The organism is Streptomyces sp. NPDC059861 (assembly GCF_042731435.1).
Taxonomy (GTDB): domain Bacteria; phylum Actinomycetota; class Actinomycetes; order Streptomycetales; family Streptomycetaceae; genus Streptomyces.
This window is the reverse complement of record NZ_JBHWJQ010000039.1, coordinates 1-57,671: the sequence shown is the minus strand read 5'-3', so window position 1 is coordinate 57,671 and position 57,671 is coordinate 1. Positions and strand designations below refer to the sequence as shown.

The 57,671-nt window shown below is 70.4% G+C and carries 40 protein-coding genes and 8 pseudogenes; 34 read left to right on the top strand and 14 right to left on the bottom strand.

Annotation, left to right across the window (positions count from 1 at the left end):
- Window positions 1-115: 115 nt before the first annotated feature.
- A complete protein-coding gene (locus ACFV6X_RS28620; RefSeq protein ID WP_385388139.1) occupies window positions 116-1,306 on the bottom strand; it encodes an IS110 family transposase in 1,191 nt (396 codons plus the stop codon).
- Window positions 1,307-1,627: 321 nt separating this feature from the next.
- Here ACFV6X_RS28620 and ACFV6X_RS28615 point away from each other — a divergent pair, with 321 nt between their 5' ends.
- Window positions 1,628-2,110, top strand: coding sequence for a DUF3152 domain-containing protein (locus tag ACFV6X_RS28615; RefSeq protein ID WP_385388136.1), 483 nt, complete (start codon window positions 1,628-1,630; stop codon window positions 2,108-2,110).
- 370 nt (window positions 2,111-2,480) lie between these two features.
- Here ACFV6X_RS28615 and ACFV6X_RS28610 read toward each other — a convergent pair whose 3' ends face one another.
- The gene (locus ACFV6X_RS28610; RefSeq protein ID WP_385388133.1) at window positions 2,481-3,161 is read right to left on the bottom strand and encodes a hypothetical protein; all 681 of its coding nucleotides are present in this window, start codon (window positions 3,159-3,161) and stop codon (window positions 2,481-2,483) included.
- Between the two features lie 170 nt (window positions 3,162-3,331).
- Between ACFV6X_RS28610 and ACFV6X_RS28605 the strand changes: the two genes are divergently transcribed.
- From ACFV6X_RS28605 to ACFV6X_RS28595, 3 genes are all read left to right on the top strand, one after another.
- Window positions 3,332-4,546, top strand: a complete 1,215-nt coding sequence (locus tag ACFV6X_RS28605) for a HupE/UreJ family protein (protein ID WP_385388130.1) — start codon at window positions 3,332-3,334, stop codon at window positions 4,544-4,546.
- A gap of 145 nt (window positions 4,547-4,691) precedes the next feature.
- On the top strand, window positions 4,692-6,617 hold the full coding sequence (locus tag ACFV6X_RS28600) for a fibronectin type III domain-containing protein (protein WP_385388127.1): 1,926 nt from the start codon (window positions 4,692-4,694) through the stop codon (window positions 6,615-6,617).
- 70 nt (window positions 6,618-6,687) lie between these two features.
- Window positions 6,688-7,788 (top strand): WxL protein peptidoglycan domain-containing protein, encoded by a 1,101-nt coding sequence (locus tag ACFV6X_RS28595; protein WP_385388125.1) that lies wholly within the window; start codon window positions 6,688-6,690, stop codon window positions 7,786-7,788.
- Window positions 7,789-8,621: 833 nt separating this feature from the next.
- On the opposite strand, the pseudogene ACFV6X_RS28590 reads toward ACFV6X_RS28595, so the two are convergent.
- Window positions 8,622-8,714 (bottom strand): annotated as a pseudogene (locus ACFV6X_RS28590) (IS630 family transposase); the annotation flags it as partial.
- A 233-nt stretch (window positions 8,715-8,947) separates the two neighbouring features.
- Window positions 8,948-9,556 carry a hypothetical protein gene (locus ACFV6X_RS28585; RefSeq protein ID WP_385388122.1) on the bottom strand — a complete coding sequence of 203 codons (609 nt, stop codon included), beginning with the start codon at window positions 9,554-9,556 and terminating at the stop codon, window positions 8,948-8,950.
- A 200-nt stretch (window positions 9,557-9,756) separates the two neighbouring features.
- Here ACFV6X_RS28585 and ACFV6X_RS28580 point away from each other — a divergent pair, with 200 nt between their 5' ends.
- Window positions 9,757-10,263 (top strand): DUF6584 family protein, encoded by a 507-nt coding sequence (locus ACFV6X_RS28580; RefSeq protein WP_385388120.1) that lies wholly within the window; start codon window positions 9,757-9,759, stop codon window positions 10,261-10,263.
- A gap of 395 nt (window positions 10,264-10,658) precedes the next feature.
- On the opposite strand, the gene ACFV6X_RS28575 is transcribed toward ACFV6X_RS28580, so the two are convergent.
- Window positions 10,659-11,504, bottom strand: coding sequence for a transferase (locus ACFV6X_RS28575; RefSeq protein ID WP_385388118.1), 846 nt, complete (start codon window positions 11,502-11,504; stop codon window positions 10,659-10,661).
- Window positions 11,501-12,772, bottom strand: a complete 1,272-nt coding sequence (locus ACFV6X_RS28570; protein WP_385388115.1) for a glycosyltransferase family 4 protein — start codon at window positions 12,770-12,772, stop codon at window positions 11,501-11,503. The genes ACFV6X_RS28575 and ACFV6X_RS28570 overlap by 4 nt, the downstream gene beginning before the upstream one ends.
- A 161-nt stretch (window positions 12,773-12,933) precedes the next feature.
- On the opposite strand from ACFV6X_RS28570, the pseudogene ACFV6X_RS28565 reads away from it, so the two are divergent.
- Window positions 12,934-13,467 (top strand): annotated as a pseudogene (locus ACFV6X_RS28565) (transposase); the annotation flags it as partial.
- Window positions 13,468-14,190: 723 nt separating this feature from the next.
- Window positions 14,191-14,700 (top strand): hypothetical protein, encoded by a 510-nt coding sequence (locus ACFV6X_RS28560; protein WP_385388186.1) that lies wholly within the window; start codon window positions 14,191-14,193, stop codon window positions 14,698-14,700.
- A gap of 12 nt (window positions 14,701-14,712) precedes the next feature.
- Here the strand turns inward: ACFV6X_RS28560 and ACFV6X_RS28555 are convergent.
- The 3 genes and pseudogenes from ACFV6X_RS28555 to ACFV6X_RS28545 form a co-directional block, all read right to left on the bottom strand.
- Window positions 14,713-14,796 (bottom strand): annotated as a pseudogene (locus ACFV6X_RS28555) (IS5/IS1182 family transposase); the annotation flags it as partial.
- A 202-nt stretch (window positions 14,797-14,998) separates the two neighbouring features.
- Window positions 14,999-17,449, bottom strand: a complete 2,451-nt coding sequence (locus tag ACFV6X_RS28550) for a SpoIIE family protein phosphatase (protein ID WP_385388112.1) — start codon at window positions 17,447-17,449, stop codon at window positions 14,999-15,001.
- 1,236 nt (window positions 17,450-18,685) lie between these two features.
- Complete coding sequence (locus ACFV6X_RS28545) at window positions 18,686-19,300, bottom strand: TetR/AcrR family transcriptional regulator (RefSeq protein ID WP_385388110.1); 615 nt, start codon at window positions 19,298-19,300, stop codon at window positions 18,686-18,688.
- 103 nt (window positions 19,301-19,403) lie between these two features.
- Between ACFV6X_RS28545 and ACFV6X_RS28540 the strand changes: the two genes are divergently transcribed.
- From ACFV6X_RS28540 to ACFV6X_RS28520, 5 genes and pseudogenes are all read left to right on the top strand, one after another.
- Complete coding sequence (locus ACFV6X_RS28540; RefSeq protein WP_385388108.1) at window positions 19,404-20,801, top strand: MFS transporter; 1,398 nt, start codon at window positions 19,404-19,406, stop codon at window positions 20,799-20,801.
- Between the two features lie 271 nt (window positions 20,802-21,072).
- A pseudogene (locus ACFV6X_RS28535) lies at window positions 21,073-21,461 on the top strand (GNAT family N-acetyltransferase).
- 386 nt (window positions 21,462-21,847) lie between these two features.
- Window positions 21,848-22,303, top strand: a complete 456-nt coding sequence (locus ACFV6X_RS28530; protein WP_385388106.1) for a VOC family protein — start codon at window positions 21,848-21,850, stop codon at window positions 22,301-22,303.
- Between the two features lie 52 nt (window positions 22,304-22,355).
- Window positions 22,356-22,526, top strand: a pseudogene (locus ACFV6X_RS28525) (cation transporter); the annotation flags it as partial.
- A 437-nt stretch (window positions 22,527-22,963) separates the two neighbouring features.
- Window positions 22,964-24,553: a hypothetical protein gene (locus ACFV6X_RS28520; protein WP_385388103.1), complete on the top strand. Its 1,590-nt coding sequence runs from the start codon at window positions 22,964-22,966 to the stop codon at window positions 24,551-24,553.
- Window positions 24,554-24,734: 181 nt separating this feature from the next.
- Here ACFV6X_RS28520 and ACFV6X_RS28515 read toward each other — a convergent pair.
- Window positions 24,735-25,018 (bottom strand): annotated as a pseudogene (locus ACFV6X_RS28515) (transposase family protein); the annotation flags it as partial.
- A 38-nt stretch (window positions 25,019-25,056) separates the two neighbouring features.
- A complete protein-coding gene (locus ACFV6X_RS28510) occupies window positions 25,057-26,031 on the bottom strand; it encodes a GlxA family transcriptional regulator (protein WP_385388100.1) in 975 nt (324 codons plus the stop codon).
- Between the two features lie 97 nt (window positions 26,032-26,128).
- On the opposite strand from ACFV6X_RS28510, the gene ACFV6X_RS28505 reads away from it, so the two are divergent.
- On the top strand, window positions 26,129-26,635 hold the full coding sequence (locus tag ACFV6X_RS28505) for a hypothetical protein (protein ID WP_385388098.1): 507 nt from the start codon (window positions 26,129-26,131) through the stop codon (window positions 26,633-26,635).
- A gap of 31 nt (window positions 26,636-26,666) precedes the next feature.
- Here ACFV6X_RS28505 and ACFV6X_RS28500 read toward each other — a convergent pair.
- Window positions 26,667-26,789 (bottom strand): annotated as a pseudogene (locus ACFV6X_RS28500) (IS5/IS1182 family transposase); the annotation flags it as partial.
- Window positions 26,790-26,837: 48 nt separating this feature from the next.
- Between ACFV6X_RS28500 and ACFV6X_RS28495 the strand changes: the two are divergent.
- A pseudogene (locus ACFV6X_RS28495) lies at window positions 26,838-27,065 on the top strand (toxin C-terminal domain-containing protein); the annotation flags it as partial.
- Entirely contained in the window at window positions 27,038-27,913 is an 876-nt protein-coding gene (locus ACFV6X_RS28490) for a hypothetical protein (protein WP_385388095.1), read from the top strand. The pseudogene ACFV6X_RS28495 and the gene ACFV6X_RS28490, both read left to right, overlap by 28 nt.
- Window positions 27,914-28,100: 187 nt before the next feature.
- Here the strand turns inward: ACFV6X_RS28490 and ACFV6X_RS28485 are convergent, their stop codons facing one another.
- A complete protein-coding gene (locus ACFV6X_RS28485; RefSeq protein WP_385388092.1) occupies window positions 28,101-28,232 on the bottom strand; it encodes a hypothetical protein in 132 nt (43 codons plus the stop codon).
- A 67-nt stretch (window positions 28,233-28,299) separates the two neighbouring features.
- On the opposite strand from ACFV6X_RS28485, the gene ACFV6X_RS28480 reads away from it, so the two are divergent.
- A complete protein-coding gene (locus tag ACFV6X_RS28480; protein WP_385388089.1) occupies window positions 28,300-28,689 on the top strand; it encodes a class I SAM-dependent methyltransferase in 390 nt (129 codons plus the stop codon).
- Window positions 28,690-28,809: 120 nt separating this feature from the next.
- On the opposite strand, the gene ACFV6X_RS28475 is transcribed toward ACFV6X_RS28480, so the two are convergent.
- The gene (locus ACFV6X_RS28475) at window positions 28,810-30,495 is read right to left on the bottom strand and encodes a ribonuclease J (RefSeq protein WP_385388087.1); all 1,686 of its coding nucleotides are present in this window, start codon (window positions 30,493-30,495) and stop codon (window positions 28,810-28,812) included.
- Between the two features lie 921 nt (window positions 30,496-31,416).
- Here ACFV6X_RS28475 and ACFV6X_RS28470 point away from each other — a divergent pair.
- The 18 genes from ACFV6X_RS28470 to ACFV6X_RS28385 all read left to right on the top strand — a co-directional run bounded on the left by ACFV6X_RS28470 (window position 31,417) and on the right by ACFV6X_RS28385 (window position 57,290).
- Window positions 31,417-33,261 carry an MBL fold metallo-hydrolase gene (locus tag ACFV6X_RS28470; RefSeq protein WP_385388084.1) on the top strand — a complete coding sequence of 615 codons (1,845 nt, stop codon included), beginning with the start codon at window positions 31,417-31,419 and terminating at the stop codon, window positions 33,259-33,261.
- On the top strand, window positions 33,258-35,141 hold the full coding sequence (locus tag ACFV6X_RS28465) for a hypothetical protein (protein ID WP_385388081.1): 1,884 nt from the start codon (window positions 33,258-33,260) through the stop codon (window positions 35,139-35,141). The genes ACFV6X_RS28470 and ACFV6X_RS28465 overlap by 4 nt, the downstream gene beginning before the upstream one ends.
- Window positions 35,099-36,136 (top strand): LacI family DNA-binding transcriptional regulator, encoded by a 1,038-nt coding sequence (locus tag ACFV6X_RS28460; protein WP_385388079.1) that lies wholly within the window; start codon window positions 35,099-35,101, stop codon window positions 36,134-36,136. The genes ACFV6X_RS28465 and ACFV6X_RS28460 overlap by 43 nt, the downstream gene beginning before the upstream one ends.
- A gap of 475 nt (window positions 36,137-36,611) precedes the next feature.
- Complete coding sequence (locus ACFV6X_RS28455) at window positions 36,612-37,970, top strand: extracellular solute-binding protein (RefSeq protein WP_385388076.1); 1,359 nt, start codon at window positions 36,612-36,614, stop codon at window positions 37,968-37,970.
- A gap of 8 nt (window positions 37,971-37,978) precedes the next feature.
- A complete protein-coding gene (locus ACFV6X_RS28450; RefSeq protein WP_385388073.1) occupies window positions 37,979-38,932 on the top strand; it encodes a carbohydrate ABC transporter permease in 954 nt (317 codons plus the stop codon).
- Window positions 38,929-39,867, top strand: a complete 939-nt coding sequence (locus tag ACFV6X_RS28445) for a carbohydrate ABC transporter permease (protein ID WP_385388071.1) — start codon at window positions 38,929-38,931, stop codon at window positions 39,865-39,867. The genes ACFV6X_RS28450 and ACFV6X_RS28445 overlap by 4 nt, the downstream gene beginning before the upstream one ends.
- A gap of 7 nt (window positions 39,868-39,874) precedes the next feature.
- Window positions 39,875-40,903 (top strand): ROK family protein, encoded by a 1,029-nt coding sequence (locus ACFV6X_RS28440; RefSeq protein WP_385388068.1) that lies wholly within the window; start codon window positions 39,875-39,877, stop codon window positions 40,901-40,903.
- 236 nt (window positions 40,904-41,139) lie between these two features.
- The gene (locus ACFV6X_RS28435) at window positions 41,140-41,805 is read left to right on the top strand and encodes an SIS domain-containing protein (RefSeq protein ID WP_385388066.1); all 666 of its coding nucleotides are present in this window, start codon (window positions 41,140-41,142) and stop codon (window positions 41,803-41,805) included.
- Window positions 41,802-44,279: an alpha-mannosidase gene (locus tag ACFV6X_RS28430; RefSeq protein ID WP_385388064.1), complete on the top strand. Its 2,478-nt coding sequence runs from the start codon at window positions 41,802-41,804 to the stop codon at window positions 44,277-44,279. The genes ACFV6X_RS28435 and ACFV6X_RS28430 overlap by 4 nt, the downstream gene beginning before the upstream one ends.
- 1 nt (window position 44,280) lies before the next feature.
- Window positions 44,281-46,791, top strand: coding sequence for a glycoside hydrolase family 2 TIM barrel-domain containing protein (locus tag ACFV6X_RS28425; RefSeq protein WP_385388061.1), 2,511 nt, complete (start codon window positions 44,281-44,283; stop codon window positions 46,789-46,791).
- On the top strand, window positions 46,772-48,814 hold the full coding sequence (locus ACFV6X_RS28420) for a hypothetical protein (RefSeq protein ID WP_385388058.1): 2,043 nt from the start codon (window positions 46,772-46,774) through the stop codon (window positions 48,812-48,814). Before ACFV6X_RS28425 ends, ACFV6X_RS28420 begins: the two co-directional genes overlap by 20 nt.
- Window positions 48,811-50,223, top strand: a complete 1,413-nt coding sequence (locus ACFV6X_RS28415) for a GH1 family beta-glucosidase (protein ID WP_385388055.1) — start codon at window positions 48,811-48,813, stop codon at window positions 50,221-50,223. Before ACFV6X_RS28420 ends, ACFV6X_RS28415 begins: the two co-directional genes overlap by 4 nt.
- 256 nt (window positions 50,224-50,479) lie before the next feature.
- Window positions 50,480-51,991: an L-fuculokinase gene (locus ACFV6X_RS28410; protein ID WP_385388052.1), complete on the top strand. Its 1,512-nt coding sequence runs from the start codon at window positions 50,480-50,482 to the stop codon at window positions 51,989-51,991.
- Between the two features lie 27 nt (window positions 51,992-52,018).
- Window positions 52,019-52,975 (top strand): hypothetical protein, encoded by a 957-nt coding sequence (locus ACFV6X_RS28405; protein ID WP_385388049.1) that lies wholly within the window; start codon window positions 52,019-52,021, stop codon window positions 52,973-52,975.
- Entirely contained in the window at window positions 52,975-53,655 is a 681-nt protein-coding gene (locus tag ACFV6X_RS28400; protein ID WP_385388046.1) for an aspartate/glutamate racemase family protein, read from the top strand. Before ACFV6X_RS28405 ends, ACFV6X_RS28400 begins: the two co-directional genes overlap by 1 nt.
- Window positions 53,652-54,896, top strand: a complete 1,245-nt coding sequence (gene otnK, locus ACFV6X_RS28395; RefSeq protein ID WP_385388043.1) for a 3-oxo-tetronate kinase — start codon at window positions 53,652-53,654, stop codon at window positions 54,894-54,896. Before ACFV6X_RS28400 ends, otnK begins: the two co-directional genes overlap by 4 nt.
- Window positions 54,893-55,522 carry a class II aldolase/adducin family protein gene (locus ACFV6X_RS28390; RefSeq protein ID WP_385388040.1) on the top strand — a complete coding sequence of 210 codons (630 nt, stop codon included), beginning with the start codon at window positions 54,893-54,895 and terminating at the stop codon, window positions 55,520-55,522. The genes otnK and ACFV6X_RS28390 overlap by 4 nt, the downstream gene beginning before the upstream one ends.
- Window positions 55,523-55,619: 97 nt before the next feature.
- On the top strand, window positions 55,620-57,290 hold the full coding sequence (locus ACFV6X_RS28385) for a glycoside hydrolase family 13 protein (RefSeq protein WP_385388038.1): 1,671 nt from the start codon (window positions 55,620-55,622) through the stop codon (window positions 57,288-57,290).
- The last annotated feature ends 381 nt before the right edge of the window (window positions 57,291-57,671 follow it).

Here is a 57,671-nt window from a genome sequence, read left to right as displayed (position 1 = left end):
GCACCGGATGTGACCGCGTCCCCGTCCCAAAGGGGCACGCACTCCACTCGCCCCTCACCCGCGCCCTCACAGCCGACCAGGAGCCCTCGGCCTGAACCGATTCCTAATCTGGATGTCAAGCAGCCAGGGTGACGGGTGGTATGGGTTGGTAGCACCGTCCGTCACGAAGGAGGGCCCACAGGACGTTGACTCGTCGGCGTGCGAGGGCCATGACGGCCTGGCTGTGTCGTTTGCCTTCGGCTCGCTTGCGGTCGTAGAAGCGGCGGGACTCGTCACAGCAGCGGATGCTGATCAGTGCGGAGGTGTAGAAAACGCGCTGGAGGCGCCGGCTGTAACGAGTGGGGCGGTGCAGGTTGCCGCTGACCTTCCCGGAATCGCGGGGTGTCGGAGAGACGCCGGCGAAGGCGGCCAGCCGGTCCGCACTGGTGAAGGCGTCCATGTCACCGCCTGTGGCGGCCAGGAACTCGGCGCCCAGCAGAGCGCCGATGCCGGGCATACTCGCGATCACCTCGGCGGTGCGATGCTGGCGAAACCGGCCCTCGATGAGCTTGTCGATCTCGGCGATCTTCTCGTTGAGGGCCATCACCTCCTTCGCCAGGGAGTGCACCACGCGGGCGGTCATGTCCTCGCCGGGGACGCTGGTGTGCTGGCCTTCGGCGGCCTGGACGGCCTTGGCGGCGAGTTCGTCGGCGCTGCGGACCTTCCGGTTGCGCAGCCATGTTCCCAGCCGTCGTCGGCCGGCCCGGCGGATGGCAGCCGGGGTCTGGTAGCCGGTCAGGAGAACCAGAGGGCCGACGTTGCCCAGGTCGAGCTCGCGCTCCAGACCAGGGAAGATCTCGGTGAGGTGGCCGCGGAGCCGGTTGATGGTCCGGGTGCGGTCGTCGCTGAGGTCACGGCGGTGCCGGGTGAGGACCTTCAGCTCGAACACCAGCTCGTCGCCTGGTCGCAGCACGGCGAGGTCGCGCCGGATGCGGGCCTGATCGGCGATCACCGCCGCGTCCTTGGCGTCGGTCTTACCGTCACCCCGGTAGCCCTCGGAGGCCCGGTTGACTGCCCGTCCGGGGATGTAGAGGAGCTGCTGACCGTGGTTGAGCAGCACTGCGATCACCAGGGCGGCCCCGCCGTCCGCCAGGTCGATGCCCCAGACCGCTTCGTCACCCAGGTCGAGAACGTCTGCGAGGAGCTTGAGCAGTTCGGTCTCGTCGTTGGCGACGCGCCGGGACAGAAGTCGCCTGCCCGCGTCGTCGATCACCACGCAGTGGTGATGGGTCTTCCCGGCGTCGATACCGGCCCAGATCGCTGTCACTCGCTTCTCCGCAGGTCGTGTTTGAACAGGTACCACGGACGACCTCGCTGTCGAGTCCCTACTGAGCGATCAGTGCCGCAATTCCTAATGAGCAGCCGAGTCGTCGTGGGGTGCCGGGCGGCGAATCGGTGGAAGCCACAGACACGGCAGACGCCTGAAAGCCACACCCGGCACCCCTGGGTGAGCCAACCCTACGAATGGCTCGCTCAGCCCAAGCAACAAGGTAGGGACGCCTGAGGTGCCTGTCGCCGGCCCCGGCACTTTCACCACTGCACAGGCATACGGTACTCCGGTGGGCTCGGGCCCCTGCGCCGCTACCGCGTGCAGGTCGAGGACGGCATAGACATATCCGCTGAGGATGCCGCGGCGGAGATTCAGACAATCCTCGCCCACGAGCGAAGCTGGGCCGCCCACGGCCGTGGTTCGTTCCAACTTGTCTCGTCCAAGGCCGACTTCGTGATCAAGATCGCTACACCTGCCACCGCGGACCGGCTCTGCCTGGCACAAGGTCTCGACACCCGCGGCGAACTCAACTGTGAAACGTCCGAAGGCGTCGTCGTGAACCTGCGCCGTTGGACGCTGGGCTCGCCGCAGTTCGACGGCACTCCGGCAGAATACCGCCACCTGATCATCAACCATGACGTCGGTCACGAGATCGGCATCCGCACGCACATGGGCTGCCCCGGCCCCGGGCAGCTCGCACCGGTGATGATGCAGCAGATCAAGGGGCTGAATGGCTGCCTTTCCAATGCCAGGCCGTACGCAAGGCACGGCAGATACATCACGGGTCCCACCGTGTACTGACGTGGCTTGCCCGGTCCGGGGCTGACCATGACCCAGATGCGGGCCGGGAACGAGGACCCGGACGCCGTGAACGACATCGGCGTCCAACTGGCTCACTCCGTTGCCTGAAGAAGGCGCCAGGAGGGGCATGGGTGGGTGAAGTTCGACTCCGGGACGGATCGCGGTGGAGCGCAACCACCGTCACGGCCTCCCCACGTCGAGACTCTGGTGAAGCGGTGGGCCGTCAGCGGGGAGGCCCTCGGTGGGCTCTCCTGTTCCTCGTTCTCGTCACGGCTCGGCCGTGCCCGTGACACCACCGTGCAGCACCCGCCCCCGAGTACCCGAACCCTCCCCGCCACAAGGACATACCCGGCGAAAGAGGAATCCAGCACTAGTTTCCGTCGAGTTGGAGGACGATGCCTGTGACACCGGTGAGTATGGAGGCGACCCCGGCGCGGACCGCCGCTGCACAGCGGGCGGGGGTGAAGGAGGCGGGGTCGTACGTCGAGGACATGCCGAGGCCCTCGCCGCGGAACGAGGCGCCGGACCAGTCGACGGCGGTGACGTTCTCGGTCGGCTCGGCCAGCTCCGCGCCCACCACGAGGAACTGCTGCGAAAGGTGGTGGGGGGTCACTGTGGCGAGGGCGTCGATGAGGTCGTTGCCCGCGCTGACGACGAGGTCGGGTTTCATGTCGAGCGCCTCGGCGATGCGCGGCACCGCGTCGGCCGGGTGCGCGGCGGTCACCGTGCGCAGAGTGACGTCCTCGTCTTCAGCCCACCGTTGGACCGCGGCCACGAGGGTCCGGGTCGGACGGTCGTCCCCCGAGGTGACCAGCACGACACGGTAGCCCTCGGAGGGGTGGAGGCCGGACCACGAGCCAGGTCGGGGAGTCGCGGTGGCCTCAGGAGCGGGAGGGTCGGCCGGGTCGACGAAACCAGGTGCCGCGGCGCCCACGGCGGAGGGGGAGGGGTGCGGTCGTGACCAGTCGTCACCGGAGCCGCATGCGGCGAGCGGCAGGGCGAGGGCGGCGGCCGTGGCCAGCGCGGCGACGGACCGAAGCGAGGAGCGCAAGATGATCGTTCTCCGGGTGGTGAGTGGTGCGTCCTCATCCTCATCCGCCGATTCGTGCCGCATCCACTCGAGCGACGGCGTCCGCACACTTGTTTGCCAAGGGTTCTCCGATGCTCCGGTTCGGGTTCAGCGAAAGCGCGCACGCTGCGGTGGCAACGTGAAGGAGCCACATGTCACACCATGTCCGCCGCCCCCTCGCCGGAATCGTCGCGGCGCTGATCGCCTTCCTGGCTGTCTGGCAGCAACCTGCCTCGGCTCACGGCTTTTCCTCGACCGTGTACGCCCACGTCTCCCGGTCCGACGGCGGCTTCCTGCAAACCACTCTGGAACTCGAGTACGACCTCTACGTCGTGTCCGCCGCCGACCTCGAGCACGACGACGCCCTCTTCCGTGAAGGCACCTCGGCCTTCGAGTCCGGCGACGCCCGTGCCCAGGCCGCGGCGCTGAACGCGCATGCCCGGTCCGCCGTCGCGTACGTCGCCGAGCGCTTCCCGGTCACGGCCGGGGGTGGGCCCTGCACACCGTCGCAGGCAGGCCGCTTCACGATGAAACATCGCGAAGGCGTGCCGTACACCGGCATGAGACTCGACTGGTCCTGCCCCGGGAAGGGCGGCGACGAGGTGCTGCGCAGCGGCCTGTTTCCCGACGCGGAGGGCTACGTCAAGGGCGTAAAGACCATCGTCACGTACGACATCGACGGCCGCTCGGGCAGTGCGGCGCTGGACGCCGCACATGCGTCGTTCTCCCTGGCGCAGTCCTGGTACGAGCGCTTCTGGGAGTTCTTCCGCCTGGGTGCCGAGCATCTGCTGACGGGGATCGATCATCTCCTTTTCCTGCTGGCGCTGATAGCCGGTTCACGCCGTCCGCGGGAGATCGTGCTGGCGGCGACGAGCTTCACCGTGGCGCACTCGGTGACGTTCATGCTGGCCGCGCTCGGTGTCGTCGAGGTGCCCTCACTCGTCGTTGAACCGGTGATCGCGCTGTCGATCGCCGTGGTCGCCGGCTGGTACCTGTGGCGACTGGGCCGGTACGGGGGCCAGGCCATGGACCTGGCGGCGGGGGAGGGGGGTGGTCGTCTCGGGCTCGACAGCGCCGGCTGGTCCCGCCTGGCGGTGGTGTTCTGTTTCGGCCTCGTGCACGGTCTGGGCTTCGCGGGCGCCCTGGGCATCGAGGCGGCGTGGTCCTGGACGCTGCTGTGGTCGCTGCTCGTGTTCAACGTCGGTATCGAAGTGGTGCAGTTGGCTGTCATCGCCGTGGTGTTCCCGCTGCTGCTGGCGCTGCGCCGGCACTCGCCCCGGGCCGGCCTGCGGGCCACGGGCCTGGTGTCCGCGGGGGTTTGCGTCATGGGACTGCTGTGGTTCGTGCAACGCGTGGCCGGATTCTGAGATTTTCCCGACCTTTACAGACCTTGGACAGTCTTCCACCATCTGGCGGTTTCTCATTCACCGGACCATCACTTGGCGGCGTGAGCGTGCAGATCTCCACTTCATGCACGTTCAGGCGTGCACAACGGAACAGAGAACGAAACTCATGAGATCGAGCACTTCCCCGCAGGCCCGTAGGCCTGTGCGGCGCCACATGGCCACCGGGGCCACTGCGGCGTTCCTGGGGCTGACCGTCGTCCTGGGCAGCGGCATGGCCATCCCGGCCGGCGCTGCCGAGTCCGCGACGCTCAGCGGCGTGATTCTCGGCGTGGGTGCCAACGAGTCACAGCGCACCGTGACCTGGTACTCCTCCACCGACACGGCGCAGGTCATCCAGGTCGCGCCGACCGCGCAGGTGGCGAACGACGAGTTCCCCGCAGGCGCGGCGACCTTCGACGCCATGGGCGCGGCGAACATCGCGAGCAGCGGCGGCTACAACCGCCACGCCACGATCACCGGTCTGAAGGAGCACACCCAGTACTCCTACCGCGTGGGCAGCGAGGGCAACTGGTCGGCCACCTACTCCTTCAAGACCCAGGACTTCGAAGGCGACTACGACTTCCTGTTCTACGGCGACCCGCAGATCGGCTCCTCCGGCGACCTGGCCAAGGACCAGGCCGGCTGGCAGGACACCGTCGACGTCTCGCTGAAGGCCAACCCGGACGCCGAGATCCTGGTGTCGGGCGGTGACCAGGTCGAGACGGCCAACACCGAGTCCCAGTGGAACGCCTTCCTCGCCCCCAACCAGCTGCGCCAGTACCCGTGGGCCGCCACCATCGGCAACCACGACGTCGGCGGCAAGGCCTACGAGCAGCACTTCTCCACCCCGAACACCGACCGCTCGGCCCCGTACTACGACAACGGGAATCCCGCGGGGACCAAGTCCGGCGGTGACTACTGGTACATCTACAAGGACGTGCTGTTCATCGACCTGAACAGCAACAGCTACAACTCCGCCGGCGGCGGCGGTGACGCGGCACACGTCAACTTCGTCACCGACGTCATCAACAAGCACGGCGACGAGGCCAAGTGGAAGGTCCTCGTGTACCACCACGCCATCTACTCGCCGGCCGCGCACGCCAAGGACGGCGACAACAAACTGCGTCGTACGGACTTCCCGACAACGTTTTCCAAGCTCGGCGTGGACCTGGTTCTGCAGGGCCACGACCACAGCTACTCCCGCAGCTACCTGATCAAGAACGGCGAGAAGGAGAACCCGGCCGAGAAGCCGGGTGCCGCCGACGTGTACCCGGGTCCCGGTGGCGTCCTCTACGTGACGGCCAACTCCGCTTCGGGCTCCAAGTACTACGACATCACCAAGCCGGACAGCAGCGGGACCAGCGGCGCGGGCAACGGCGCCGACCCGCTCAACCCGGACAACTACTGGTACAACTCGGTCCAGAGCCAGGAGCACGTCCGCACCTACGTCAAGGTCCAGGTGCGCAACGACAAGCTCGTGGTCGAGAACATCCGCAGCGCCGCCAACGGCCCCGATCAGCCGGTCGGTTCGCACGTCGACGACGTCACGGTGCACCCGTTCCACGGCGACAAGCAGGACCTGCAGGTCGACGTACCCAACCCGGCCCCGGGTGAGTTCGGCTGGACGATCGACGGTTACAACGGCCTGGTCGACCTCGGTACCGCCAAGGAGGAGAACGGCGACCACTTCGTCGCGGGCGGCAAGATCAACCCGATCCTCGTCTCCGACAGCCGCCGCTCGCTCGCCCCGTGGTCGATCGCGGCCAACGTGAGCGACTTCCGCGACGCCGACAAGACGTTCTCTGGCTCCTACCTCGGCTGGACGCCGTACGTCCTGGACGGCGGCGCCGGTGCCGCGGCCGGTGACCCGGTGGCGTCCGGCTACGACGACCACGGCCAGGGCCTGTCCGTCTCGCGTGGCCTCAGCTCCGCCGAGCAGGGCCACCCGCGGGGCAACGCCAAGCTCGGCGCCGACCTGGATCTGAAGATCCCGGACAGTGTCGACAAGGGCGGATACCGCGCGACCCTCACGATCACTGCGCTGAGCAGCTGACCGGAACCGTTTGACGGCGGGGCAGACACCCGACGGTGTCTGCCCCGCCCCCTGCCAGGAGAACCCCGACATGCACCCGTCCCCGACACGCCGCAAGACCGGCCTCGTCACCGCCCTCACCCGCACCGCCGGCCTGGTCCTGCTCGCGGCCCTCACCCTGATCGGCCTCCAGGCCCGCCCCGCCTCGGCCGCCGACGGCGACGTCACCTGGACCGTGCGCACAGCCGCGAACGGATACGGCGACGACCGATCCAGCTACAGCTACACCGTGAACCCCGGCGGCAAGGTCGAGGACGCCATGGTCGTCGCCAACCGCAGCAAGACCCCGCTGCGGCTCGCGCTGTACGCCGCCGACGGCTACACCACCGAAACGGGCCAACTCGACCTGGTCACCAAGGACAAGAAGTCCGTGGCGGTCGGCGCCTGGGTGCACTCCGAACGGGACAGCGTCGTCATCAAGCCCGGCAGGACCGCCGAGATCCCCTTCACCCTCACGGTCCCGGACAACGCCACCCCCGGCGACTACGTGGGCGGCATCCTGACCTCCCTCACCCAGTCCGACGACACACGTGGCATCAACGTCGACCGCCGCCTGGGCATCCGCGTCAAACTGCGGGTCAGCGGGGAACTCGACCCTAGGCTCGCGATCGAGGACCTTCACGTCGACTACGCGGGCACGTCCAACCCCTTCGGCGCGGGCGAGGCCACCGTCAGCTACACGATCCGCAACACCGGCAACGCCCTGCTCTCGGCGCGGCAGTCGGTCTCGGTGGAGAGTCCGTTCGGATGGCTCCGGGCGCAGGCGGGCCACATCCCGGCACCGCCGGAGTTGCTCCCCGGGGAGAGCTGGAAGGTGAAGGTACCGGTGCACGGCGTGGCCCCCACGGTCGCCCTGACGGCCACCGTCCACCTCACCCCCCTGCTCACCGACGCGTCCGGCTCGATCACGCCCCTGGACCCGGTCGAGACCACGACCCACGGCTGGGCGGTCCCGTGGACACTGCTGGTGATCGTCGTCGCTCTGCTGGCTGCCGTCGCCGCGACCGTCGTCCTCATCCGCCGCAACCGGAAGCGCGGGAAGGAGCGTGAGGACGCCCGCGTACGCGAGGCCGTCGCCCAGGCCCTGCGCGAGGAGGAGACCCGCAAGACCCCCACGCAGCCGACACCGTGACCAGCTCACAGCCCGACGCCCCCGGCCAGGGCGGACCCTCCAGGCCCCATGGGACACACGCCGTGGAAGCGGGCCGGGGATACGGCAGCGGACAAGAGACCGGCCTTCGGCGCAGCGGCGTGACCAGCCGCCGACGGCCCGCCTTACGTTCTTGGCCGGCGACGCGCGCCGTTCCAGCAGAGTGAGGTCTGCCCGTCCCACCGCGACGGGCCGCGGCGGATACGTGCAGTTCTTCAGCACCAGTCGGCAATGTCCGCAGCACCCGGCGCAGCAGTGGTGGCGTGCGACCGCGCCACGGCGCCTCATACTCTTGGCGAATCAAGCACCGGCCGGGTGGGGCCACCGGGCTAGGCCACGTCCCACCCTCTCGACCTGCCACCGATCGCTGTCTCCGCGCCGCGATCGTCGAGCGTCTCACCTTCGACGGCACGATCATCGAGACCGGCCCCGGCTCCGAACCGCCTGGCCACCACCGAGCGCGGGTCGAACATTGGGCTGTCGCAGGCTGACCTCCGCAGTCGGCTCAGCGGCCGTCACGAAGTTGCCTCGGGAGTCAAGTGCGGAGGACTACTTCACCGTCCGGCCACTGGCTCCTCCTCGGCTCTTGATTCACTTTGGTACGGATCGCCCTACTGTTCAGCAGTACGAGGACGCAATCACTCAGTCCTACACTTTCATGCAGGCTTGGCGCCGGGGCGATAGAGACACAGGTCTCCTCGGGGAGCACGAGATGCGTTGGACCGGCTTCTATGTGCTCCTTCACGCCGACAACCAGCCCACTCACGTCGGTTTCTTCGGATCTTCCGGAGACTGACGTGGCGCGTGAGGTGCAGGCTGACGTAGGTGGGGGTGAAGCACAGCTCTACGCGGTTCCTCTTCGCCCGGCGTCGGATCGGTGTCGCCCTTGTGGCGGACAGGTTGTCCAAGTGAGGTAGACCTCCGCGGTCACGACGTCTGGGTCCTCGTACTGGGGGCGCGCAACAACCCCGAAGGCGCGTCGTTGTCGCTTCTCGGCGCTGACCAGCGGGATCCCTCGCCGACCCTCAGGGCTTGTCTCTTGCCATCCGCGTGCGCTCGGCGACCCCGTGTCGCGCCGGACGGTCCTGCTGGTGAGGGGCTTGGCCGGCGAGGTCACGGAAGCAGGCGGGGAACGCGGCGGTCAGCTGCGGGGGCCGCTTCCGTCGTGGTAGCCGAGTTCGAGGTAGCGCGTGCGGGTGCTCCATGAGCCCAGGTCGGGCGTGTCGGCCCGCACGTCGTGCCAGTGCCGGTTGCCGGAAGCTGCCGTCTCGGCGCGGCCGTCCCTGTCGTGATCCCCAGGGCGCCCGGCCCAGAGCCGTACTCCCGACCGTGCCTCGGACTCGCGGACCGGCTCCCAATAGCCCACCGAGAACGCACCGGCGAGCTCGTGCATGGCGATGAAGGCGGCCACGCCTCCCTCGGGGTCCGTGCGGTCCGGACGTTCGGTGAGGGCGTGCCACAGGAAGTGCATGTTCGGTACATGTATCTCGGGCTGGAAGCGGAACACGAACCGCTCGAGCCTGATCGAGCCGATGCCCGCCAGCTGTACCCGGGTGAGCGGGACGACCTCGCGCTCGCCGCCGGTCCAGGTCAGAGTCTTGTTGCGACCCCTGTATCCCGGCTCGTCGAAGAGCGTGACGTGGACGCGTTCCCTGCGGTCCGGTCGGCGGTTGTGCAGGAAGCCGGCGCCAGCCACGGCGCCGCCCACCGATGCGAGGCCCGCCAGAAGAATTCGGGTCTTGCGTTTCATCGACACGCGCACCTCTCATCTGACGGCACGGGCTCTCTCCATCATGCGCCACCGACGACCTGTTGATACACCGTCAGACGCCGACGGGATCGCCAGTCACTCTACTCAGGCACCGGCCGTCGTGCTCCGGGCGCAGTCCAGCGACTGCTGGGCGACAAAACCGGTCGACGGTGGTCGCCGTGGTGTCCGATGATGCCGCCATGCCTCTGCGAGACACCCTTGCCCGAGTCGACGCAGACCTGGCCGCCGGCCGGGTTCCTGTCGCGCGCCAGCGTTTGCGCGGGCTGGTGTCGTCCTTCCCGAACGACCTGATGCTGCGTCGACGCCTCGCCGAGGTGTACCGGCTCTACGGAGATCCTGCGGAAGCGGGTCGATGGATGTACCTGGAACACGACCGGGACGCCGCTGAGTCTGCCGCCTTCGAGGCGAGGTACCCCACACCCGCGCACCGCATGCGCGCACTTGCCTGGCAGGGCTCGGAGACGGGAGCCCCCACACCCTTCGCCAGGGAGCAACTGACAGCCGTACGCGTGGCCTGCTCCGACGTCATGGGTCACGACGTCGACTGGGACACGGTCCCTGCCGCCGGGATACCGGACAGCGGAGGGGGCTCCCTGCCGGGCTGCCTGGCCGGGGCGGGATGCCTGGTGATGATCCTCGCCAATCTCGCGATCTGGGTGAACGGCCTCATTGCCCTGTTCCGCTGACCCATCGGGGCGGTGCCCTCCTCTTCGCCGCTGGCCAGAGCGCCCGCGGAGTTCGGAGCGTCGGCCAACCCACCAGCGAAGTCGCATAAGTTGACTCGCGTATCCGGCTGGTGCGGGCGCGCCTCGGCGTGCTCGGCGGGACGCTCGGTTGTGCGATCGCTATCCGCCTGGCGCACCTCAGAGTGGGGCAGGCACGAGAGTCGCATAGGGCTTGACTTGCATGAACGCCTTTCAAGACGTCGTTTCCTTTGTGTGCGGCACCCTGATCCCGGTCCGGGACCGCACGACCGTTGTCTTGAGCCGTACCTACCGGTTCTCAGGACATGCGCCACTTCATCATCGTTGCTGACACGAAACTCGTGATCGCCGCGGCTCGGCCGGTCCTCGGGAACGCTCTACTTGCCTGTTCCGACCTCGACGGAGAGGTCGTTGTCCACCGTGTAGCAGGGCCGCACGATGCGACCGCCGACCGCGGTGGCGGGGAGGACGAAGATCTCCTTGCGGTGTGCGATGTCGTCGAGGAGACGGCCGAGACGGATCGGGGCCGCCGCGCCTCCGGTTCGCGCTCCGGCCCCGACGAGGAACACGTCCCAGACGCGGTTCGCGTCCGCGCCGGCCGCCGCCAGCTCCGCGAGGTCCACGGTGAAGGAGAAGCATCGGCCGTCGTCATCGCCGCGCACGGCGACGGTCCGTGCGGTGCCCTTGCCACCGCGCGGACGCAGTCGCATGACCGTTTCACCGGTGAGCGTGGCGCCGTGCAGCCTTGCGTGGACCGTCAGGGAGCGGTCGGTGACGTCAACGGTGCCGACCTCCGCGTGCGCCGGCCGCAGCCAGCTCCGCAGCGCGAGGTAACCGTCCTTGGTGACGTACGGGACGCGCACGGCCACCGGCGACGGCCAGTCACGGAGGTGGCCGTCCACCAGGGCCCGCAGGTCGCGGAGGCCGGGTCGCAGTCTCAGTTGCTCGGCGCCGGGGCCGGGTAGCAGGTAGAGGTCCCAGCGGCCCTCGTCGAGCACGGGCGGGGTGTCCAGGACGGCCCGCAGGTTTCCGTTGTCCGCGGGCCGCAGGTCGAGGGAGTGGAGGATCTTTGCGCAACCGCCCTTCTTGGGGCGCAGCCGCAGGAGCAGCCGCGTGCCCGTTCCGGCCGGTGCCTGAAGACGGAAGGTGAGCCGGCCGTCGGCGTCGGCCGTGCAGGCGGCACGCGGCTGTGCGCCCGGTGTCGTCTCGTGGTTCGTGGTCATCGCCGTCCCCTCCGTACTGTCCGTAGCGCACCGGAGGCCATGGCGTACGCGGCGTCGCGGGCGGCGAATCCCTTGCTGATCAGGGCGTGTTGTATTCGGCTGCCGTCCGGTGGGACCGGGGCCGGTGCTTCGCCCGCGCGAGCCGACCTCGCGGCGTCGATCAGCCGCTCGACCCGCTCCACGACGAGGGCCGGCGCGTAGCGCCGCGTGTTCTCCTGGGCCGTACGGCCCATCAGCCGGCGTCGTTCGTCGTCGCGCACGAGTTCCAGCAGCGCGACGCCCAGCGCGTCGCGGTCCCCGACCGGTACCAGCCGGCCGTCGACACCGTCCTTGATGATCTCGGCGGGTCCGTGCGGGCAGTCGGTGCTCACCACGGGCAGTCCGCAGCGCATGGCCTCGACGATGGTCATGCCGAACGGCTCGAAGTCGGCGGCGGTCGCGGCGATCGAGCCCTTGACCCACTCGCCTTCCATCGGGGCCGCGGCTCCCATCAGGAAGGCGTTGTTGTTCAGGCCGAGACGTCCGATGAGCTCTCGCAGGCGGCCGTGTTCCTCGCCTTGGCCGTAGATGCGCAGATGCCAGTCCGGGTGGTGGGCGGCGACCAGGGCGAACGCCTCGATGAGCAGGTCGTACCGCTTCACCGGGACCAGCCTGCCGGCCGCGACCACGACCTTCGCGGTGCCGTCCGCAGCGGGCAGCACCGGGTCGGGCACGCTGTTGGGCAGTGCCTCCACGCGCACGCCGGGGAGCCGCATCTGGCGCCGGTATGCGGCGGCGTCGGCCTCGGTGACCGTGGTGAGCGTGTCGAGTTGGCGATACGCCCGGCGCAGCGCGGTGCGCAGGCGGGGCGAATGGTGGTCCAGGGTCAGATGCTCCTGCCCGATGAGGATCACCTGCTCCGGTGCCTGACGTGCAAGGTGCACGTTGAGGCCGGGCCGGGTGCCGATGACCACGTCGGCCTCCGTCTCCGCGAGGCAAGCCCCGATTCGTCGGTCCGTCAGCTCGCTGTACTGGCGGTAGCGGTACTCGGCGGCGGGGAAGACCCGCGCCGGTCTGAGGTGCAGGGGGTGTTTCCTCTCGTGCCGCAGATCCACGAGCGGTTTCAACGACACTTTCGGGTCGAGCGTGAAGTTCGGGTGCTCCCGGTGCCGCATGGCGGAGACGATCTCCACCTCGTGCCGGTCGGCCAGGGCCTGGGCCAGATTGAACGTGGTGGTGATCGTGCCTCCGATCCCATAGGCGTTGTGGAGCAGGAAGGAGATCTTCATGGCGGACTAGACCTCATGGAACGCCGATCGGTTGCCCACCGTTACAGCTCCGTTGCCTCGCAGGTCACCTACTCGCCATGCACGACGAGGCGTCTGCGCTCCGGCACATGGGCGGGCACGAACGGTCGCATCCGTTTCGGTCGCCGTCCCGCACTGAACTGACCTCAGCCGCCATCCGCCGCACGGGCGTCGAGCGCCTGGCCGACCTGGCTGCGCAACCGCAAGGTCCATGGCGCCGACCAGCTCGCCACCAAGGCCGTCCGGGCCGCCAAGAACCAGCACACCGCCGTTCCCGGCGAGAAGATCACCGCCCGGTCGTGCACTCTCTGGCCCGGGAGGTGATGGCCCTCTACGGGAAGATCACCGAGACCGACAGCTCATCGAGGGCAGCGCCGGCCGGCTCGCCGGGTTCGCCGGCGTCGCCCCCGCCGCCCGCGACTCGGGCAAGATCAGCGGCAACCTGCACCGGCCCAAGCGTTACAGTCGCCGCCTCCAATGCGTCTTCTACACCTCCGCGTTGCTCAACACCCGCTGCTGCGACGAGGCTCGCCGCTTCTACGACCGCATGGGCGCCGAAGGCGAACGGCATGTCCACGCCGTGCTCGCGCTCGCCCGCCGACGGGTCAACGTCCTGTGGGCCCTCCTGCGACGGACGGTGCTACGACCCCGTTCCGCCCGTCACAACCGCCGCCTGACATCTCGATCAGGAATCCGGGTGTGATTTTGAGCCGTCGTCTCCGCGCGAACGGCGACAAGCCCTTCGCCGACTTCCGCTTGACGTGATTCTGCAGCGAAGAGGAGGCAGGCGTCGATTTCGCCGACAAGGTCAGGTGGCTGCTGGAAGACGAGTTGAAAGAGCTGCCCACTCAGTATTCGCGGGACCCCGCCTGGCAGCCCTACCCCGTCGCGGACCGCAACCTCCACACAGGGCGGAACCTGGCGTCATCCGGCCCTCTGGACAAAGAGCTCCTCAAGATTCTGACCTGATCGAGGGGCAGACTCAGTACGGCAGATCGACGACGAGGCCCGGCACCGAATGCGTCTGTCCGTCGAGTGGGCTTCAGAGTGTCGTTCCATCGCATAAGCTTCGCCCGAACTGATGACCGCTCCGCTTGGCAGGGTGGGACAGTTCCTGGTCAAGACGCATGCAGGAGCACGTGAGAGACGCCGTGATTTCCGAGCCGGAAATGGTAGAAGGCGCCCCTCCTTTCGGGGCGTATCGAGTAGTCGGTGACCACGGTGGTGACCTCGGTGGTGAGCCGGGGGAGCGAGGAAGCCCACGAAAGCCGTGGCTGTGGGCCGTCGGTGGCACGCTGGTGGCATCTGCGGTGTGGTCGTTGGCGGTGTTCCGTCTGGGGTTCGGTGTGCCGGAGCCCGAGACACGCGGGTACCAGCTCACCCAGCAAGCCTGCCGAACCGTGCAACTGCCCTCCATGGGCGCGGAGATCGCGCCCATGGACAGCACCAGCGTCATGTCCTCCGGGCTGTCGGAGGATCCTGCCCTCGACCACGTCCAGTGCTCCATCCACCTGCGCCCTGACATGGAGACGTCGGGCGCTGGGGGAGGTTGGTTCGTCGACTACACCGTCAGTGTCAACGTCACACTGCACAAAAGGACTGATCCCGGCATCGAGTTCGACGCGGAGAGGCGGGTCACGGGCCTCGAGGTCGTCGCGGAGGAGGAGGTGAAGGCCGTCGCCGACATCGGGGACGGGGCGTACCTGATCACCTCGGATCTCAGCAGTACGGAACTGCGGGTACGGGACGGCGGTGCCGTCCTGTCCCTCGGGCTCTCGGCCGTGGTCAGCTACCTCGGCGAAGACACGGACGGGCCGGTGGGTGAGGCCCCGGAAGCCCCGGACGTGTCCACGCACCAAACAGCAATGATCAACGACATGCGCGTACTCATGTCCCACCTGAAGAGGTAGGCCGCCGGAGCCTCGGTGGAGCTTGGCCCACACACGTGCCTCGCTCCATTCGGTGAACCGACGGAAGGCGGTCACGCCCGACAGCCCGATGTTCGGCCGCGCCGGGTTCAATCTCCTACGAAAGCGCGTCCTTCTCCATGGATGACCACGCGCAACGCAAGCTCGCCGACGCTATGGCCTCGGCCCGTCAGTAGCCGGCGCGCGCGTCGCGGCTCGCGCACGATCGCGGACTTCGCCTCCTGCGTCGGCCAGTTGGTGGCGCACCGACGCCCCGTTGCGCACGGCGGACGATCGCGCCTCAGACGCGGGCGTCCAGCTCTTTCTCGGCCCAGACGACCTTGCCGACCGGTGTCGGGCGGGTGCCCCATCGGCGGGACAGCTGGGAGACCAGATGGAGGCCGCGGCCGTTCTCGGCGACGGTGCCGGCCTGACGCGGACGCGGCAAGCAGCCGTCCGTGTCCGACACTTCGCAGGTCAGGGCCTGATGCCGGATCAGGCGCAGATCGATCGGGCCGGGGCTGTAGCGGACGGCGTTGGTGACCAGTTCGCTGACGATCAGCTTCATGGGGTCCTCGAGCCCTTCCAGGCCCCATTCGGCCAGCTGCCCGGCAGCCAGGTTCCGGGCGCGGCCGACCGTGGTCTCGTCACGGGTCAGCGTCCAGGAGGCGACGTGGGCCGACGTCAGTGCGCGGGTGCGGACCAGGAGCAGGCTGGCGTCGTCGCAGGCCGCCTGCCCCTTGGCGGGCTCCGTCGCACGGGTACAGAGTTCCTCCAGGGGGAGGTCCCGTTGCTCGAGGGTGGCGGCCAGACGGTGCATTCCCTCTTCGATGTCGTCCTCACGGGTCTCGACCAGGCCGTCGGTGTAGAGGGCGATGAGACTTCCCTCGGGCAGTTCCAGCTCCACAGCCTCGAACGGGACCCCTAGTCCGATTCCGAGTGGGGCACCGGTGGGAAGGTCGGGGAAATTCACCCGGCCCTGCGGGTCGACGATCGCCGGCGGGAGATGTCCGGCTGTTGCCATGCTGCACTTGCGGGTGACCGGGTCGTAGACGGCATACAGACAGGTGGCACCCACCACGGTGGCAGCCTGGTCCGAGTCATCGGTGTCCTCTTCCGCCAGTCGCTCGACCGTGTCGTCGAGGCGGGCCAGCAGTTCGTCGGGGGGCAGCTCCATGTGCGCGAGCGTGCGTACGGTGGTGCGGAGGCTGCCCATGGCCGCGGCGGCGTCCAGACCGTGTCCGACGACGTCGCCGACGACGAGTGCCACCCGGGCGCCGGACAGCGGGATCACGTCGAACCAGTCGCCCCCGACGCCACGGTCGATATCGGCGGGGAGGTAGCGGGAGGCCGCCTCGACCGCCAGGCCTCCCCTGAGACGGCGGGGAAGCAGGTTGCGCTGGAGTGCGAGGGCCGCGGTCTGCTCGCGCGTGTACTGGCGCGCGTTGTCCAACGACACCGCGGCGCGGCCGACGAGTTCCTCGGCCAGGAGTAGATCGTCCTCCTGGAACGGCATGCAATTCTCGGTGCGGACGAACAGCGCCGTGCCCAGCAGGACGCGCCGCGAGCGGATGGGTACGAGCATCAGGGAGTGCATGCCGTTCTCACGGATCTTCTCCGCCAGTGCCGGTTCCTGGTCGATCCAGGAGCCCGTAGCGGTGTCCATGATCGGCTCCAGATAGGACCTTCCGGTGCGCAGGGCCCCGAAACAGGGTGCGTCAGGCGGCCTGGGAACGGCATCACCGCGTCCCCACGCGGATTCCGGGACCCCTGGGTGGATCGAGGCCAGACCGGCGCGTCGGAGAACGGGGAGGCGCTCGCCCAGCGCGCCGATGTGAATCGGGGGCCCTTTGCCGAACGGGACCGACTGCTCGAGGTCCACCGCCACGAAGTCGGCGAACAGGGGCACGGCCAGATCGGCCAGTTCCTGGCCGATCTGCATCACATCCAAGGTGCTGCCCAGGCGCGTGCCGGCCTCGCCGAGGACGGCCAGGCGCTCGCGCACCCGTCGGCTCTCGGCAATGTCGACGCTGAGGACGCATACCCCCAGCGCGCGGCCGTCGGCGCCTTGGAGGCACGAGAACGAAACCGCGACCGGATGTTCCTGGCCCGAGCGGGTCGGCAGCCACGTCCGGTACTCGTGGACCTTCGTGGTCCCGCCCTGGAGCACCTGCCGCATCATCGCCTCGGTGGTTGCGGCCCCGGTACCGGGCCACGCATCACGGACCCGACGGCCCAGCCGCCGGTCGGTGGAAGTGCCGTCGTGGCTCTCCATCACGTCGTTCGTCCAGACGCAGCGCAACTGCAGGTCACGGACGGAGACGCCGATCGGCGCACGGGCAAGAACCGCCCCCAGCACCGATCCGCTCGTCGCTTCCCCCAACGACACGCCGAGGTCGGTGGTGCTCGCCAGCCACCGCACTGCTCCGTCCTGCCCTCGCACCATGGACATCCGCAGGCTGACGCGGAGCATGCGGCCGTCCCGGTGGCGCACCGCCGAGGAGCCCGGCCAGCCGTTCCGGACACGGCACTGCTCGACGAAGGCCGACATGGTCGGCACTTTCCCGAAGCACGGCAGGACGAGTGTGGCGGACCGCCCCACCACGTCGCCGGCGGAGTACCCGACCAGTTGCTCGGCCGCCTGCGTCCACGCGACCACCACCCCCTGCTCGTCGATGAGTGCGAACGCCGTGTCCGTCACTTCGGTCGGGTTCATCGGCTTACCGAACGTCGTCCGGCAAGTGCTGGTCATGGTCATCAAGCTGCTGATCCTAGGGAGGCTGGGAGATAGGCGGACGGGACGGAATGAGGGGTCTATTTACCCTTTTCGCCTGATTGACCGGACAGGGGTCTGTTCTGTGACAGTGCCGCGCCCTCAAAGCTTGCGAGTGGCGAGGGTGAGGAGTATGGGGGCGGCTTGAAACAGGAGCCTTCGGGAACGCGCGTTGGGACGCCGCTCGGACGACTGCAGGCGAGGCACTACGGGTTCGCCGGGCGTCGGCGGGCACCGTGCGGGTGCGGGTGTGCGAGCCTCCGGTCGGACGCTGTGACCAGCGAGAACGTCCCAGACAGACCATGACGAAGCCATCGGGGAGTCCGGCACGGCGCGGGTTCCCAGGCCGCCCTCAGCTGATGGCTCTCTTCGCGGCCGGTGACCTGCCGTGGTCGGTCTGGCGGTCGGGCTGGGCGAGCCTGGCGGGTGGGCTCGCCCACGGGCGTCACCGGACCCCGTGGGTGCCATCAAGGGATGACGGAGCTTGCCCTGTCCTTTCGAGCGTGGGCCTGAGGCGGTCATCCGCTGGATCGTCGGGCTTCGGAGGTTCCGGGTATGGCTTTGAGCTTGCCGCTGTCGGACGGCTCAGATGACCTGGCCGCCAGGACCCCCCGACGGCTCGACCGCTGATCGTGATCCGCGACTTGATCGCTGTGCAGGACAACGTCGGCGAGGTCGCCTGCTGGGCTGCTTCCAGGCGACGGGCTGGCGCGGGTGACAGTGCCCGGGACCTTAAGCCGGGGTGGACATCGGCAAGGAGCACCACCACTGCGTGGTGATCGACGTGTAAGGCAGGCGCATGTCGTCGCGGAGGATCCTGGACGACGAGTCTGCGCTGCTGGAGCTGGTCGGCGACGTACGGGCGCTCTCGGGGGACGCGTTGTGGGCGGTGGATGTCAGCCACGGCGGGGTGTCCTGCTCATTGGCCTGCTGCTGGGCCACGGCCAGCCGATGGTCTGCTTCACCGGGTTTGCCGTTCACCGGACGTCAGCCGCATACGGGGTCAGGGCACGGCCGATGCCGAGGACGTCTTCGTCATCGCCGGCCAGGCCCGGATGCGCGCAAGGACCTCGAAGCGCTCTGCGGTCCGGCGACGAGATAGCCGTCGACCTGAAGATACTGGTCAGGCGCCGAACCGATCTCGTGGACGACCGCACCTGCCACGGCAACAGACTCCGGGAGCAACTTCTGGAGCTCTTCGCGAGGCCGTTGGTGTTACGTCCCGCTGCCACCGCCGGGTACTGGTCTGCCTGGCGGGGTGAAGGCGGCGAGGGCTGTCGCCGTGATGTGGTCGGCGGCGTGGTCGGAGGTGAGGCGGCCGGCGCGGATCTCCTCTGCCGCGCTGTGCATGAGCGCGTGCAGGACATTGACCATCCAGACGATCGGCAGGTCGCTGCGGAAGGCGCCTTCGGCGCGGCCGCGGGCGACCAGCGTCTCGACCCGGGCGGCGGGCGCGGCGTGCAGTTCGCGGATGCGTCCGGCGGGAAGTTCGCGTTGTGCGGCGGCGAGCAGCGCCCGTGCCTGGTCCACCAGGGGCCAGCCCGCTTCGATGTACCGGGCAAGGGCGTGCTGGGGGTCGCCGGTGAGGTCGACCGTGTCCAGTACTTCGTTGCCCCGGTCGATGGCGCGGCTCATCGCCGCGTCGACGACCTCCGCCCGCGAGGCGAAGTGCGCATACAGAGTCACCCGGCCCACGCCTGCGGCCCGCGCGATCTCGCTCAGGCTCGCCTCGGGGTTCTGTCCGAGGCATTCGGCCGCGGCATGCACGATCGCTTCGATGCTGCGCAGAGCGTCGGCGCGCTTGGTGGCCGGGGAGTTCTTGCTGCCCATGAGCCAACCGTACCCCAGTAAGTCGTACAGGACTGTTTGGCTTACACCCTTGGGGTGTATAACCTGAACAACGTTGTACGACTTATCGATGAGGGGGAGCGTCATGAGTGACGCGGAAACCACCACCACACGCGCATCGGATGCGCCGCATCCGCTGCGCTGGACGTCCCTGGGACTGCTCGGGCTGGCCCAGCTGATGCTGATCCTCGACATCACCGTGGTCGCGATCGCACTGCCTGACATGGGTGACGAACTCGGCCTGGGCCGCGCGTCGCTGACCTGGGTGGTCAGCGGCTACGCCCTCACGTTCGGGAGCCTGATGCTGCTCGGCGGCCGGGCCGCGGACCTGTTCGGCCCGAAGCGCGTCGTCCTGGCCGGGCTCGCCGTGTTCACCGCCGCGTCACTGGCCGCCGGACTGGCCACCGGCGCCCCGCTGCTGCTCACCGCCCGGATCGCGCAGGGGGCGGGTGCCGCGATGCTGTCGCCTGCTGCGCTGTCGGTGGTGGTGCGGCTGTTCGACGGCGAGGAGCGCAACCGCGCGCTGGGTATCTGGTCGGCGCTCGGTGGCGGGGGAGCCGCGCTCGGCGTGCTGCTGGGCGGGCTGATCACGGCGGGTCCGGGCTGGGCCTGGGTCTTCTTCGTCAACGTCCCCGTCGGTCTGATCGTCCTCGTCTCGCTCGCCCGGATCCTGCCGAGCCTCCCCCGCGCGGGCACCGGCTCCCTCGACATACCCGGGGCCGTCCTGGTCGCCGCGGCGACCGGCGCCCTCATCTACGCCCTGATCCGTGCCGGTGACCACGGCTGGCTCGACCTCGTCACGGTGGCCCTGGCCGCCACTGCGGCAGCCCTCTACGCAGGTTTCGCCGTCCGGCAACGCCGGACGGCGGCACCGCTGATCGACCTTCGGCTGCTGGGTCGGCGCCCGGTGGTGGCGGGCACCTTCGTCATCGCCGTCACCACGGCGCTGATGGTGGGGGCCTTCTTCCTCGGTTCGTTCTATCTCCAGAACCGCCAGGGCCACGGTGCCCTGAAGACCGGCGTGCTGTTCCTGCCGGTGGCGCTGCTGACCATGGCCGCCGCCGCAGCTGCCGGCCGCGTGATCGGCCGTCTGGGGGCACGACTGCTGGCTGTCACATCCCTGGCTGTGGCAGCCGCCGGGTTTCTCGTTCCGGTGCTTGGGTCGGGAACCGCCGCGATGGTCACCGGCGTGAGCGTGGCCGCTGCGGGTCTGGGCGCTCTGTTCGTGGTCGCCTCTGCCACCGCGTTGGCCGGTGTCGCCCCCCACGACGCCGGTGTGACGTCGGGCATCGTCAGCACCTTCCACGAGTTCGGTGCCGCGGCCGGTGCGGCGGCCGTCTCCAGCGCCGCCGCCACGAGCATCGCTGTCCGCACCGGTGTCCGGACCGCTGCCGGTTTCGAGGACGCGTTCCTCGTCGCCGCCGGCCTGGCCGCGTTCTCCGGCGTCATCGCCCTGTGGCTGATCCCCGCCAAGCACGAGTAAGCCCTGGCCCAAGGGGGTCGGGCCATGCTCAGCATCTCCGCAGCCGCGGCGCGGACAAGGCCGACGACCCGTGCACCCTTCAGGCCCCATCGCAGCTATGCCACCCACAGCGGTCGGGCGGGCCTGACGCGTTGGACATGCTCACGGAGGTACTGGATGAACATCGCAACGCGTCTGCGACCAGCAGTCGAGCCTCACGGCAGTCCTCACCGCACACGACGCACGAACGGAGGCGGACAGTTTGGACGACCCCTACGAGTTGAGCGTGGGCGTGCCCTCCGCCGAGGTCTACCGCCGTCTGCGCACCGATGCCGGCCTTTCGGACAAGGCCCGGAGGCGGTCGCGATCGCCCTGCCCCACACCTGGTACGGGGTGGTCCTCCACCACAAGGGGGAGCCCATCGGCATGGGGAGGATCATCGGTGACGGCGGTACCGCGTTCCAGATCGTCGACATCTGCGTCCACCCCGCCCACCAAGGACGTGGCCTGGGCAGGCGCATCATGGCCGCGCTCACGGAGGAACTGGAACACCGGGCGCCCGCCACCACCTACGTCTCCCTGATCGCGGACGGCCCCGCCCGCTTCCTCTACGAGACGTTCGGCTTCGCCGACACCGCCGTCCACGACTCGATCGGCATGTACCGGGTGATGGGCACCTGATCATCCGCCGGCGCGTCCGCTGCCGGCGGCCCGATCCTGCTCTGGGTGCGATCAGCAACAACGTCCGCGGGAAGGGTTCTTGGCCTGCCGGGTCCCCTTCGCGGGATCCGGATTCTGGAATGCGGCCATGACCTCCTCGAAGGCCGTCACCGGCTGGCCGGCGGCGACTCAGTCCAGGGGACCGCCACGGGCACCTGTACGATCGACTGGCAGATCGTCGGAGGAGCAGCGGCCGGCGGACAGCTCACCGACGTCAGCACAACCGACTTCACCACCGACGTTCGCGAAGTCCAGGCGCTCAACCAGGGCGTACTTCGAAAGGGTGCCTCTCCCGCCTGCGGGGTCGGTCCGGCATGAATGTCAGACGTGTCTGTCAGGCTCTGGTCATGGAGATGACGCTGCAACTGACGATCGACTGTGCCGACCCGCAGAGGCTGGTGGCGTTCTGGAGTGAGGCTCTGGGATACGTACCCGAACCTCCACCGGGCGGCCATGCCACGTGGCGGGAGTACTGGGCAGCCATGGGGGTGCCCGAGGAAGAGTTGCCGGCAGGGGCGGGCGACATACCGGAGTCGATCGTGGGTCCCGCAGGACGAGGGCCCCGGGTGTGGTTCCAGCAGGTTCCGGAACCCAAAGCCATGAAGAACCGGATACACCTGGACCTGAAGGTCGGCGGCGGGCGCGACGTCCCGCTGGCGGTCCGCACGCAGCGGGTCACCACCACGGTGGAAAGACTGATCAAAGCCGGCGCCAGCGTGCTTCGGATCACGGATGAGCCGGACATGGGGCATTACGCCGTCCTGCTGCAGGACCCGGAAGGCAACGAATTCGACGTCGTCTAGGAATCGTCTGGCCACGCCGTGCAAGTGCCGGACCGGTGCCCCGGCGTGAAGAGGCATGGTCCTCGCTGCCCTCTCGCTGGCGGTGATGTCGTTCCGGCCCGCCGCCCAGCGGCGGGCCGGAGAGGAACTCGGCTCCGCCTCCGTGGTCGCCGACTCCAGGCAGACCCTGCTGTCGAGCCCGGCGGTCACCCCGACCAACCTGCTCTTCAACGCCGTCGCCGGCCCCGGCGCCCTGTGGCGTCACAGCCACGACGGCGCTCTGCGCGGCGACCTGCCCGACGGCTGGTGGGACGTTCATCCGTGCCCCCCGCACCGGCCACGGTCGGCCGAGCACCCGACCGAGCGGGGTCCTGGCGGACAAGGCGTCTTCCTCCCGGGCGATCCGGGCCTGGTGCCGTCGCCACCGTGTCTCCGCCACACTGCTCGAGCGCGCCGACCAGGTCGCCGCCCGGCTCCGCCGAGGCTCCCGAGGCGGCCGCCCGCACGGCTTCGACGAGCAGGCGTACAAGGGCCGAAACGTCAGTCTGCGATCTGGCTCGCCTCGGCACGCGTGCCTCGTGGATCCGTTCCCGATCACGTACATGGATGAGCCGCTTCCCCAGGAAGACCGCAGGAAAGCGTTGGGCCTGGCAGACTGTGCGCCACCTGGGGGGGATTGTCGTGCGGGATGAGCTGAGCGTCTGCCGGATACTCGGGGACCAACCGTTCGCCGAGATCGGCCGGCCCGTGTGGGCGGTGACCGACGGGCGTCACGGCTGTGTCATCGCGGCCGGTGACCTAGGGCACGTCATGTGGCGCGGTACGGGCCACTGGCTCGGCTACCGGATCGGCGTGTACGACGCCGGCACTCTCCGTCCGCGTCACGTCGTTGCCTCCCGCTACTCCGTGTGCGCCATCGAGCCTCACCCCGAGCTGCCGCTCGTCGCCGTCGGCACCGGCCGCTACGACGGCTCTTGGGACTTTCAGGGACAGCTGCTCCTGCTGCACCTGGAGACCGGGCGCGTGACGAACCTGCTGAGCAAGAGCCGCCAAGTGCGCCACCTGCGCTGGCTCGAGGACGGCAGGCTCGCGATGCTGCTCTCCCCCGAGGACAAGGACGGCGGCTTCCGCAAGGGCTTCGAGCTGGCCGTCGCGGTGGACGACTGGCTGTCTGCTCCGGCCGGTCTGGTCGACCCCGACGACACACGCCATCCGATGGTCGAGAGCGGGCTCCTTCACGATCCGCGTGTGGAGAACACCCTCGCGCGGCTGACGCAGGGCAGGTGGCGGCGGCGGGCGGAGGTGCGGGACCTGGCGGTGCTGGCCGACGGCCGGGTGCTCGCCACCGGCCGGCACACGGACCTCGAATGCTGGGATCCGTCGGGCGCGCTGGGGTGGGCTCTTCCTGCGGACGGAGAGGGGAGCGTCCGGGTCGAGGCGGCCCCGGACGACGGGTCGGCGTGGGTGACGTACCGGGGCTACCGGCGTGACGAGGTGACCGGTCGCCCGGTTGACCGCGCGACCACTGTTCGGCGGATATCGACGGCGGACGGCGGTGCGATGGACTGCGTGGACGTGCCGTCGATCCCCGCACTGTGCGCCACGGACGAAGGCTGGCTCGCCCTGCGCCCGCAAGGGCGCGACGGACACGCCGCGCTGCTTCTCGACCCCACGCGCCAGGAGGCGGAACGCATCGGCCTCGCCCCCAGCCGCTCCAACTCCCCGGCGCTGCGTGTCAGACACAGCGCCCGTCTGCTGTATGTGGACGGCCCCGGCCCGGACGACGACGCGCCGTGGATCCACGCGATCGATCCTCCAGGCGCCCACGGCCCCGCCACTGTGCGCGCCCTCTTCCCCCTGCGCTGGGACCCGGCGTCCGCACTCCAGCCCTGGTACGGCCCCGCCGTCGAGCTGACACACACCCTCGTCCACGCGGGCCGGTCGTACGAACAGGGCGCCACCTACGGGGAAGCCCGCCAGGGCACGTACGTCGTGAGCCGCCGCCTGCCGGACGGAGAGGCACGCTGGGCGTACGGCACCGACAAGCCGCTCGCGGATCTCGACGGCGACGAGCGGAGGGTGTACGTCGTGTATCTCACCGGTGAGGTGGAGACCCTGGACACGGCGACGGGCGAGGTCCGAGCCCGGCACACCCTGCGCGCGCACGGCCACCCGGTCACGCCGGTGTCCGCCGCGTACCGGGCAGAGCAACAGCGGCTGGTCGTGGGAACGGTGGACGGGCGGATCCTGGACTGCTCGGTCGCGGGTTGACCGGGTCGGCAGAAACCGCCCGCCACCACGATGTGCCAACTGCCGGCGGAGGTCTCCTCAAGAGGCTTCAACGGACGACCGAAGGGTGAGGGGCCGGCTGGCTGCATCGGACGAGCCACCAGCCAGTGCCCCTCCGCGCGGAGACGATCCGCAGTACCCGCTGTCAGCGAGGGCTTTGCCGTCATCGGTCTGAGCTGGCCAGATGGAGGGTGAGGACGGCTTCGACCAAGGTGGTGATCCCGCTGGTCGAGCCTCGAAGCTTCCTGATGAGCCGCCAGGACTTGAGCGTGGCCACAACCTGCTCGACGAGTGCGCGGATCTTCGCGTGGGACCGGTTCACGGCCTTCTGATCAGTGGAAAGGTCTCCCACCGTCCCCAGCGGGGGGTGCGGACCGCGCCGCCTGCGCCTCGACAAGCCTTGTCTCCCCAGCACTTGATGTCGGCTGCGGTGAGGACGTCGATGATCACCCACCGGGCCGATTCCGGAGACGGTCGAAGGGGCCCTACTTGGCGCAGTGCCCGGTCTGTGTTGCCCGGTAGCGCGACGGTGAGATCCCGTATCGGCTGGTGAAAGCCTGGCGCAGCGCCTCGGTCGAACCGAACCCGCACCGCGTGGCCACGCCTGCCAGCGGAAGCGTGGTGGACGCGAGCAGGTGAGCGGCAGCCTCGGTGCGGGCCTGGCGTACGAACCGGACCGGCGGCTGCCCGAGGTGTTCCAGGAACAGCCGGTTGAGGTGGCGCGGGGTCACGCCCGCGCGGGCCGCCAACGCGGCCGCGTTCAAGTCGTGGTCCAGATGGCTCGTAATGTGCTCGATGAGCTGTCGGACCACGTCGTTCTTGGGTGCCGGGGCGGCGGTGAACAGGCTCATCTGTGCCTGGTTTCCGGGTCGTTGCAGGTAGGTGACCAGGTCCCGCGCCACCTGGCGCGCCAGCTCGGCGCCGTGATCATCTTCGATGAAGGCGAGGGTGAGATCCAGTGCGCTGGTGATGCCGGCCGCCGTGTAAACGTCCCCGTCGCGTATGTAGATGGGGCTGGAATCCACGGTGACCGCTGGGTGTTGTGCGGCGAGCTGGGATGCGTACCGCCAATGCGTGGTGGCGCGGCGACCATTCAGCAGTCCGGTGGCGGCCAGGATGCTGGCCCCGGTACACACCGAGGCCACGCGTCGGCTTTCCTTGGCCAGGCGGCGGACGTGGCCGATGAGCCGCGGGTCAGCGGCCGCCCGCTCGTGTCCCAGGCCGCCCGAGACGATCAACGTGTCGAGCGGACCGGTGAGTCGCTCAAGGGGCTGCTGACTCTGCAACGTCAGGCCCGAGCCACAAGTTATGGGGTTGCCACCCGGACTGGCCACACTGACGCGGTAGGGGAGGGCTGGGTCACGGATCCGATTCGCCATGGCCAGGCTCGTGGTCACGCAGGCGATGTCCAGCAGCTCGGCCGTGTCGTAGCCGACGATCACGATTAAGCGTTCGTCCACACGGCGACCCTATGCCAAAGGGACCGGCACCCCAAGGTTCCAGACGCCTGATGAGGCGCCGGCTTCTCGTGGAACCGGCCGGACCAACAGTGGAGCAATGACCGACACCATCGCTTCGGGAGGACACGTGAAGATCGGCTCCGCTCAGGACGACAAGGCATCGGCCACGGCCCGCCGGGACAATTCAGGGACCGCCACCTTCGGCTTCGTGACCACGCTCAAGCGCCGCTGGCCCACGTGGTTCGCGCTCGCGTTGGTGGTCGCCACGTTCGCGGACGGCCTCCCGGCCCTTGAGTTCCTGGCGTGGCTCCTCGTCGTCATGACAGTTTGTTACCTGATCTTCGGGGCGTTGCGCGGGGAGCTCCGCAGACCAGGCGTGCTCATGCTCCAGACGGCAGGGTTGCTCGGCTTCGGTGTCCTGGCCATGGTGGCGCTCGCGGTGGATCACGGCCTCGGCTGGTACGTCCTGGCGGCCGGTTGGCTCGGTCACGCTGCCTGGGACTTCGCCCACCACCGCGCCAAGGTGGTCGTGCCTCGGGCGTGGGCGGAGTGGTGCTTCGTGGTCGACCTGTTCGGCGGTGCCGCGATGATCTTCATGCCGTAGCCGTGTTCCCGGATCGAGCCATTGCGCCCTTTCAGCGCTGCCGCTCCAAGGTGAGGACTGCGGCGGCACTTGACGACATTCGATTCGGGCTGCACCGGGCCCTGCGGAGGATCCGCCAGGACTTCAGTCGTACGACACCGCGCTCGACCGATGCACCACGCCCAACGACTCAGGCTCCAGCACTTCCTGGAAGGCGTCGGCAGGCCAGACCGCGATCTGGGAGAACAAGAAGGCGGGGGCAGGCCAGCCCCGGTACATCACCTTCGACCGGACAGGACACAATAAGGAGGCCGTGTTCAAGGGTGCCGGTTTCCGGGATCCCTTCCAGTCGACCAAGGACTCGGCCCGAGACGGAACGTACAAATTAGACATCGGGCCGAACGGAGAGCCGCGAGGTCTCAAGTGGCTGGTGAAATGGGCAAGGAGCTGATCATCAGCGCCCGCAGCGAGCGCGTGCGAGTGGATCTGGCGGAAGCCGCTGCCTGGAGCGCGTACGCGGCGGAGCTTCGCCAGGTGCTCGGAGCCGTGCTGGAGAAGAGCGGCGCCGACCTCCTGGAGGTGGGCGGGCTACTGGTGAGTGAGCCCCTTCCCGAAGAGCACCGCGGCCTGCGCAACGGTGTAGAGGTCCGGCCGCCGCGAGCGATCGGTCTCGCCGAGGGAATGGCAGCCGGGCACGGGCCGTACTGTCAGCTCACCGCACCCGGGCGGCTTCAGATCGAGTCGGGATGGGACGGAGCGGTACACCTCTACACCACATCAGAGGTGGCCGCCGATCTGGCGGGCCTCCATGGCGAGGGCGTGACGTTCCGGTGGCGAGACACGGCGCCTGAACCCATAGAGGTCTCGAACCCCGTCGACGCCGTCGCGGACGAGGGTTTCTGGGTGAGGGTGGCGGAGGACTCCGAGCGCCTGACCCTCGTCTGCGAGCGCTGGGCGTACGGCGCTCACGGGTGCAGATGGTTCCGCGTGACGCCGGAGAACACAGCCGAAGTGGCCCGACTGCTGTGGCCTCGCTCGCTGGTCTTCGTGGCCACCGAGCCGGAGCTGAACCCCAGAGCGGAGCTGCTGGAGGACGACTTCACCGCTTTCGTGGCCCCGCTGCTGCCCGGCGAACTGGCTCACCAGAACTACCCGGGTGGCGCCGACACGCTCTCCGAGGTCACGGATGAGGGTTTCTCCCTGATGCTGGCCGATGCGGTGCTGGGCGACCGGTGCGCCGTCGTACCGGACGCGGACGGGGTGGTCAGGGGACAGTGGGAGAGTCCAGGGGAGCCCTAGTACGGCGAACCACCGGCGGCTTCACGGAAACCGTGCGGCCGGGCGGGCACTTCCATGTGACGGCCGATGTCTGCACCCTTCCCGTCGCTGTCAGTGCTCCCTCCCGGCACCGGCGGGGGTGCGCAGGACGTCCCCCGACCGGGTGACGGCGGCGCCGTCGCGGACGTGCAGGACCGCGTCGGCGGTGTCAGGAGAGCCTGGTCGAGCGGAACTGCTGCGGGGTGGTGTCCGTCCGGGTCCGGGCGGCGGTGACCGTGCCGGTGGGGGCCAGGGCCCGATCGGTGACGCGGTCCCGCAGAACGCTCTCGTAGCCGTCCACCGCTGGGAGAGCCCGTTCGGCAAGCGCCCGCCGTGGGACATCGGGGCGCCCCAACCCGCCTGTCGCCGTGGAGGTAGCGGGGCTCCTCCGCGCCACGGTGCTCGACGCGGGCTGCGGCACCGGTGAGGACGCCCTCCACCTGGCGGGCAAGGGCTACGCGGTGACGGGGCCGGACCTGTCCCCGAGGGCGATCACCCTCGCCCGGGACAAGGCCGCCGCACGCGGACTCGGCGCCGTCTTCGAAGTCGCCGACGCCCTCGACCTCACGGGCTACGAAGGGCGTTTCGGCACCGTGATCGACTCCGGCCTCGCCCATACCTTCGAGCATGACAGGCTGCGCGCCTACGCGGCGGCCCTGCATCGGGCCTGCCGCCCGGGGGCGGTGGCGCGACAGCCTCTCGATCAGCGACCGGGGATCCGCGGAGATGCAGGCGCGGCTCGCCGAGGCCATCGATGACTCATCATGTGGAGTGCGTTGCCACCCCGGCCCCCTGGGGGTGGCTGCTGACTCCCGTGCCCGACCTCGATGCACGCTGGGCCACGACTGGAACCGGGGACCGTGCTGCCGGGCTGTGGCTCAGGCGTCGATGATGACGGGGATGATGAGGGGCTTGCGGCGGTGGGTGCGGAACGCCCAGTTCGCCACGGCGCGGGCGACGAGTTGTTCGAGTTGGCGCGCGTCCCCGACTCCTTCCTCCGCCGCGGTGGCCAGGGTCTTCTCGATGACGGGGATGACCGGCTCGAAGGTGGTGTCGTCGTGGACGAAGCCCCGGGCCAGGAAGTCGGGGGCCTCGGCGAGGGCGCCGGTGTCCGCGTCGACGATCGCCACCACCGTGACCACGCCTTCAGCGGCGAGGGTGAGGCGGTCCTTGAGGGACGCTTCGGTGGCGCCGCCGACTTCCATGCCGTCCACGTAGACGTTGCCGGCGGGGACCTTGCCGGTGATGGACGCGCGCCCGTCGACGAGGTCGACGACGACGCCGTCCTCGGCGATGACGACCCGGTCGGGGTCGACACCGGTACGGATGGCGAGGTCACCGTTGGCCCGCAGGTGGCGCCATTCGCCGTGCACGGGCATGACGTTGCGGGGTTTGACGATGTTGTAGCAGTAGACGAGTTCGCCGGCGCTGGCGTGTCCGGAGACGTGCACCTTGGCGTTGCCCTTGTGGACCACGTGGGCGCCCCACCGGGTAAGTCCGTTGATCACCCGGTAGATGGCGTTCTCGTTGCCGGGGATGAGGGAGCTGGCGAGCAGGACGGTGTCGCCCTTGCCGATACGGATCATGTGGTCGCGGTTGGCCATCCGTGACAGAGCGGCCATCGGTTCGCCCTGGGAGCCGGTGCACACCAGAGTGATCTTGTGGTCCGGGAGCTTCTCCAGCTCCTTCGTGCTCACGACCAGACCGGACGGGACCTTCAGATAGCCCAGGTCACGGGCGATGCCCATGTTGCGGACCATCGACCGGCCTACGAAGGCGACCTTGCGGCCGTGCTGGTGGGCGGCGTCCAGGACCTGCTGGATGCGGTGCACATGACTGGCGAAGCTGGAGACGATGACCCGGCGCGGCGCGGTGCGCATCACCTGCTCGATCGCGGGGTTCAGCTCACGCTCGGAGGTGGTGAAGCCGGGCACTTCGGCGTTGGTGGAATCGGTGAGGAACAGGTCCACGCCCTCCTCGCCGAGGCGGGCGAAGGCGCGCAGATCGGTGATGCGGTCGTCGAGAGGGAACTGGTCCATCTTGAAGTCGCCGGTGTGCAGCACCATCCCGGCGCTGGTGCGGATCGCGACCGCGAGGCTGTCCGGGATGGAGTGGTTGACCGCCACGAACTGGCAGTCGAAGGGCCCGAAGCCGCGCCGGTCGCCCTCTCGCACCCGCACCGTGCGCGGCCGGATCCCGTGTTCCTTGAGCTTGGCCTCCAGGAACGCCAGCGTCAGCTTGGAGCCGACGACGGGAATGTCCGACCGCTCGCGCAGCAGGTACGGCACGCCGCCGATGTGGTCCTCGTGGCCGTGGGTGAGTACCACGGCCACGACGTCGTCCAGCCGGTCCCGGATCGAGGTGAAGTCCGGCAGGATCACGTCCACGCCGGGCTGGGTCTCCTCGGGGAACAGCACCCCGCAGTCGACGATGAGCAGCTTGCCGGCGTGCTCGAAGACGGTCATGTTGCGGCCGATCTCACCCAGGCCGCCCAGGGCGATGACCCGCAGCCCTCCTTCGGGAAGGGGTGGGGCGGCTTTCAGTTCGGGGTGTGGGTGACTCATACCCTGACGGTACCCGGAAAGCGGGACGGCGTGATCCATTGCCTGTGTGCTCTCCTCTCTCCGAGGGAGCGGGGCACCCGCACCGGATGCCTCATGGCGAGCAGGTTGTGGCGGGGCGCGGGCACGGCTGCGCCGCGTGGCGACGGCCCCCTGGCCACGGGTTCGAGGGGATGAGGCCAAGAGGGCCGTCTGCCGTGACCGTCCAGTCGGCGGGCCACCGGACGTCTGAGGGGTCCGAGACGTCCGAGTCCGAGAGCCGTATGGAGTCAGTGCCTGCAACAGGGGTCCCGGAACGTGGGCACCAGCCCTGCGGTGCCGGTCGCCGTGGAATCGAGCACGGCCGGCGACATCGACACCGGCGACGGCCAATCGTGCAGACTCGCGTGCGCGTCCACCCGCGCGCACCCAGGACTACTGCGAACGCCGCGTCAATGAGGGCAAGACGCGACGCGAAATCGTCCGATGCCTCAAACGCCACGCCCGCCCGGGAGGTCCTTCACTTGGTCCGACCCACATCGCTCCGCGGTTCAGCCGTAGGTCTGCGCCGCCGTGATCATGACAGTGGTCAGCGCACCGGCGAACGGGTCCATCCGTCGGACATCCTCGAAGGCCACGTCCCACTCCGGGGCGACACGGCAGCCTTCCGGCAGCGCTACTGCGCTGCGCGTCGGCCAGGGAGTTCGCCGGCTGCTTGCCCGGGGTCTCCGGGAGCTCGGGGGATCGAAGGTGGTGCGTGGGGGCGTCGGGTGACTCGGTGGCATGGCTGCTGGAGCGCCCATTGGTCCCGAAAGGGCGTCTGGCGCAGGTGACTTCCGCTCAGGGCGACTCCATTGACGTCGTGTGCGGCGCCTGGCATCGTTCCCATCTGGCATCGTTCCCATGCCGCCGGTCAGTCGCCACGGGAGAGAGGGAGTGCTGGACGTGGGCTGGACTCAGGTGGGTCATGACGTCTTTCGCTGGGAGGACACCTGTCACGTCTACCTCCTGCGGCACGGCGACGAGGCAGTGCTGGTCGACTTCGGTTCCGGGAGGGTGCTGGACCACCTGGTCGAGGTCGGCGTCGCCCGGGTCACCGACATCCTCGTGACCCACCACCACCGGGATCAGGTCCAAGGCCTGGCGCTCGCGTCGGCCCGCGGGATCGGCATCTGGGTGCCGCCGACGGAGCGTCACCTCATCGACGACGTCGACGAGCACTGGCGGACGAGGCCACTGGACAACGACTACGACGTCCGACAGGACCGGTTCTCACTGCTGTGGCAGGTGCCCGTCACCGGGACGGTGCCCGAGTACCGCACCCGGCGCTTCGGCGCCTTCGACATCACCACGCTGCCGCTCCCGGGTCACACCCCCGGCTCGGTCGGATACCTCGTCGAAACCTGCGGCCGCAGGCTGGCGTTCACCGGCGACCTGATACACGGCGACGGCCGCGTGTGGTCCCTGGCCGCCACCCAGTGGGCCTACACGGGCTTCCACCCGAACGCCGGCCTGGAGGGAGTCGCCGCGACCGTCCTGTCCTGCGCCCTGCTGTTGCGTGAGCGGGTGGATCTCCTGCTGCCCTCACACGGTGAGCCGGTCACGGACCCGGAGGGGGCCGTGGCACGTCTGACGCCCCTGCTGCGCGAACTGATCGACTCCCGGCGCCGTACGCCCTGGGATCCGGAAGCGCTGCTGGAGCGGCCGTGGGAACCCGTTACACCCCATCTGCTGCGTAACACCACGAGCGTGGCGCAGTCCTACGCCCTGCTGTCGGATCAGGGCGGCGCGCTCCTGCTGGACTTCGGCTACGACCTCACCACCGGGCTGCCCGGCGGACACGACCGTTCCGCACGGCGGCCCCTGCTCGCCTCCGTCGAAGCGCTGCGGCGTCAGTACGGCGTCGACCGGGTGGAGGTCGCGCTGCCCACGCACTACCACGACGACCACGTCGCCGGGTTCAACCTGCTCCGCGCGGTGCACGGAACCGAAGTCTGGTCGCCCGCGCACATTGCCGAGGTCCTGTCCGTGCCCACCGACTGGGATCTGCCCTGCTTGTGGTACGAGCCGATCCCGGTCGATCGCGTCCTGCCCCGCGAGGGGGCATTCCGCTGGCGCGAGTACGAGATCGGTGTCCACGACCTCCCCGGGCACACCCTGTACGCCTCCGCGTACTCCATGGACGTCGACGGACGCCGCATCGTGGCGAGCGGCGACCAGCAGAACACCGCGTGGGATCCGGTACGCGGTGAGGTCGAGATCCTCAACTACCAGTACCGCAACCGCTTCCGCATCGACGACTTCGCCCGCAGCGCCGACCTCTACCGGCGGCTGCGGCCAGATGTGCTGATCAGCGGGCACTGGCCGCCCCACGAGGTCACCGAGGCCTACCTGGACATGCTGGCGTCGGAGGGGGAGCGCTTGGCACGGCTGCACCGCGAGCTTCTTCCCGCCGGTTTCGACCTGGAGGCCGAGGGCCTGGGTGCCCGCCTCACGCCCTACCGCTCCGTACGCGCGCCGGGCGACACGCTGCGGGTCACCGTGGAGGCCCGCAACCCCCTGCCGCATGCCGAGGTTGTCCGGCTCGTCCCTGTGCTGCCCCGGGGCTGGAGTGCCGAGCCGCCGTTCCGTGAAGTGAAGGCCGGTGCCGGGGAGTCGGTGACGGAGACGTTCGCCGTGCGGATACCGGCGGACGAGCGGAGCACGGAGCGGCAGCGTGTGGGCGTCGACATGTCGGTCGGTCAGGTGGCCCTGGGTCAGCAGGCCGAGGCTCTGGTGAGTGTGCGATGACCAGTGCCGCGGGCGAGAAGGGGGCCGAGTCAACCGTGCCCGAGGTGGTGTGCCGCAAGGACGGCACGGTCACGATCAGGGCCGCGCGTTGGCGGATGACCCTGGCTGCGCACGGCCAGACGGCGTACGTGCACGCCGTCGGCGGCGGTCACCCGGTCGAGCTCCAGTTGGCGGGCGCGCTCGACCGCACGGACGGCACGGACGAGACGCTGGAGACGGGGCCTGTCGCATGGCACACCGAGGACGACCGCCCGGTGCTGGTCGTTCCGCGCCGTAGCACGGTTTGGCGGGAGGCGCTGACCCGCGTCGTGTGCACAGACGAAGGACCGGAGATCAGCTGGGAGGTCCAGGGCCGAGGCGTGTTGCGCGACGTGCTGTGCCTCGCGGTACGTGCCGCGTTCGGCGGCCGCGGGGGAGGACTGCGGCCCAGCGGCCACGCGTTCTCCACTCTGTTCAGCCCCAACCCCGGCCCGCCCAGGCGCCTGCTGCGCGGGGCGGGGGAGAGCGCGGTCATCGGCGCGGTGGGTGACGCTCGGCCCGGGCGCGGGCACTGGTTCTTCACCCCCGCTCCGCTCTGCCTGGCCCTCTCGGAGAACCGATTCCCCGATGACACCGATCCGGCGCGAGCGCGCGGCCCCCTGCCGTGGTGGACCCTGTCGGTCGGCGCCGACGTGAGCGACCTGACGTTCACTCAACTGCACTACGTGCCTTCCGACGGCGGCTTCCACCTACGACTGGAGTACGAGGGACACACCGAGGTCGACGGGCGGTACCGCACTCCGGCCGTCCTGGTCTCGCCGGGGCACACCGACCCCTACGCGGGATTGCACGCCCACCGGCGCTGGTTGGAGGGGCACGGCTGGGCCGCCGCGCCGTACCAGGGCCCTGAGGAACGTCCGCTGTGGTGGAGCGAGCCGATGTTCTGCGGATGGGGGGCCCAGATGGCCAGGGCCCGTGTCACCGGTGTGCCGGCCCCCGACCTGAGCACGCAGGCGGAGTACGACGCCCACCTCGAGCATCTGCGTGAGCACGGACTGGACCCGGGGACGGTCGTCGTGGACGACAAGTGGCAGCGCAGCTACGGCTCGTGGGAGCCCGACGAGGAACGCTGGCCCGACCTGCGCGGCTGGATCGAGCGGCAGCACGCGCGGGGCAGGCGGGTGCTGCTGTGGTGGAAGGCCTGGTCCACGGAGGGCGTTCCGGACGAATGGTGCGTGCGCACATCCGACGGCCGTCCCGTGACCCTGGACCCCGGTCGCCCTGACGCGCGAGCGCTGCTCGCGGAGAACGTCCGGCACATTCTCGACCCGGACGGCCTGAACGCCGACGGACTCAAGGTGGACTTCACCGCCGACACGCCGACAGGCGAAAGCCTGACCGCCCAACCAGGCCGGTGGGGGATCGCGTTGCTGCACCAGTACCTCGCGGTCCTCCACAGGTCCGCCAAGCGGACCAGGCCCGACGCGCTGGTCGTGACGCACACACCGCACCCCGCGTTCGCCGACGTGACGGACATGGTCCGCCTCAACGACATGCTCCGCCTGGACGATCCCGATCCGTGGGCGCCTGTGGTACCGCAGATGCGGATGCGCGCCGCCGTGGCCGCCGCGGCGTGTCCGGACACACTGATCGACACCGACGACTGGTGTGCGCCGGACCGGGAGCAGTGGCGTGCCTACACACGCGTCAAGGACCGACTCGGTGTGCCCGCCCTGTACGTCTCCACCCACCTGGACCGCACCGGCGAACCGTTGGAGGAACTCGACTACGCTGCGCTGCGTGAGCTGTGGAGCCGGTGGCGTGCGCGTCCCGGTGACAGGGAGAAAGGCGGGGGGCCATGGCAGGCGGCGGGCCGGAGCGGGGCAAGCGGACGCGGGTGACTCTGCGCGACGTCGCCGAGTCGGCACAGACCTCGCGCTCCACGGCCTCCCGGGCCCTGAGCGGGAGCGGTTACGTCGCGGAGCACATCAGGGAGCGGGTGCAGGCGGCGGCCGACCGCCTCGGATACGTGCCGGACGTGTCCGCCCGGACTCTGAAGGGCCGGGCCAGTGGAGTGATCGGCCTCCTGGTGTCCGACCTACGCAACCAGTTCTACGCGGAACTGGCAGCCGGGGTGGAACACACCCTGTCGGCCGAGGGCTACCAGGTGGTGCTGGTCGACGACCACGGCAGCGCGGAGCGGGCCGTTGACGCCGCCCGGGCTTTTCTCGCGATGCGGGCCGACGGAGTTCTCCTCGCTCCCGTCGGCCGGGAAGCCACCGAACTGCTCGTGGAACACGGCATGCCGGTGACGGAGGTCGACCGCCGCTCGGGCGTGCGCGGCTGCGACGTGGTGAGCATCGACAGTGAGGCGGGTGCCCGGGCAGCCGTCGACCACCTCCTCGCCCTCGGACACCGGGCCGTCGGCGTGGTGATTGACGAGACGTTCTGGGACACGGGGCGCGACCGGCTCAAGGGATATCGGGGGGCTCTGCGCGCGGCCGGACTGACCGCTCAGCGCCGGTACGTCCTCGACCTGGGGCAGACCGACCGTCCAGCGCGTGAGGAAGTGGCCAGGTTCCTTGACTCGCAGCCTCCCCTGACGGCTGTCTTCGCCGCCAACAATGTAGTGGCGGAACTGGTGTGGCTGGAGCTGAAGAGGCGGGCCGTCCGCGTGCCGGAGCAGTGCTCCGTGGTCTCTTTCGACGACCTGCCCTGGATGCGCATGGTGAGCCCCGCTGTGACGGCGGTGCGCCAACCGGTGTTCGCCATGGGGGAGCGTGCTGCCGGACTGCTGCTCGAACGGGTGCGCCGCGGGGGCGGCGGCCGCAGCGCCTCTCATGTGCTCCAGCCGGAATTGGTGGTCCGAGACTCGACCTCCGCACCTGCGCACTGAGACCGCGCCCGAACTGCGCCGCGGTACCTCAACGCCCGCGCGGCGTCCACACGGCTGACGGGCCGCCGGGCGCGACCCTGTGTGGGCGGCACGCGCCGGCCGCGCCGACACTCGATCGACGCAACGTCATGAAAAGAGGTCGAGGGCTTCGTGCGAGGTCATGAGGACGACTCCCACGTTCCGACAGGGCCCGCTCGCCGGCATGCGTGCCGCTGTGCGGGGTGCTCTGCCGGACCTGGCTCGGCGTGACGTTCGGCTCCGGCTGCCTCCGTTGCGCCCAACGGGCCGACCGCTGACCCGAGATAACGATGCGCACTTCGACTCCATGAGTCCCCGCAGACCCGTTGACGCACGGAGGGGGTGTGGTTACGTTCTCATGTGGGATCGATGCCACACACCTGGAGCCGTCTGACCCGCCTGCTGTCGCGTCAGCCCTTCGATCTCCCGTGTAGCCAGCTTCCTCAAAGGAGAGCCGATGGTGGCAGCACATCACCGCACCGCACACCGCACTCTCGCGCTCGTCTCCGTGACCGCGGCGCTCGCCGTCCTCACGGGGTGCGGTGGCGTGAGTCTCGCGGACACCGCGTCGACGACCTTCACCACCCTGGGGTACGGCATGGACGATGCCCTGGCCGCGGACCGTATGGACACGGCGCGAGCCGCTCTGAAGGGTCTGCACATCCAGGTCAACGAAGGGCAGTTCGACGAGCAGCAGTTCCTGTCGGCCGTCGCCGCGGGCGATCCGCCCGACGCCGTGCACATGGACCGGACCCTGATCGGAGGCTACGCCGCCCGCGGAGCGCTGGTGCCCCTGACCGACTGCATCAAGAAGGAGCGGATCGACCTCGGCCTGTTCAACAAGACGGCTCTCGCCGAGGGATCGCTCGACGGGACGGTCTACGCACTGCCCGACTCGTACAACAGCCGCCTCCTGCTCATCGGTGACAACGTGGTCAAACAGAACGGCATGCAGGCGTCCGACGTGAACACCGGGAACTGGGAGGCGCTGCGCAGCCTCACCGAGCGGCTGAAGAAGTCGGACGGGAAGAAGCTGACCCGCATCGGCTTCGATCCGAAGATCCCCGAATTCCTCCCCCTATGGGCGAAGGCCAACGGCGCCGACCTCATCAGCCCCGACGGACGCACCGCGCAACTGAGCGACCCGAAGGTCGTTGAGGCGCTGACCTACACCGTCGGCCTGATCAACGCCCAGGGCGGCTGGGGCCGATTCAAGTCCTTGCGCGACTCGTTCGACCAGTTCGGTGCCGAGAACCAGTTCGCCACGGACCAGATCGGGGCGATGCCGATGGAGGACTGGTACGTCGACGTCCTCGCCGGCTCCTCCCCGGACGTGGCCCTCGCGACCGGCGTGTTCGAGGATCGCCGAGGAAAGACGCTGAACTGGACGTCCGGCTTCGGATGGGCCATCCCCCAGGGCACCCGCCACCTCGACGAGGCCTGCACGTTCATCAAGACCATGACGGCGACCAGCACCTGGGTGCACGCGGCGAAGACCAAGGCCAAGGAGGTGCGGGACGCCGGTCATGCCTACACCGGCGACGTCACGGGCAACCTGCGGGCCGACCGCATCATCGAGCACGACATCTGGAAGCCCACCGGAAACGCGGCGTTCGACAAGGCCACCCGCACCCTCTTCGACATCTCCCGGCAGGGCTTCGCCGTGCCTTCCAACGCCGCGGGCACGGAGTTCAAGAACGCCTGGCAGAACGCGGTCAACCGGGTGCTCTCGGGTGAGCAGAGCCCGCGGCAGGCGCTCGACCAGGCTCAGCGGCAGGCCCAGAGCGCCCTCGACATCGCCAACGAGGGCAGGTGAGCACCCCCATGACGACCAACACTCCCGCACCGCGTGCCGTCGCGGACGGCGCCGCCGTGAAGCGCCGGCGCCGCCGTGAGACCTGGGCCGCATACGGCTTCCTGTCCCCTTGGGTCTTCGGCTTCCTCGTCTTCACCGCCGGCCCGATGATCGCCAGCCTGGTTCTGTCGTTCACCGACTACGACGGCATCGGCACCACGCACGGCGTGGGCACCGCCAACTACCAGCAGCTCTTCGCCGACCCCTCGGTGGCCAAGTCCCTCACCAACACGCTGGTGTTCACCGCGCTGCGCGTGCCTTTGCAGATGGCGCTGGCCCTCGTGCTCGCGATGCTGCTGATGAAGGCCGGCCGCGCCTCGGGCGTCTTCCGCACCATCTTCTACCTGCCGGTGATGACCCCGCCCGTGGCCATCGGCATCCTCTTCCTGCTGCTGTTCAACGGCAACGTCGGACTGATCAACGAGGTGCTGGGCTGGGTGGGTGTCACCGGTCCCAGCTGGACGACGGACGGCCAGTGGGTGAAACCGGGCCTGGTGCTGACGAGCCTCTGGTCGGTCGGGTCGACGGTGATCATCTACTTCGCCGCGCTGCGCAGCGTGCCACGTGAGCTGTACGAGGCGGCCGAGCTCGACGGAGTGGGCCGGTGGAACCGTTTCCGCCATGTGACCGTGCCGCAGATCTCCGGGACCCTCTTCTTCACCCTCATCGTCAACACCATCGCGTCGCTGCAGACCTTCACCGAGGCGTACACCGCCTTCTTCGGCAGCGCCAACTCCCAGACGTACAGCAACGACGCCGCGTTGTTCTACGTCGTCTACCTCTTCCAGCAGGCCTTCCAGTATCTCCACATGGGCTACGCCTCCGCCCTCGCATGGCTGCTGTTCCTCGTGATCGTCGCCATCACGCTCATCCAGGCCAGGGTCAGCAAGCGGTTCGTCTACTACGAAGGGGAGGAGCGGTGACACAGCTCTCCGCGACCGAGGCGGCTGCTCGCCGCGCACACCGGGACGACCGGAACCGAAAGCTGCCCGGTCACGCGGGAGAGGGAACTCTCACGTCCCGGGCCGGAGCCAGGCCTCTCAGCCGCATCCTGCGCGGGCTCGGTCTGGCCGCCGCCACGGTGACGTTCCTCTACCCGTTCCTCTGGTTGCTCAGCGCCTCCGTCAAGCCTTCCACGGATGTCTTCGACAACGCGCTGGTGCCGCATGTGTGGCAGTGGCAGAACTACGTCGCCATCTGGGACGCGGTGCCGTTGCTCACCTGGGTCGGCAACAGCGTCGCGGTCACCCTCGCCGCCGCTGTCACCGTCACCGTGAGCAGCGCACTGGTGGCCTTCGGATTCGCCTACTTCCGCTTCCCCGGCCGCAACGCCCTGTTCGCCGTGGTGATCGGCACGATGATGCTGCCGGCAGCGGTCACCATGGTGCCCCAGTACTTGGTGTGGAACTGGCTCCACCTGGCCAGCAGTCAGGTACCCCTGTGGGCACCCAACCTGTTCGGGAGCGCCTTCTACATCTTCCTGCTGCGGCAGTTCTTCCTCGGGCTGCCCCGCGAACTTTTCGAGGCGGCGCGCGTCGACGGCGCCAGTTACTGGACGCTGTTCTGGCGGATCGCTGTTCCCCTGTGCCGGCCGGCGCTCGTCGTCACCTTCATCTTCGAGGTCCAGGCCGCCTGGACGGACCTCGTGCGCCCCCTGATCTACCTTCGCGACCCCGCCCTGTACACCGTGCCCCGTGGACTCAAGGCGGTGCTGGACCAGTTCGGCGCCGGTGGCGAGATGCGCTGGGAGATCGTCTGCGCGGCGTCCCTCGTCGTCACCCTGCCCATGATCATCGCCTTCCTCGTCTGCCAGCGGCACTTCACCGAGGGCGTGGCGACGACCGGAAGCAAGGGATGAGGAAACAATGACCCACCCCCCACACAACCGTGCCCGCGATGCCGTGCTCGCGCTGGATGTCGGAGGCACCAAGCTGGCCGCTGGAGTCGTGCGAGGGAACGGCGAGGTGCGGTCGTTCGTGACCTGTCCCACCGACATCTCAGGGGGACCGGAGGCATCGCTCGCGCGCCTGTTCGACCTGGGGAAGCATGCGCTCGATCAGGCAGGCGTGGAGCCGGGTGACGCGCCGGCGCGGCTGCTGGGGTGCGGCATCGGCTGCGGCGGCCCGCTGGACTCCGCGCGGGGCGTTGTGCTGTGCCCGCCACACCTGCCGGGGTGGGTCGACGTTCCCATCACCCGGCTCGCCGAGAGCACTTACGGACTGCCCGCCGTCCTGGACAACGACGGCACGGCCGGCGCCGCGGGGGAGTGGCGCTTCGGTGCCGGCCGCGGTACCCGGCACCTCGCCTATCTCACGGTCTCGACGGGGATCGGCGGCGGGTTCGTCGTCGACGGACGCACCTACCGCGGGGCGGCCGGCAACGGCGGCGAACCCGGCCACATCACCGTCCGCTCCGAGGGCCGGCCCTGCCGCGGCTGCGGCCGGACCGGGTGCCTGGAGGCGTACGCCTCCGGCACGTCCCTGGGCGAACTGGCCCGGGAGGCCGTCGGGCGGGGGGAGTACACCTCGTTGCCGCAGGACGCCACGGCCGCCGACGTGGCCCGCGAGGCCCGCGCGGGCGATCCGCTGGCCGCCCGGCTGTGGGACGAGGCCACCGCGCTGCTGGGGCAGGGTGTGACCTCCATCGTCAACCTCTACGAGCCCGAGGTCGTCGTCCTGGGCGGCGGAGTCACCCGGGCCGGTGAGCAACTCCTGGCACCCGTACGCAGCGCGGTCGCCAGCCTCGCGATGCGCCCGGCGGCGCGGGCGGTCCGCGTTGTCCCCGCCGCGAACGGCGACCGGGCCGGCGTGCTCGGCGCCGCCGCCATCGCCTTCGAACGACTGGCCGGCACAGTCGACGTACCTCACGTTTCGGACGAGGGGGAGCTCAACTGATCGGTTACTCCGGATACTTCGCGCTCCTCCCGTCACGGGCCGGACGACCGAGCCCCGGCAAGGCGGATGACTTCCGCAAACTCGCGGTCACCCGCGCCCCGGCCACGGCGCACCCACCGCTCTTCCCCCTCCCGTACACCGCCCACGTCCCCCCCACCGCCCCCTCCCTGCGCCCGTGCCCGAATGTCATGGCGGGCCGACCGACCACCGCACACCGCTGTCATCCCTGGAGACACATGTCCACCCCCATCGCCCGCCCAGGCGGGGCCCTCACCCCGGCCGACCAGCTCGCCGACCACCTCGCCGCCGTCGCAGGGCTGCACGCCCTCCTGCCCGCGCTGCGCGCCGTGGGCGACCGGCTCATCGAGGTCTACCGCCGCGGCGGCCGCCTCTACACCTTCGGCAACGGCGGCAGCGCCGCCGACGCCCAGCACCTCGCTGGTGAGCTCATCGGACGTTTCCTGCGCGAGCGCCGTCCGCTGCCCGCCGTCTCACTGGTGACCGACCCCACGGTCGTGTCGTGCATCGCAAACGACTACTCGTTCGACGAGGTCTTCGCCCGCCAGATCCAGGCGCTCGCCACGCCCGAGGACATGGTGATCGCCTTCAGCACCTCGGGCCGCTCCGGCAACGTCGTCCGCGGACTGCAGCAGGCGCGTTCCTGCGGAGCCGTGACCGTCCTGTTCGCCGGCGGGACGGAGGAGGGCATGCCTGCCGCCGAGCACGCCGACCTCACCCTGGTCGCGCCGGCCACCGCCACCGCGCGCATCCAGGAGACGCACCTCACCCTCCTGCACCTGCTCAGCGAGCACGTCGACGCCTGGGCCGCCGGGGAGCGCGGTGCCGGCGACGACACGACGACCGCACCGCACGACGACCGACAGGAGACCGCCGCCGTATGAGCACGCCCCGTCCCGCCTCCCGCGACCGGCTGCTGCACCTCGTCGGCAACGCGCACATCGACCCCGTATGGCTGTGGCGCAAACCCGAGGGCCTGCAGGAGATACGCGCCACCTTCCAGTCCGCCGTCGACCGCATGGAGGAATACCCCGACTTCGTCTTCACCTGCGACTCCGTGATGTACCTGGAGTGGATCGAACAGCACGACCCCGAGCTGTTCGCGACCATCGCGAAACGTGTGGCCGAGGGGCGCTGGCAGGTCATCGGCGGCTGGTGGATCGAGCCGGACTGCAACATCCCCGCCGGTGAGTCCTTCGTCCGCCAGGCGCTGTACGGGCAGCGCTACCTGCTGGAGAAGTTCGGGCGGGCCGCGACGATCGGCAGCAACCTCGACCCCTTCGGGCACAACGCGACCATCCCGCAGCTCCTGCGCAAATCCGGTATGGACGGCTACGTCTTCCTGCGGCCCGGTCCCCACGAGCAGGTTCTGCCGGGCCAGTTCTTCCACTGGGAATCCCCCGACGGCTCCCGCGTCACCGCCTACCGGTTGCCCAACGAGTACGGCACACCAGGCACCGACATCGGCAACCACCTCGACAAGTCGCTTGCGCTGATGCCGCCGGACGAACCCGAACTCATGGTCTTCTACGGCGTGGGCAACCACGGTGGCGGACCCACCAAGGCCAACCTCGACTCCATCCGGCGCCTGGACTCCCTCGGCGGCCTGCCCACCCTGCGCCTGAGCCACCCCGAGGCGTTCTTCTCCCGCATAAGCGACCGCGACGACGTCCCCGTGCACACCGGGGAGCTCCAGCATCACGGACCCGGCTGCTACTCGGCGCACTCGGGGGTGAAGGCCTGGAACCGCCGCGCCGAGAACGAACTGCAGCGTGCCGAGAAGTGGGCGTCCGTGGCCTCCGTCGTCACCGGCGAGCAGTACCCCGGCGACCAGCTCACCGAGGCCTGGAAGCTGGTGCTGTTCAACCAGTTCCACGACATCCTGGCGGGAACCTCCGTCCGCTCCGCCTACGACGACGCCCGCGACGAGTACGGCCGGGCCCGCTCGATCGCGGCCGACGTGTTCAACAGGGCCGTGCAGGCCGTGGCCCGCCGCATCGACATCCCGTTGCGCGAGGACACGACGCCCCTGGTCGTCTTCAACCCGCACCCCTGGACCCTCGACGGCGATGTGGAGGTCGAGTTCGGCCAGGCCGCAGCCGTCCGGCTGACCGACGACACCGGCGCACCCGTGCCTGTCCAGCTGACCCGGTCGGAGGCGACCATGGTCGGCAACCGCGGGCGCCTCGCGTTCCGCGCGAGCGTCCCGCCGCTCGGCCACCGCGTCTATCACCTCGTGAACGGCGCGGAGCGAGGCAGCCAGGGGCCCGTCACCGCCACCGACAGCAGCTTGGAGAACGAGCACCTGCGGATCGAGGTCGACCCGGCCACCGGCTGGCTGAGCTCCCTGGTGGACAAGGAGACCGGCGCCGAGTTGATGCCCAAGGGCCCAGGCGCCCATGCCGTGGTCGTCGACGACCCCAGCGACACCTGGGGCCATCGCATCCACTCCTACGACAGGGTCATCGGCCACTTCACGACCGGCCGCTGCCGCCTGGTCGAGTCCGGCCCCGTCCGCGCGGTCCTGCGCGTCGAGAGCACCTACGGCCGCTCGGAGATGGCGGAGGAGCTCGTCCTGTCCGCCGGCGCGCGCCACGTCGAAGTCCGCACCGTCGTCGACTGGCACGAACGGCTGAAGCTGCTCAAGCTGCGCTTCCCCACCGCACTCACCGACGTCACCGCCACCCACGAGATTCCCTACGGACACTTGGAGCGCAGCCCCGACGGCACCGAGGAGCCCACTCAGGCGTGGGTCGACGTCACCGGCACACTGCCGGGTGGCGCGCGGGCCGGACTGACCGTGGTCAACGACAGCAAGCACGGACACGACGTGCGCGGTGCCGAGATCGGGATGACAGCCCTGCGCAGCCCGGTCTACGCCTGGCACGAGCCGCGCGTCCTCGACGACGACGGCGTCTACGAGTACCTGGACCAGGGCCGGCAGGAGTTCCGCTACCTGCTCCTGCCGCACGGTGCCGACTGGCGTGTCGCCGACCCCGCGCGCCGCGCCGCCGAACTCAACCAGCCCGCCTTCGCCCTTCTGGAGACCTTCCACAGCGGCCCGCTGGCGCAGGTGCGGGCCAACGTCGACGACGCAGCGGGCCCCGTCGTCGTCACCGTCGTCAAGGGCGCCGAGGACGGCTCGGGAGACCTCGTCGTGCGGGCCTACGAGTCCCAGGGACGGCCGGCAGGTGCGCGCATCGCTCTGCCCATGCTCGGCGACCGCGTCATCGAGGCCGAGTTCGGCCGTCACGAGATCAGGACGTTCCGCGTACCGCGCGATCCGGAACTGCCGGTGACCGAGACCGATCTGCTGGAGCTCACCCCGGACCACCCACGCACGCCCGAGGACGCCTGACGTGCAGCTCCTCACAGACGGCTGGGAACTGCGCGGCTGCCTCGGCGACACCTGGCGCTGGCTGTGCGGACCCGGCCGGCCCGGCGGGGAACCCGGGTGGCTGCCCGCCCGGGTACCCGGGTCCGTCCTCGACGACCTGCGGGAGGCCGGCGTCGTACCGGACCCGTACCGGGGCACCGACAGCCTGCTCAGTGAATGGGTGCCGCAGCGCACCTGGCTCTACCGGCGCACGCTGACCGTGCCGCCGCTCGGGCCCGGGCAGCGGGTCCTGCTGCACTGCGACGGAATCGATCACGAGGCGACCGTCCTGGTCGACGGCGCGGAGGTGGCCCACCACGTCGGGATGTACACGCCTTTCACATGTGACCTCACGGACCGGGTGCCCAGCGGTGGGGGCAGCGTGCTGCTCGCCGTCGCCGTGCACGCAGCGCCGCCCGGCGAGCCGCAGGTGGGCCGCACCGACCGGGTCCGCACCCACAAGTCCCGGATGGGTTACGGCTGGGATTTCTGCCCGCGGATGGTCCACCAGGGGGTGTGGAAGCCGGTGCGACTGGAGATCGCCGGACCGGTTCGCCTGGCCGGCACCACTGTCGGAGCCGGCCTGGCCGACAACGGCCCCGACGGCACGGTGGACGTCACCGCCCGGCTCGACGCCACCACACCGGGCAGCGTACGCATCACCGTCCGCGACCCCGAGGGGAGGGACGTGGCCCGGACCGAAGTGGGCCACGCCGCAGGGGCCCAGGAGGTCTCGGCACGCCTCACCGTCCGCGCCCCACGCCTGTGGTGGCCCAACGGCCATGGCGACAGGCCTCTTTACACGGTCACCGTGAGCCTGCGCGACGCGGCCGGACAGACCGTCGGCCGGGCCGAGCGCCGCTGCGGCTTCCGCCGCGTCGTCCTGCGCCCCAACCCCGGCGCGCCCGCCGACGCCCTGCCGTACACCCTGGAGGTCAACGGCCGCCGGCTGTACACCAAGGGGTGGAACTGGGTACCCCACGACGTCCTGTACGGTGCCGCCCGGCCGGGGCGCCTGGACCACCTGCTCACGCTCGCCGCCGACGCACACGTGACCCTGCTGCGGGTGTGGGGCGGAGGGCTGATCGAGAGCGAGAGGTTCTACGACGCCTGTGACCGGCTGGGCCTGCTGGTGTGGCAGGAGTTCAGCCTGTCCAGCTCCGGCATCGACAGCGTGCCCGCCGAGCACCCGGACTACCTCGCGCTCATGGAGGAGGAGGCGCGGCACATCGTCCCGGCGCTGCGCCACCACCCCGCACTCGCACTGTGGGGTCCGGGCAACGAACTGCACGACACCGCCACGGCCCGCCCGCTGTCGGAGTCGGACGCCCCCGTGATCGCCCGCCTCGCCGGCGTCGTCGCCGAACTCGACCCCGGCCGCGCGTGGTTGCCCGGATCCCCCTCCGGTCGCGCCTTCCTGAACCGCCTCGACCTGATCCGCGCCGACCCCGAGGCACAGCACGACGTGCACGGGCCCTGGGAGCACCAGGGCCTCGGAGCCCACCAGGAGTTGTACGACGCGGGAACGTGCCTGCTGCACTCGGAGTTCGGCGTCGAGGGCATGGCCAACCGCCGCACCTGGCAGCACGTCGTGCCCGAGGACCGGCAGTGGCCCACCGGGCGCGACAACCCCGTCATGGAGCACCTCGGCGCATGGTGGAACAACACCCCCCTGGTCCGCGCCGCGTTCGGTGGCCGACCGGTCGACGTGGACGGAATGCGGCGGGCCAGCCAGCAGCTCCAGTACGACGGACTGCGCTACGCCGTCGAGGCCAACCTCCGCCGTGCTCCGCGCAGCAGCGGTGCCCTGCCGTGGCAGTTCAACGAGCCCTTCCCCAACGCCTGGTGCACGGCCGCCGTGGATCACCGGGGCGATCCCAAGCCGGCCTATTACGGAGTGCGCCGCGCCTACCGGCCCGACCACGTCTGCGCGTCCTTCGCCACCCAGGCGTGGGGCGGGCGCCGCCTCTTCACCGCGACGCCCCGTGCGTGGCGCACGCACCCGGGCACCGGCAGCGGTGGCGGGGCCAGCACCGTCCTGGTCCGTGCCCTGACCCTGGAGGGCGAGGCCATCGGTGAGAGCAACGGCGAACTGAGCGTGCCCCTCTCCGAGATCCCCGGCCCCCTGTTCCTGCTCGACCTGACGCTGCGCGACGACGAAGGCGGACTGCTGGCGGCCAACCGCTACATCCACAGCACCACCGATGACCTGGCCCCGCTGTTCGACCTCGCGCCGGCCCGCATCGAGACCGAGGCCGAGACAGGTCTCGCAGCCGTGCGCCTGACCCACAGGGGAGGCCCCGCGGCACTGGGCCTGTCCCTGACCGACGCCCGGCCCTACGCCGCCGCCGGCTGGGCCGTACCGGACGACTCCATGATCGACCTGCTGCCGGGCGAAACCGTCCGCCTCCCCGTCACCTGGCGCGACGCACCTCTCGAAGGGCGCGCCCTGCTTCTCGAAGGCTGGAACACCGATGCCCGTCTCCTCGACTGACTCGCTCGCCTCCGCCATCGCGCAACCGCGCTGCGGGCACGGTGGGTTCACCCTGCGTGACGCGGACGACGGCCTCGTACGGTTCCCCTACGTGGTCGGCCTCCTCGCCGCCGACGGCACCTGCCTGGCCGTGCCCGCCGCCTCCGTGGTGACCGGCGCGGCGGGCACCGTCCATGCCACCGGCTCCGCCGGCGGCTTCCACGCCGACCTGCGCCTCGAACCCGCCGGCCACGGTCGGCACACGGCAATCCTCACAGTCACCCGCGCCGCCCCGGACCCCGTCGTGGCGGGCCTGCGCGTCGAGGTGCGGCTCGGCCCCACCGACGACCCCGGCTGGCTCGTGCCCGGCGTGTTCTACGGGCAGAACCGCCTGCCCGGCTCCTCCCGCCCCTTCCCGCGCTTCGCCCCGGCCGACGACGACGACCCGACGGGCCTCACCGCGCCGGCCTGGTCGTTCCGGGCCGATCGCTGCGCCACACCAGCCGTCTTCGCCCGCGACCGCCGCGCCGGTGCCGCGCTCGCCACCGGGGAACACGGCAGCCTGGGCCAGCACGGCGTCGGGTTCGCCCTGGTCGACGACAACCACCCGGCGCTGCGGCTGCACGCTCCCTACCGTGAGGAGCCGGTGTCGTACTACGGCTCGGACCGGCCACGCCCCGCCGACCTGCCCGAGCACCGCTGGCAACCGGGGGAGCGGCACACCCTGACCTTCACGCTGCACCTCCTCGACGCCGATCCGCACGCCTACGCGCCCGTCCTGCGCACCCTGCACACCGACACCGCGAGGCCGGGCGAAGCCGCCGCGTGGGTCGGTGTGCGCGAGGCGGCCGCGCTGAGCGCGGAGGGCCTGCACCGGTGGCACTACCGCGCCGATCCGCCCGTCCTGCTGGAGACCGCCGCCTTCGACCGTGAGGCGCTGGGCGAGCGCGGCGACCGGCAGGCCATGCACGTCTCCTGGGTCAGTGGCGCACCCTACGCGCACGCCCTGCTGCTGCACGCGCGCCGCACCGGTGACGTGGCCATGGCCGACGCCGCCACCGGCGTGCTCGACCACATCTGCTCCCACTTGACGCCCGGCGGCACCTTCTGGGGTCAGTGGACGGCCGCCCGCGGCTGGTCGGCGGGCTGGACGGGTGACGCGAACAAGCTGCACGCCCGTACCCTCGGCGACGCCACCCTCTTCGTTCTGCGCGCACTGCGCGCCGAACGGGCCCGAGGCGTCGACCACCCCGTGTGGGAGCGGGCGGTGAAGGCCAACCTCGGGGCCGTGCTGCGGGGGCAGGACCCGGTCGCCGGACGCCTCGCCGCGGCTCACCGCGCCGACACCGGAGGGGCCGTCGACCACCGTGGTGCCGCCGGGCTCGCCTTCGTCAGCGCCCTCGTCGAGGCGGCCGCCCTGTTCGACGCCCCCGACTACCTGGAGGCGGCACGGCGGGCCGGGCACGCCTACGCCGCCGACGTCACATCCGAGTTCCTGTGCGGCGCGCCGGAGGACGTCTCCCTCGCCCCGACCTCCGAGGACGGCTACAACGCGGTCATCGCCTACACCCTCCTGCACGAGGCCGGCGACCACGACGGCCGGTGGCTCGACCTGGCACGACGGTCCGCCGACTGGACACTGACGTTCCGCTACACCTACGACGTCCGCTTCGATCCCCGCACCCTGCTCGGCCGCTACGGCTTCCGCACCCGCGGCGCGGACCAGGCCTCCCCCTCCAACCAGCACCTGCACGCCTTCGGCTTGATCTGTCTGCCCGAGACCGTCCGCCTGGCCCGCCACCTCGGCGACCCCTACTACCTGCGCTCGGCACGCGAGAACCTGGACTGTTTCCGGCAGTTCGTCGCCCGGGCCGACGGAGACTTCAACGCCTACCGAGGCATGGTCAGCGAGCGCTTCTACCAGACCGACTGCTTCCAGGCCAAGGGCATGCTGCTGACGCTCTCCCACGCCTGGTCCGCCGGAGTGCTGCTGTACGCCTGCGAACACGCCCTCGGCCTGCCCGAATTCCAGGAGGAGCTGTGAGCACCGACCGACCCGGCCCCACCGGCGCGCTGCACTTCCCGCCCGGGTTCCGCTGGGGCACCTCGACCTCGGCGTACCAGGTGGAGGGCGCCGTCGACGCAGACGGTCGGGGCGAGTCCATCTGGGACCGCTTCTGCCGTTCCCCCGGCGCCGTCGAGCACGGCGACACCGGGGACGTCGCCTGCGACCACTACCGGCGCGCCGAGGAGGACGCCGACCTCATGGCCCGCCTCCACACCAACGCGCACCGCTTCTCGATCGCCTGGCCCCGGATCATGCCCGAGGGGCGGGGGAATGTGGAACAGCGCGGTCTCGCGCACTACGACCGCTTCATCGACTGCTTGCTGGAGCGGGGCATCGAGCCGCTCGTCACCCTCTACCACTGGGATCTGCCGCAGACGCTGCAGGAGTCCGGCGGCTGGCGAAACCGCGACACCGCCGAGCACTTCGCCCGGTACGCCGCCGTCTGCCGGGACGCCTTCGGTGACCGGGTGCGCGACTGGGTGACCGTCAACGAGCCCTGGATCGTCGGAGTGCTCGGCCACCAGCTCGGCCTGCACGCCCCCGGTGAGAAGGACGTCAGGGCGTCGGTCACCGTCATGCACCACCTGCTGCTCGCGCACGGCCTGGCGGCCGGAGAACTGCGCTCCGGCGCCCGCGGCGACACCAGAACCGGTATCGCCTACAGCCTGTTTCCGCACACCCCCGACAACGCCGGCGACCCCGCCGACCGCGAGGCCGCCCGGCACTCCGACGGGTATGTCAACCGCTGGTTCCTCGACCCCGTCCATGGCCGCGGCTACCCCGACGACATGCGCCGCCACTGGGAGAAGGCCGCCGGAGCGCTCGACTTCGTCCGCGACGGCGACCTCGACACCATCGCCGCGGGCAGCGACTTCATCGGCGTCAACTACTACACCCGCCGGATCGTCCGCGCCGACCAGGGCGACGGCCCCTGGCCGTGGCGGGTCGCCGAGGGCCGCCCCGGCGTGCCGCGCACCGACCTGGGATGGGAGATCGTTCCCCACGACCTGCGGGATCTGCTGCTGCGGCTGCACACCGACTATCCCGGAGTGCCCCTGCTGGTGACGGAGAACGGCGCGATCTACGGGAACGAACCTGCTGCGGACGGCGCCGTCCATGACCGGCGCCGCATCGAGTTCCTCCACGGCCACCTCAAGGCGGTCCACGAGGCGCTGGCCCTCGGCGCGCCGGTCGAGGGCTACTACCACTGGTCGCTGATGGACAACTTCGAGTGGGCCATGGGTTACTGGCCCCGCTTCGGCCTCGTCCACGTCGATCGTGCGACGCAGCGCCGCACGGTCAAGGACAGCGGCCACTGGTACGCGCGGGCGGCGGCGGACGGCGCCATTCCCGGCGTCCTCACCACCGGGGAGCCGGACCGGTGAGCCCAGGCCGACGACCGTCCTCCATGGGCCGCGTGTGCGTGCCCCGCGCCGGAGCAGTCCCAACTCCTCGTCCCCGTACGCCGTTCGCCGAGCGGCACACCGGCCGACGGACACCGAGGCGGTGGCCGTCGGCCGGGGGACCGTACGGCCGGCCCGACGGTGATCACCACCGCGCCCGCACCGGTGAACGCAGAGAGCACCGGCGGCCGTACGCCGCTGCGCCGCCGTCACCAGGCCGTCCCACCGGGCAGGCGTCATGAGCGGACACGCGAGCACCCCACTCCTCGCAGGCGTCGACATCGGCAGCACCCATTGCAAGGCGCTGCTCACCGATCTCTCCGGTACGGTCGTCGCCCGCGCCCAGCGTGACACCCCCCGCGACACCGCCGGCCACACCCACCCCGCGGGTGAGCTCCTCGGTGCGGCGCTGGACACCCTCGCCAGCTGCGTGCGGCAGGCGGGTCGCGCGCCCGCGGCCGTCGGCCTGACCGGTATGGCCGAGGCGGGCGCGCTGCTCGCACCGGACGGACGCACGCTCACCCCCGTACTTGCCTGGTCCGACCCCGCGCCCGCCTCCCAGGCCGACCGGTTGCGCACCACCCACGGGGCGCTCGCCCTGCACGCCCGCACAGGCGTCCTGCCCAGCGCGAAAGTGCCCCTGGCCAAGTGGTGCGCGCTGGCCGCCGAGCACCCCGAGGTCCGGGCCGGCGCCGCGGCCTGGGCAGGAGCCGTGGACCTCGTCGCGCACGCCCTCACGGGCAGCCTCGGCACGGACGCAACCTTCGCGCAGCGCACACTGGCCTGGAATCCGCACACAGGATCCTGGCAGCCCGACCTGCTGGCCGAGGCGGGGCTGACGGAGGACCACATGCCGCCGGTGCACCGGCCCGGGCGGCCCGTCGGCCGTGTCACCGCCGACGCGGCCGCCGCCACCGGCCTGAAGGCCGGGACGCCGGTCGTCGTCGCCGGCCACGACCACCTGGTCGGAGCCTGGGCGGCGGGAGTGCGTACGGCCGGGCAGGTCGCCGACTCGATGGGCACGGCGGAAGCGGTGCTCACCGTGAGCACCGACGCGCCGGACGCGGCGGCCGCGGCCCGGCAGGGCATGTCGTTCGGCCGCCACGTGGACGGCTCCCACTGGATCGTGCTGGCCGGGATGCGCAGTTCCGGCGCGCTCGTCGAGTGGTTCTGCGACCAGTACCTCGGCCTGGCCGGCAGGCCCGGCACCGAGCGCTACGAGGCGTTCGCCCGCCTCGTAGCCGCGGCCCCGGACGGCCCCACCGGCCTGCTGTTCGCGCCCTACCCGGACGGGCGGTCGAGTCCCTGTCCCGACCCGGAGGCCCACTGCGACATCCTCGGCCTGAGGCCTCGGCACGGCCTCGCCCACCTGGCCCGGGCGCTGCTCGAAGGAGCCGCGCACCACGTGCGGTGGATGACCGACACCCAGGCCGCCCTCACCGGCCGGCCCCCGGCCTTCGTGACGCTGCTGGGAGGCTCGACCCGGCAGCACACGTGGACCGCCCTCAAGGCCGCCGTCAGCCCCTGGCCCACCCGTGTGTGCCACGAGCCCGAGGCCCCCGCGCTGGGTGCTGCCGCCTGGTCGGGCGCCGCACTCGGCCACGATCCCGCCGCCCTGCGGGCCACCGCCACCGAACTCGTCCCGGAGCCGGACACCGCCCACGCCTACCGCGCCGAACACCGGCGCCGGTTCCTGCCCTACGTCACCGCACCTGCCGTGCGCGGCGCCGAACGCGCCCACGACAGGTGACCGGAACAGCCAACGAGGAGAACCCCGATGACCGCCGTCCGCCACCCTGAAACCCTGGCCGGGGGCTCCGTCGCACCGGCCGCCCTGGCCCGCCCGTCGGGCACGTTCGCCATGGTCGCCGCTGACCAGCGGGACTCACTGCGCACGATGATGGCCGAGCGCGCCGACGTGCCCGGCGAGGCCGTGCCCGACCAGCGGCTCACCGACTTCAAACTCGCCGTCGCCCGTGAACTGGGCCCGTACGCCTCGGCGTTGCTTCTCGACCGCGACTACGGGTACCACCAGGTGACCGCCGCGGGCGCCCTGCCGCGAGGCTGCGCTCCCATCCTCGCCGTCGACTCCCTGGACCAGCCACCCGGCGGCGCCGTGCACGACACGTCACTCGACGAGGACGCCGACATCGAGGCCGCCGCCGCACAGGGCGTTCGCGGCCTGAAACTCCTCGTCATCTGGCGCCGCGACGACCGGCGTGAGCGACGCGTCGCCCTGGCGCACCGCTTCGTTCGGCTGTGCCGCGACGCCGGCCTCGCCTCCGTCCTGGAACCTGTCGCCCGCCCGACCCGGCAGGAGGAGGCGTCCGGAACGTTCCGCCTGAACGACTCCATCGTGGAAGCCGCCAGAGAGCTCGCCCCTTCGAGCCCCTCGCTCTACAAGTGCCAGGTCCCCGACGGCGGCAAGGGAACCGTCGCGGAACTCGCCGCCCAGGCCGAGCGCATCGACGCGGTCGTCGACGTCCCCTGGGTCGTTCTCTCGCAGGGCGTCGCCGCCGACGACTTCCCCCGTGCCGTCGAGGCTGCGTGCCGCGCCGGGGCCTCCGGATTCCTCGCCGGACGCGCCCTGTGGAGCAACGCCCTGGACGCGGAGGATCCCGTAGCCGCCCTCCGCGGCCCGAGCGCCGACAGGCTGCGCCTGCTCGCCGACATCGTCGACACGCACGGTCGGCCCTGGTGGAGCACGGCCGAGGCCGAGAGGACCGGTGTCTGATGCCCGCCGCCCGGCCCCGCGTCTGCGTCCTGCACACCGTCACCGCGCTGCCCGCCCTCTTCGAGCAGCTGGTGCGGGAACTCGCTCCCAACGTGGACACCTACCACGTGGTCGACGAGAGCCTGCTCAACGACACCGTGGCCCTCGGCCCGCTGCCCCGCACCGCCGCCCGCCTCTCCTCGTACGTGATCGGGGCCCAGACGGCCGGCGCGGACGCCGTCCTCGTCACCTGCTCGTCGGTCGGTCCCTTCGCCGAAGCCGCCCGCCCCCTGGTCGACATCCCCGTCCTCCGGGTCGACGAGCCGATGGCGTCCCAGGCGGTGCAGCGTGGACCGCGCATCGCCGTACTCGCCACGCTCGACTCCACGCTGCGCCCGACCGCGGACCTCGTCCGCCGTCGCGCGGCACGGGCCGGAACGGACGTCACCGTCACCACCACGACCTGTCCCGGCGCCTACCAGGCGCGCACCTCGGGCGACCCGGACCGGCACGACGAACTGATCGCGGCGGAGGCGCTGCGTCTGGCCGCCGATCACGACGTCCTGGTGCTGGCACAGGCCTCGATGGCCACCGTCGTCGACCGGCTTTCGGCCGGGCGGATCACCGTGCCGGTGCTCTCCTCGCCGCGCGGTGGAGCCGCCCAGCTCGCCGGCGTGACCGCACGCGAGGAGCGGGCATGAGCAGACTCGGCTGTGTGGCGGACGACTTCACCGGCGCCACGGACCTGGCGGGCAACCTGGCGGCCACCGGGCGGCGCGTCGTGGTCACCGTCGGCCCTGACGACCGGCCGCCGAAGGACGCCGATGCGGTGGTGGTGGCCCTCAAGTCCCGTACCGTGCCGCCCGAGGAGGCCGTCGCGGCCTGTCTCGACGCCCACCGGAAGCTGACGCGCGCCGGCTTCGACCGGATCTGGTTCAAGTACTGCTCCACTTTCGACTCCACGGCACGCGGCAACATCGGTCCCGTCACCGACGCCCTTCTGGAGGCCACCGGAGCGCCCTGGACCATCGCGTGCCCCGCCTTCCCCGCGGGTGGCCGCACCGTGTACCAGGGCCATCTGTTCGTCGGCGACCGCCTGCTCAGCGAAAGCGGTATGCGGCACCACCCGCTCACCCCGATGACCGACCCGGACCTGGTGCGGGTGATGGGCGCGCAGTCCCGGTACCGGGTAGGTCTGCTGCCGCACCGCGTGTTGCGGTCGGGCGAGACGGCGGCGCGTGACCACGTGTCCGACCTCGTGTCCAAGGGAGTACGCGTCGTCGTCACCGACGCCTTGGACGGCCACGACCTGTCGGTCATCGAGCGACTCACCCGCGACCTGCCACTGATCACCGGTGGATCCGGACTGGCGTTGTCCCTGCCGCCCGTGCGGCCGGGTGCCGCCGCCGCACGCGTTCGCTCGGCACCCGGCCCCCTGGCCGTACTGGCCGGCAGTGTCTCCGACACCACCGTCGCGCAGATCCGCCACGCCCGGTCACTGCTGCCGCACCGGCTGCTGTCCGTCGGTGACCTCGTTCGGTCGCCGAAAGCCACCGTCGCCCACGCCGTGGCCTGGGCGGCCGCGCACCTGGACGCCGGCCGCGACGTGCTGCTGTACTCCGCCGACGACCACGCGCAGGTGCGCGCGGCCCAAGAGGCTTACGGCGTCGAGCGCAGCGCCCAGGCTGCAGAGCGGGCCCTCGCCGACTGCGCCCGGGCACTGGCCTGCCGGGGCGTGCGGCGCTTCCTCGTGGCCGGCGGGGAGAGTTCCGGAGCTGTCGTCGAGGCCCTGGGAGTGTCCCGGTTGCGCATCGGCCCCGCCATCGCCCCGGGCGTGTCCTGGACCGAGGCGACCCATGGCGGCCACACCCTCAACCTGGTGCTGAAGTCGGGCAACTTCGGCGCCGAGGATCTCTTCACCACCGCGCAGGACGTCCTGTGACCGCGACCCCTGCCAACACCGCCGACGCCCTCGCCGCAGCGTGTCGCGACCTCGCCGCGCTCGGGCTGAGCCCGGGCAGTTCGGGTAACGCCAGCGTCCGCACGGCGGACGGCATCCTGACCACCCCGACCGGTCTCCCGCTCAGCGCTCTCACGGCACAGGACATCAGCGTCCTGGACTCCTCGGGGCGGCACCGGGCCGGGCCGCCGCCCACCAAGGAGGCTCCGCTGCACCTGCGGGTCTACGCGCGGCTACCGCACCATGGGGCCGTCGTGCACCTCCACTCCACCCACGCGGTCGCCGTGGCCTGCCTCGAACCGGCCGAGCACGCATCGGTGTTCCCGCCCTACACGCCCTACAGCGTGATGCGGCTCGGCGCCGTCCCCCTCCTGCCCTACGCGCCGCCCGGCAGCGAAAGGCTCGCCGCACTCGCCGACCGCCTGTCGCCGGACACCCGCGCCTGCCTGCTCGCCCAGCACGGATCGATGACCATGGGGGCGGATCTCGGCACCGCGATCCAAGCCGCCGTAGAGCTGGAGGAGACGGCCCGGATCCACCTGCTTCTGGCCCAGCACCGCGGCGTCCGCACCCTCAGTCCGGACGAGTACGCCGCACTACGCCCCTGACTCCCCGATCCGCCCGGCGGGCACCCGGAGCAGGGGCGTCCCGCCGTCGCCCATGTTCCCTCCAGCCGGACCCGGCTCGTATTTCCAAGGACCCGTCATGCCCGAATCCTCCGCCTGGTGGCGCAACGCCGTCGTCTACGAGGTCTACGTCCGCAGTTTCGCCGACGGAGACGGCGACGGTGTCGGCGACCTGCCCGGCATCACCGCACGCCTGGACCACATCGCCGACGTCGGAGCGGACGCCGTGTGGCTGACGCCGTTCTACCGCTCGCCCATGGCCGACGCGGGATACGACGTCGCCGACCACCGCGACGTCGACCCGCTCTTCGGCACCCTCGCCGACTTCGACTCCCTGCTCGCCCGCGCTCACGACCTCGGCCTACGGGTGATCATCGACCTGGTCCCCAACCACACTTCCGTGCGACACCGCTGGTTCCAGGAGGCGCTGGCCGCGCGGCCCGGCAGCGCGGCCCGTGCGCGATACGTCTTCCGCGACGGCCGTGACGGGGGCGCGCTGCCCCCCACCGACTGGCGGTCGGTGTTCGGCGGCCCGGCCTGGCAGCGCGTCCCCGACGGGCAGTGGTACCTCCATCTGTTCGCCCCCGAACAGCCCGATCTCGACTGGTCCCACCCCGAGGTCACCGCCGAGTTCCACGAGATCCTGCGCTTCTGGCTCGACCGGGGCGTCGACGGCTTCCGCTTCGACGTCGCCCACGGCATGGCCAAGGACCTGGCCGAGCCGCTGCGCGACCTGGGCCCGGACCAGGTGCACCATTCCATCGTCGGTGAGGGTTGGGAGGGCCGGCACCCATTCTGGGACCGGGACGACGTGCACACCTTGCTGCGCGGCTTCCGCGAGGTCGTCGACACCTACACCCCGCCGCGTGCCACCGTCGCCGAATCGTGGGCCGCGCTGGACCGACGAGCGCTCTACACCCGGCCCGGTGAACTTCACCAAGCCTTCAACTTCGACTTCCTCAAGGCAGCCTGGAACCCGGCGGCACTTCGCGCCACCATCGACCGGTCGCTCGCCCTGCCCCGGGCAACGGGCGCTGCGCCCACCTGGGTTTTGTCCAACCACGACGTGGTCCGGCATGCCTCCCGGCTGTTGCTGCCGCCCGGCACGACCCCGGACGCCTGGCTGCTCTCCGCGGGTACCGCACCGTCGCTCGGCCCGGACGCGGTCCGTCGCCGCGCCCGTACCGCCGCGCTCCTGCTGCTGGCCCTGCCGGGTGCCGTATACCTCTACCAGGGCGAGGAGTTGGGTCTGCCCGAGGTGGCGGAGCTGCCCGACGGAGTGCTCCAGGACCCGGTTCGCCACCGCTCCGGAGGAGCTCGCAAGGGCCGCGACGGTTGCCGGGTGCCGCTGCCCTGGAACGGCGAAGGGCCGTCGTACGGCTTCGGTGCCGGCGCACCCTGGCTGCCCCAGCCCGCCGCCTTCGCCGCGCTGTCCGCCGAGGCCCAGAGAGGGGACCCGGACAGCACTCTCAACCTCTACCGCAGGGCCACACGCCTCCGGCGCGCAGTCCCGGCCGACAGCGAACTGGAGTGGAACGAACAGTCCGACCCGCGCGTCCTGGACTTCGGCGTCGGCCCTCTGCGCTGCGTGGTCAACGTCTCCGCCGACGAGGTGCCCGTGCAGCCGGGACGCCGGCCGCTGCTCTCGAGTGCGCCGCTACCGGCTGCCGCTCACGTCCTCCCACCGGACACGGCGGTGTGGTACGCGAACGCGTTGGGCGGATCTGCCATGCATGCGGGCCGGATGTGACCACCGGCGGTGAATGCGGACCGCTCGTCCACATGGCGGTGGGGGCGAGGCCGACGTGACGTCGTGCGGGCTGTCGTGTTGTTCCCAGCGGTCGCTCACCGCTGTGTGGTGGGCCTCGCTCTGCGTCTGGGCGCGGTGGTGCCGGCCGTGATCGGCGAGCAGGGCACGGCCGGTGTCTGGGCCGGCTCGCACGGCTGGCCACGGGTGCAGTACTGACGAGCGAGGGCAGGAGATGCCGCCTGGCGGTTGCTGCCGGCAGCGGACGCTGCGAGGAGGATGCCGTAGGTGTTGTGTTCCGGGAGGTTGTGGACGGGTGAGCGAGGTCTCGGTTGAGGGATCTTGAACAGGTGAGGGCCTTCCGGTTCGGTGTGGATTGCGACG

What these genes read in the sequence shown, in the direction of transcription:
- ACFV6X_RS28605 (WP_385388130.1), top strand. Translation starts at nt 3,332, where the DNA reads ATGTCACACCATGTCCGCCGCCCCCTCGCCGGAATCGTCGCGGCGCTG.
- ACFV6X_RS28600 (WP_385388127.1), top strand. Translation starts at nt 4,692, where the DNA reads ATGAGATCGAGCACTTCCCCGCAGGCCCGTAGGCCTGTGCGGCGCCAC.
- ACFV6X_RS28595 (WP_385388125.1), top strand. Translation starts at nt 6,688, where the DNA reads ATGCACCCGTCCCCGACACGCCGCAAGACCGGCCTCGTCACCGCCCTC.
- ACFV6X_RS28585 (WP_385388122.1), bottom strand. Translation starts at nt 9,556, where the DNA reads ATGAAACGCAAGACCCGAATTCTTCTGGCGGGCCTCGCATCGGTGGGC.
- ACFV6X_RS28580 (WP_385388120.1), top strand. Translation starts at nt 9,757, where the DNA reads ATGCCTCTGCGAGACACCCTTGCCCGAGTCGACGCAGACCTGGCCGCC.
- ACFV6X_RS28575 (WP_385388118.1), bottom strand. Translation starts at nt 11,504, where the DNA reads ATGACCACGAACCACGAGACGACACCGGGCGCACAGCCGCGTGCCGCC.
- ACFV6X_RS28570 (WP_385388115.1), bottom strand. Translation starts at nt 12,772, where the DNA reads ATGAAGATCTCCTTCCTGCTCCACAACGCCTATGGGATCGGAGGCACG.
- ACFV6X_RS28550 (WP_385388112.1), bottom strand. Translation starts at nt 17,449, where the DNA reads ATGACCAGCACTTGCCGGACGACGTTCGGTAAGCCGATGAACCCGACC.
- ACFV6X_RS28545 (WP_385388110.1), bottom strand. Translation starts at nt 19,300, where the DNA reads ATGGGCAGCAAGAACTCCCCGGCCACCAAGCGCGCCGACGCTCTGCGC.
- ACFV6X_RS28540 (WP_385388108.1), top strand. Translation starts at nt 19,404, where the DNA reads ATGAGTGACGCGGAAACCACCACCACACGCGCATCGGATGCGCCGCAT.
- ACFV6X_RS28530 (WP_385388106.1), top strand. Translation starts at nt 21,848, where the DNA reads ATGGAGATGACGCTGCAACTGACGATCGACTGTGCCGACCCGCAGAGG.
- ACFV6X_RS28505 (WP_385388098.1), top strand. Translation starts at nt 26,129, where the DNA reads ATGACCGACACCATCGCTTCGGGAGGACACGTGAAGATCGGCTCCGCT.
- ACFV6X_RS28475 (WP_385388087.1), bottom strand. Translation starts at nt 30,495, where the DNA reads ATGAGTCACCCACACCCCGAACTGAAAGCCGCCCCACCCCTTCCCGAA.
- ACFV6X_RS28465 (WP_385388081.1), top strand. Translation starts at nt 33,258, where the DNA reads ATGACCAGTGCCGCGGGCGAGAAGGGGGCCGAGTCAACCGTGCCCGAG.
- ACFV6X_RS28460 (WP_385388079.1), top strand. Translation starts at nt 35,099, where the DNA reads ATGGCAGGCGGCGGGCCGGAGCGGGGCAAGCGGACGCGGGTGACTCTG.
- ACFV6X_RS28455 (WP_385388076.1), top strand. Translation starts at nt 36,612, where the DNA reads ATGGTGGCAGCACATCACCGCACCGCACACCGCACTCTCGCGCTCGTC.
- ACFV6X_RS28450 (WP_385388073.1), top strand. Translation starts at nt 37,979, where the DNA reads ATGACGACCAACACTCCCGCACCGCGTGCCGTCGCGGACGGCGCCGCC.
- ACFV6X_RS28440 (WP_385388068.1), top strand. Translation starts at nt 39,875, where the DNA reads ATGACCCACCCCCCACACAACCGTGCCCGCGATGCCGTGCTCGCGCTG.
- ACFV6X_RS28435 (WP_385388066.1), top strand. Translation starts at nt 41,140, where the DNA reads ATGTCCACCCCCATCGCCCGCCCAGGCGGGGCCCTCACCCCGGCCGAC.
- ACFV6X_RS28430 (WP_385388064.1), top strand. Translation starts at nt 41,802, where the DNA reads ATGAGCACGCCCCGTCCCGCCTCCCGCGACCGGCTGCTGCACCTCGTC.
- ACFV6X_RS28420 (WP_385388058.1), top strand. Translation starts at nt 46,772, where the DNA reads ATGCCCGTCTCCTCGACTGACTCGCTCGCCTCCGCCATCGCGCAACCG.
- ACFV6X_RS28410 (WP_385388052.1), top strand. Translation starts at nt 50,480, where the DNA reads ATGAGCGGACACGCGAGCACCCCACTCCTCGCAGGCGTCGACATCGGC.
- ACFV6X_RS28405 (WP_385388049.1), top strand. Translation starts at nt 52,019, where the DNA reads ATGACCGCCGTCCGCCACCCTGAAACCCTGGCCGGGGGCTCCGTCGCA.
- ACFV6X_RS28400 (WP_385388046.1), top strand. Translation starts at nt 52,975, where the DNA reads ATGCCCGCCGCCCGGCCCCGCGTCTGCGTCCTGCACACCGTCACCGCG.
- otnK (WP_385388043.1), top strand. Translation starts at nt 53,652, where the DNA reads ATGAGCAGACTCGGCTGTGTGGCGGACGACTTCACCGGCGCCACGGAC.
- ACFV6X_RS28385 (WP_385388038.1), top strand. Translation starts at nt 55,620, where the DNA reads ATGCCCGAATCCTCCGCCTGGTGGCGCAACGCCGTCGTCTACGAGGTC.